At 32.5% G+C, this 56,588-nt stretch carries 44 protein-coding genes and 1 pseudogene; 27 read left to right on the top strand and 18 right to left on the bottom strand.

Features of this window, described 5'->3' with window-relative positions:
- Positions 1-851: 851 nt before the first annotated feature.
- The 13 genes from EVJ48_06475 to EVJ48_06415 all read left to right on the top strand — a co-directional run bounded on the left by EVJ48_06475 (position 852) and on the right by EVJ48_06415 (position 19,503).
- Complete coding sequence (locus tag EVJ48_06475) at positions 852-2,270, top strand: mannose-1-phosphate guanylyltransferase/mannose-6-phosphate isomerase (GenBank protein RZV38747.1); 1,419 nt, start codon at positions 852-854, stop codon at positions 2,268-2,270.
- 101 nt (positions 2,271-2,371) lie between these two features.
- Complete coding sequence (locus EVJ48_06470) at positions 2,372-3,856, top strand: glycosyltransferase family 1 protein (protein RZV38746.1); 1,485 nt, start codon at positions 2,372-2,374, stop codon at positions 3,854-3,856.
- Between the two features lie 41 nt (positions 3,857-3,897).
- On the top strand, positions 3,898-4,704 hold the full coding sequence (locus tag EVJ48_06465; GenBank protein RZV38745.1) for an ABC transporter permease: 807 nt from the start codon (positions 3,898-3,900) through the stop codon (positions 4,702-4,704).
- 1 nt (position 4,705) lies between these two features.
- Positions 4,706-5,473 carry an ABC transporter ATP-binding protein gene (locus EVJ48_06460; protein RZV38750.1) on the top strand — a complete coding sequence of 256 codons (768 nt, stop codon included), beginning with the start codon at positions 4,706-4,708 and terminating at the stop codon, positions 5,471-5,473.
- 248 nt (positions 5,474-5,721) lie between these two features.
- A complete protein-coding gene (locus tag EVJ48_06455; GenBank protein RZV38744.1) occupies positions 5,722-6,921 on the top strand; it encodes a class I SAM-dependent methyltransferase in 1,200 nt (399 codons plus the stop codon).
- Entirely contained in the window at positions 6,912-10,763 is a 3,852-nt protein-coding gene (locus tag EVJ48_06450; protein ID RZV38743.1) for a glycosyltransferase, read from the top strand. The genes EVJ48_06455 and EVJ48_06450 overlap by 10 nt, the downstream gene beginning before the upstream one ends.
- Positions 10,751-11,461 (top strand): class I SAM-dependent methyltransferase, encoded by a 711-nt coding sequence (locus tag EVJ48_06445; GenBank protein RZV38742.1) that lies wholly within the window; start codon positions 10,751-10,753, stop codon positions 11,459-11,461. The genes EVJ48_06450 and EVJ48_06445 overlap by 13 nt, the downstream gene beginning before the upstream one ends.
- A gap of 74 nt (positions 11,462-11,535) precedes the next feature.
- Positions 11,536-13,683: a hypothetical protein gene (locus EVJ48_06440; protein RZV38741.1), complete on the top strand. Its 2,148-nt coding sequence runs from the start codon at positions 11,536-11,538 to the stop codon at positions 13,681-13,683.
- Positions 13,684-13,702: 19 nt separating this feature from the next.
- Positions 13,703-14,440: a methyltransferase domain-containing protein gene (locus EVJ48_06435; protein ID RZV38740.1), complete on the top strand. Its 738-nt coding sequence runs from the start codon at positions 13,703-13,705 to the stop codon at positions 14,438-14,440.
- A gap of 1 nt (position 14,441) precedes the next feature.
- Entirely contained in the window at positions 14,442-15,185 is a 744-nt protein-coding gene (locus EVJ48_06430) for a polyprenol monophosphomannose synthase (protein ID RZV38739.1), read from the top strand.
- A gap of 129 nt (positions 15,186-15,314) precedes the next feature.
- Positions 15,315-17,342, top strand: coding sequence for a hypothetical protein (locus tag EVJ48_06425; GenBank protein RZV38738.1), 2,028 nt, complete (start codon positions 15,315-15,317; stop codon positions 17,340-17,342).
- Positions 17,343-17,391: 49 nt separating this feature from the next.
- Positions 17,392-18,435, top strand: a complete 1,044-nt coding sequence (locus EVJ48_06420) for a polysaccharide biosynthesis protein (protein RZV38737.1) — start codon at positions 17,392-17,394, stop codon at positions 18,433-18,435.
- Between the two features lie 12 nt (positions 18,436-18,447).
- Positions 18,448-19,503, top strand: a complete 1,056-nt coding sequence (locus EVJ48_06415) for a glycosyltransferase family 2 protein (GenBank protein ID RZV38736.1) — start codon at positions 18,448-18,450, stop codon at positions 19,501-19,503.
- Between the two features lie 2 nt (positions 19,504-19,505).
- Here the strand turns inward: EVJ48_06415 and EVJ48_06410 are convergent, their stop codons facing one another.
- The 4 genes and pseudogenes from EVJ48_06410 to EVJ48_06395 form a co-directional block, all read right to left on the bottom strand.
- On the bottom strand, positions 19,506-20,516 hold the full coding sequence (locus EVJ48_06410) for a flippase-like domain-containing protein (protein RZV38735.1): 1,011 nt from the start codon (positions 20,514-20,516) through the stop codon (positions 19,506-19,508).
- On the bottom strand, positions 20,513-21,382 hold the full coding sequence (locus EVJ48_06405; GenBank protein RZV38734.1) for a DUF3473 domain-containing protein: 870 nt from the start codon (positions 21,380-21,382) through the stop codon (positions 20,513-20,515). Before EVJ48_06405 ends, EVJ48_06410 begins: the two co-directional genes overlap by 4 nt.
- 30 nt (positions 21,383-21,412) lie before the next feature.
- A pseudogene (locus EVJ48_06400) lies at positions 21,413-21,976 on the bottom strand (class I SAM-dependent methyltransferase).
- Positions 21,977-22,053: 77 nt separating this feature from the next.
- Positions 22,054-23,247, bottom strand: a complete 1,194-nt coding sequence (locus EVJ48_06395; GenBank protein RZV38733.1) for an NAD-dependent epimerase/dehydratase family protein — start codon at positions 23,245-23,247, stop codon at positions 22,054-22,056.
- Between the two features lie 167 nt (positions 23,248-23,414).
- On the opposite strand from EVJ48_06395, the gene EVJ48_06390 reads away from it, so the two are divergent.
- Both EVJ48_06390 and gmd read left to right on the top strand, forming a co-directional pair.
- Positions 23,415-24,425: an NAD-dependent epimerase/dehydratase family protein gene (locus EVJ48_06390; protein ID RZV38732.1), complete on the top strand. Its 1,011-nt coding sequence runs from the start codon at positions 23,415-23,417 to the stop codon at positions 24,423-24,425.
- A 44-nt stretch (positions 24,426-24,469) separates the two neighbouring features.
- The gene (gene gmd, locus EVJ48_06385) at positions 24,470-25,444 is read left to right on the top strand and encodes a GDP-mannose 4,6-dehydratase (GenBank protein ID RZV38749.1); all 975 of its coding nucleotides are present in this window, start codon (positions 24,470-24,472) and stop codon (positions 25,442-25,444) included.
- 22 nt (positions 25,445-25,466) lie between these two features.
- Here gmd and EVJ48_06380 read toward each other — a convergent pair whose 3' ends face one another.
- The 7 genes from EVJ48_06380 to EVJ48_06350 form a co-directional block, all read right to left on the bottom strand.
- Positions 25,467-26,903, bottom strand: a complete 1,437-nt coding sequence (locus EVJ48_06380) for a hypothetical protein (protein ID RZV38731.1) — start codon at positions 26,901-26,903, stop codon at positions 25,467-25,469.
- A gap of 277 nt (positions 26,904-27,180) precedes the next feature.
- Positions 27,181-28,671: a lipopolysaccharide heptosyltransferase family protein gene (locus tag EVJ48_06375; GenBank protein ID RZV38730.1), complete on the bottom strand. Its 1,491-nt coding sequence runs from the start codon at positions 28,669-28,671 to the stop codon at positions 27,181-27,183.
- Positions 28,668-29,984, bottom strand: coding sequence for a hypothetical protein (locus EVJ48_06370; protein RZV38729.1), 1,317 nt, complete (start codon positions 29,982-29,984; stop codon positions 28,668-28,670). Before EVJ48_06370 ends, EVJ48_06375 begins: the two co-directional genes overlap by 4 nt.
- 17 nt (positions 29,985-30,001) lie before the next feature.
- Positions 30,002-31,207, bottom strand: a complete 1,206-nt coding sequence (locus EVJ48_06365; GenBank protein ID RZV38728.1) for a glycosyltransferase family 1 protein — start codon at positions 31,205-31,207, stop codon at positions 30,002-30,004.
- Complete coding sequence (locus EVJ48_06360) at positions 31,204-32,136, bottom strand: glycosyltransferase (GenBank protein RZV38727.1); 933 nt, start codon at positions 32,134-32,136, stop codon at positions 31,204-31,206. The genes EVJ48_06365 and EVJ48_06360 overlap by 4 nt, the downstream gene beginning before the upstream one ends.
- 61 nt (positions 32,137-32,197) lie before the next feature.
- Positions 32,198-32,887, bottom strand: coding sequence for a glycosyltransferase family 2 protein (locus EVJ48_06355; protein ID RZV38726.1), 690 nt, complete (start codon positions 32,885-32,887; stop codon positions 32,198-32,200).
- Between the two features lie 207 nt (positions 32,888-33,094).
- The gene (locus tag EVJ48_06350; protein ID RZV38725.1) at positions 33,095-34,288 is read right to left on the bottom strand and encodes a glycosyltransferase family 1 protein; all 1,194 of its coding nucleotides are present in this window, start codon (positions 34,286-34,288) and stop codon (positions 33,095-33,097) included.
- A gap of 471 nt (positions 34,289-34,759) precedes the next feature.
- On the opposite strand from EVJ48_06350, the gene EVJ48_06345 reads away from it, so the two are divergent.
- The 4 genes from EVJ48_06345 (at position 34,760) to EVJ48_06330 (ending at position 36,057) form a co-directional block, all read left to right on the top strand.
- Positions 34,760-35,014 (top strand): AbrB/MazE/SpoVT family DNA-binding domain-containing protein, encoded by a 255-nt coding sequence (locus tag EVJ48_06345; GenBank protein RZV38724.1) that lies wholly within the window; start codon positions 34,760-34,762, stop codon positions 35,012-35,014.
- Positions 35,005-35,328, top strand: a complete 324-nt coding sequence (locus EVJ48_06340; protein ID RZV38723.1) for a type II toxin-antitoxin system PemK/MazF family toxin — start codon at positions 35,005-35,007, stop codon at positions 35,326-35,328. Before EVJ48_06345 ends, EVJ48_06340 begins: the two co-directional genes overlap by 10 nt.
- A 224-nt stretch (positions 35,329-35,552) precedes the next feature.
- On the top strand, positions 35,553-35,792 hold the full coding sequence (locus tag EVJ48_06335; GenBank protein RZV38722.1) for a type II toxin-antitoxin system Phd/YefM family antitoxin: 240 nt from the start codon (positions 35,553-35,555) through the stop codon (positions 35,790-35,792).
- Positions 35,782-36,057, top strand: a complete 276-nt coding sequence (locus EVJ48_06330) for a plasmid stabilization protein (GenBank protein ID RZV38721.1) — start codon at positions 35,782-35,784, stop codon at positions 36,055-36,057. Before EVJ48_06335 ends, EVJ48_06330 begins: the two co-directional genes overlap by 11 nt.
- Positions 36,058-36,103: 46 nt before the next feature.
- Here the strand turns inward: EVJ48_06330 and EVJ48_06325 are convergent, their stop codons facing one another.
- From EVJ48_06325 to EVJ48_06305, 5 genes are all read right to left on the bottom strand, one after another.
- A complete protein-coding gene (locus EVJ48_06325; protein ID RZV38720.1) occupies positions 36,104-36,289 on the bottom strand; it encodes a hypothetical protein in 186 nt (61 codons plus the stop codon).
- Positions 36,290-36,415: 126 nt separating this feature from the next.
- Entirely contained in the window at positions 36,416-36,964 is a 549-nt protein-coding gene (locus tag EVJ48_06320) for a hypothetical protein (GenBank protein ID RZV38719.1), read from the bottom strand.
- Between the two features lie 271 nt (positions 36,965-37,235).
- Positions 37,236-37,634: a type II toxin-antitoxin system VapC family toxin gene (locus EVJ48_06315; protein RZV38718.1), complete on the bottom strand. Its 399-nt coding sequence runs from the start codon at positions 37,632-37,634 to the stop codon at positions 37,236-37,238.
- Positions 37,627-37,878 (bottom strand): hypothetical protein, encoded by a 252-nt coding sequence (locus EVJ48_06310; GenBank protein RZV38717.1) that lies wholly within the window; start codon positions 37,876-37,878, stop codon positions 37,627-37,629. The genes EVJ48_06315 and EVJ48_06310 overlap by 8 nt, the downstream gene beginning before the upstream one ends.
- A 90-nt stretch (positions 37,879-37,968) precedes the next feature.
- A complete protein-coding gene (locus tag EVJ48_06305; protein RZV38716.1) occupies positions 37,969-38,136 on the bottom strand; it encodes a hypothetical protein in 168 nt (55 codons plus the stop codon).
- 507 nt (positions 38,137-38,643) lie between these two features.
- Here EVJ48_06305 and EVJ48_06300 point away from each other — a divergent pair.
- Positions 38,644-39,624, top strand: a complete 981-nt coding sequence (locus tag EVJ48_06300) for a DUF4143 domain-containing protein (protein ID RZV38748.1) — start codon at positions 38,644-38,646, stop codon at positions 39,622-39,624.
- A 90-nt stretch (positions 39,625-39,714) separates the two neighbouring features.
- Here EVJ48_06300 and EVJ48_06295 read toward each other — a convergent pair whose 3' ends face one another.
- Complete coding sequence (locus tag EVJ48_06295) at positions 39,715-40,932, bottom strand: ATP-binding protein (GenBank protein RZV38715.1); 1,218 nt, start codon at positions 40,930-40,932, stop codon at positions 39,715-39,717.
- A gap of 277 nt (positions 40,933-41,209) precedes the next feature.
- On the bottom strand, positions 41,210-43,672 hold the full coding sequence (locus tag EVJ48_06290; GenBank protein ID RZV38714.1) for a hypothetical protein: 2,463 nt from the start codon (positions 43,670-43,672) through the stop codon (positions 41,210-41,212).
- 348 nt (positions 43,673-44,020) lie between these two features.
- On the opposite strand from EVJ48_06290, the gene EVJ48_06285 reads away from it, so the two are divergent.
- From EVJ48_06285 to EVJ48_06255, 7 genes are all read left to right on the top strand, one after another.
- On the top strand, positions 44,021-45,532 hold the full coding sequence (locus tag EVJ48_06285; protein RZV38713.1) for a DEAD/DEAH box helicase: 1,512 nt from the start codon (positions 44,021-44,023) through the stop codon (positions 45,530-45,532).
- 254 nt (positions 45,533-45,786) lie between these two features.
- Positions 45,787-46,923, top strand: coding sequence for a 3-dehydroquinate synthase (locus EVJ48_06280; GenBank protein RZV38712.1), 1,137 nt, complete (start codon positions 45,787-45,789; stop codon positions 46,921-46,923).
- Positions 46,924-46,975: 52 nt separating this feature from the next.
- On the top strand, positions 46,976-48,007 hold the full coding sequence (locus EVJ48_06275; GenBank protein ID RZV38711.1) for a tyrosine recombinase XerD: 1,032 nt from the start codon (positions 46,976-46,978) through the stop codon (positions 48,005-48,007).
- Between the two features lie 38 nt (positions 48,008-48,045).
- Complete coding sequence (locus EVJ48_06270) at positions 48,046-49,221, top strand: HD domain-containing protein (protein ID RZV38710.1); 1,176 nt, start codon at positions 48,046-48,048, stop codon at positions 49,219-49,221.
- Positions 49,222-49,253: 32 nt separating this feature from the next.
- Positions 49,254-49,976, top strand: a complete 723-nt coding sequence (locus EVJ48_06265; protein ID RZV38709.1) for a response regulator transcription factor — start codon at positions 49,254-49,256, stop codon at positions 49,974-49,976.
- Positions 49,963-54,000: a hypothetical protein gene (locus EVJ48_06260; GenBank protein RZV38708.1), complete on the top strand. Its 4,038-nt coding sequence runs from the start codon at positions 49,963-49,965 to the stop codon at positions 53,998-54,000. The genes EVJ48_06265 and EVJ48_06260 overlap by 14 nt, the downstream gene beginning before the upstream one ends.
- Positions 54,001-54,019: 19 nt before the next feature.
- Positions 54,020-56,588 (top strand): hypothetical protein (locus tag EVJ48_06255; protein ID RZV38707.1); only part of this gene is annotated, 2,569 nt, incomplete at its 3' end.

Genomic DNA, 56,588 nt, shown 5'->3' with positions numbered 1-56,588 from the left:
AGGTTTATCTATATAATTTTCAATAAAATTAAGATATACATCTCTTTGAATAAGTGCTAAATTTTCATTTTCCATACTTTCGATTATACTATAATATTTTATGAAATTCAATAATGTTTTAGATTATAATCGAAACTTATTGACTAATTTATCTGGATTATATTTACAGGGTGGGAAGAGGGAAGAGGGAAGGGTAGTTAAATGTGTCTAACATTCATTTAAATTTCTAATAAATAATGCAATTATGGCATAATCCTTATTGTGTAGTTAAGCAAAAATAAATTATTTTATATCACCGTTTTTAAGTAAAAATGATGTCTGATTTATTTATTTTTAAAAAGAAGTCAAAGTATGTTTTGTAAGGGCGAAAGCGGTTTGCCCGCAAAAGCAGGCGGAAGTAAGATACGAAGGCGGGCGTTTATAAAAGCGAAGCTTTTATGCCCGACGGAGTGAAATAAATCTGGCATCATTATTTTACAGGCGGGAGTAAGGGAATAAATAAATCTGACCCCTTTATTTCAAAATTTTCTATCGGCAATTTTGGGGGATGAATTTTATTGACAAAGCTGGGGTAATATTGTATATTTATTGTCGAATATTTAATATGTAGTAAATAAATAGAATGTTATGCGCTTTATCGATATATTGCGTAAATCGGCATAAAGCGTAAATTACCAAGTAGCTTAAATAGAAACGAAAAATAAATGAAGAAGTGCAGTGGAAGAATCCGAAAAACAGACTTACGTTTCCGAAAACAGCGATGACGGAAGAGACATTTATGAACCCGCGGCGGTTTCGGCAAAAAAGTTTAAGCTTATACTCCCCTTAATAGGCAGGGAGGTAAATTTACTTTGACGAACGTTATCTTATGCGGAGGAAACGGAACGAGGCTGTGGCCTATTTCGAGGACTTATTTCCCCAAGCAGTTTTATAAACTTATAGGAGATATGTCTTTGTTTCAGCTTACCGTATTAAGAAACAAAGATTTATGCGGCGATTTCATAATCGTAACCAATAAAGACCAGTATTTCATCGCGCTCGACCAGCTCGATGAAATCGGCGTTAAGAACCGCAGGTTTATTTTAGAGCCTGCTCCAAGAAATACCGCTGCGGCCGTCGCGCTGTCATGCTTAGACGCCGCCGAAAACGGTTCGGATTTGGTTTTCGTTACCCCGTCCGACCATCTCATAAAAAACGAAGACGCTTATAAAAATATTATAGATACCGCGCGGGACGAAGCCATGAAAGGCGGCATCGTTATGTTCGGCATTAAGCCGGCGTACCCCGAAACCGGTTACGGCTACATAGAAGCCGGAATGCCCTTAAAAACCGGAAATGCCGCAATATCGCCTGTTTTGTCTTTTAAAGAAAAACCCGATAAAGAAACCGCAGCGAAATATATTTCGGAAAAGAATTTTTACTGGAACAGCGGAATGCTGATGTGCAGACCAGAAATACTGCTTAAGGAGCTTAAGTCCCTGTGCCCAACAATTTACGAAAATTCAGGGGAGGCTTATAAAAACGCGTCTAAGGACGACGGCATGATAAGGCTCAAAGAAGCTGATATGCTTAAAATAGAAGAAAATTCTATAGATTTTGCCCTTCTGGAAAAGACTAAATCGGTTAAGGTCGTAGAATCAGATATAGACTGGTCAGACCTGGGAAATTTCGATTCTATTTATAACGAGCTGGAAAAAGACGAAAATAATAACGCCGTAAGTTCGAAAGAAGATGTCGTAGGCATTAACTCCAAAAACAATCTTATAATGTCCGGCGGTAAAATGATTGCCGCTATAGATATAGAAGATTTAATAGTTGTTAATACCGACGATGCTATTTTAATTTCTAAGAAAGGTTCTTCGCAGAACGTTAAAAAAGTCGTAGATGAATTAAAAAATAGAAATTCCGAACTTCACACCCATCATCTTACCGTCCACAGGCCTTGGGGCTCATATACCGTTTTGCTCGAATCCCCCCTTTATAAGCTTAAAAAGATTTCGGTAAAACCCAGCGCGAAACTTTCGCTTCAAAAGCATTTTCACAGGTCTGAGCACTGGATAGTAACTAGCGGAACCGCCCTTGTTACCGTCGGCGATAAAGAAACGCTTTTAAGAGCCAACGAATCTACCTATATACCTGTGGGTTTCGTCCACAGGCTCGAAAATCCGGGTTTGATACCGCTGGTTATAATAGAAGCGCAGGTGGGTGAATATCTTAAAGAAGACGACATAGTGAGATTTGAAGATATCTATAATAGAAATATAATATAATACATAATATATGTAAATTTTATAAAATTTAAAATAAGAACAATACAAAATATAAATACAACAAAAATAACTTGAATTTAAAATCCGTTAATGATTAAATAATGGCTGAAAAAATAAACAGGATTTTTTTGGAATGTTCCGAAACCTATATAGAAAATTTAAATACGGGAATACAGAGGGTCGTTAAAAATATAGTTAAGCGTTCGGAAAAAATGTCTAAAAAATATAAAGTACCGATAATTCCAGTCGTATTAGACTCTAAAAACGGCTATGTAGATTTGCAGTTTTTTTTGAGCCAAAGAAACGGTAATAACAAATGCAATAACAACGATAATAAACCGCAAGTTAATAAAATAAAAAAAATAAAAGAATTTATTAAAAAAATTTTAAAAGAAAATTTTAAATTAAAGGAAACCGACGTTATTTTTAAATTTTCAAAATTTTTATGGATTTTAATGAAAAAACTGAAATATATGCTTATCGGTTTTCGTCAGGTGATTCATTATTCGTTGTTGCCTATATCGTCGGAAAAGACTATTATTCCTCAGGAGGGAGATTTATTAATTTTATTGGACGGTTTTTGGGGTTACCGCTATAATAATTATTTTACTTATTTTTGCAGACGATTCAAACAAAAGGGCGGTATGATAATTGCGGTTATTTACGATATAATTCCCCTGACCAATCCCGAATTTTTTGAAAAAGAACTGGTTGAGCGGTTTAAAAAAAAAATTTATGCTTTTAAAAATTTAGTAGATGTAATAATGACTATATCGAAAAACGAAGCGGAAAATATAAAAAATTACCTTAAAGACAATCTTAAGATAGAGAATAAGAAAGTTTTATATTTTGAACTAGGTACCGATTTTATCGATAAATGTTTAGATGAAAGCTTTTATAACGGCGAAAGTTCCAACCTTATTATACATGAAAATTATGCCGTTATAAGAAACGAACTAATAAAATTAAAAGAATTAAAAGCGGCAAAAACTTCGAATTTATATTTGATGGTTGGAACTATTGAGCCTAGAAAAGGTCATAATTATACATTAGAAGCGTTCGAAGAATTATGGAGCGGCGGTTTTAACGGATTTTTAGTCATCTCCGGAAGGATAGGCTGGAAGATAGAAGATTTGCTTAAAAAAATAGAAAACTCTCCTTGTTTAGGCAAAAACTTATTTATTTTTAATGATTTAAGCGACGAAGAATTAGATTTTTTATATAAGAATTCTGATGCGGTAATATGCGCTTCTAAAAGGGAGGGTTTCGGTTTGCCTTTGGTTGAAGCGGCATTTTGCGGTAAAAAAGTGTTTGCAAGCGATATACCGGTTTTTAGGGAAATTGGAGAGAAATACCCCGTATTTTCGTATTTTAAAGCTCAAAAATCGGGGCTCATTCAAGCTATTAAACAATTTGAAAATACAAAGAAAGGAAAAGGAAAGGTTTTAGAAAAAATAAACGCCGATTTCGACGTCTCCAGTTTAGATTTTAATTCTGCCACTGCCCCTGATTCCCATACAAATGCAGACTATTTAACTTGGGAACAATCGGTAGATACTTTTTTTTCTAAAATATTTGCTTTATAAAAAAATATAACAATTATAATACATTATAATAATAATTAAAAATGTCACTTAACAATAGCAGTAAAAACAGCATAGCCGAAGGATTTAACATATTAATTAAATACAGATATCTGATATGGGTTTTATCCCTTAAAGAGCTTAAAACGCAGTACAGAGGGTCTTATCTAGGTTTTTTCTGGTCGCTCGTGAACCCGCTCTTACTTCTTATCATCTATACCTTTTTGTTCGTCGTAGTATTCCATAATACCGCCAAAGCCTACCCGGTTTATCTTTTTTGCGGAATACTTCCATATACGTGGTTTCAAAACTCGATTATAATTTCCACAAGCTCTATATCTAACGCCGGAAGTTTGGTTTCTAAGTCCCTTATTCCGCCGGAAGTCATAGTTATGTCGAAAATTGGCTCGAATTTATTAAATTATCTGCTGTCTATTCCTATCCTTATATTATTTATTTATATCTTTAAATTGCGCATAGGGCTTCCGGTGATATATTTTCCGTTAATAATCGCTATAACCTTTTTATTGACGGCTGGCATAAGTCTTTTTTTTGCCGCTCTTAATGTTTTTTACAGGGATATTCAATTTATAATTCTTAACCTTACCACCTTTATATATTTTTCTATGCCGATTATGTATTTTGACAAACAACTTCCGATAAAATTGCGCCATATAATATATTTAGACCCAATAGCTTACGTTATGAAATGCTTTCAGGATATTTTTTATTATAATATGTTTCCCCGTTATTATTATGTAGCCGGAATTTTAATTGTTTCCGTCATCGTTTTTATGCTCGGTTATTCATATTTTGCCATAAGGAAGGAACTGTTTAGTGAATTTATATAATATGCACCGTTATGATTCAGAATATGCTATCGAAGCAGAAAATATTTCTAAGGTTTTTAGAAGATTGTCATCGCATACGACGCTTAAAAAAGCTTTTATAGATTTAATTACTTTCAATAAAAATAAACAGGTAAAAATGTTAAAATTTACGGCCTTAGAAAACGTAAGTTTTAAAGTAAAAAAGGGAGAAACGTTCGGCATAATAGGTCCTAACGGCGCCGGAAAAAGCACTTTGTTAAAAATATTGTGCGGTATAATGAAACCCACTACCGGACGCATTGCCGTCAACGGTTCCTTGTCTGCCCTCCTTGAACTCGGCACCGGTTTTCACCCAGAACTTACGGGCAGGGAAAATATTCTTATAAACGGACTGATTTTAGGTTTAAGCAAAAAAGAAATAATGACTAAATACGACGAAATAATAGAATTCAGCGGCGTGAAAGATTTTATAGACGAGCCTATTAAGACATATTCGAGCGGAATGCAGGTAAGGCTTTCTTTTTCGGTTGCCGTAAACGTAAATCCTGATGTTCTTGTATTGGACGAGGTTTTAGCGGTAGGCGACGCCGAATTTCAGGCTAAAAGCAGAAAAAGGATAGAAGAGTTTATTAACGGCGGAAGAACCGTCTTATTGGTAAGCCACGATAAAAAATCGATATTAGACTACTGCAGCGAAGCTATGCTTCTATATAAAGGGAATGTTGTTGCGACAGGGCAAACACGAGATGTGGTAGATAAATATGAAGAAATTGAAACAGCTAAAAATTAAGATAATTTTAAGGTATTAAAATTAAATTTTAAATAGGATTTGATTAATTGAAAAACAAATTTGCAGATTAAAAAGCGATACCTTTCTAAAATTTGTTTCATTGATGTTTATATTAGTTTAATTTTTTTATTTTATATTGTTTTATTTTGAAAATAAATAAAAAACGGGTGCAAAAAAACCATACATAGTAGATTAATTTTGTGTTGCAGAATTGAAGCATTAATGCCAATAAAGGCAGGAGCATTTTAATGACGGAAGATAATTTTTATAGAGATTTTGAGAATAAAAATCGTGGCTCACGAGAATTAATAAAAGAAAGACTTAAAGTGTACTTGCCTTTTGTATCGCCATTGCATGTAATTTATCCTGATTGTGTAGCGTTTGATATTGGTTGCGGTAGGGGAGAGTGGCTTGAATTAATGTCTGAAATTGGTTTTGAAGCTTACGGGTGTGATATTGATGAGGGCATGTTAAGGGCTTGTTATGAGCGAGGTTTGTCTGCAACAAAGCAGGAAGCAGTGTCTTTTTTAAAATCTTTGCCAGATGAGAGTCATGTTGTGATATCGGCATTTCATGTTATAGAGCATATTTCGTTTGACGACCTTAGAACTTTAGTATCTGAGTCTTTGCGAGTTTTAAAACCAGGGGGGCTATTGATACTTGAAACCCCAAATATTGAGAATATAAATGTAGCTACCAATAATTTCTATTTAGATTCTACACATAAGCGTCCGATACCGCCTTTGATGTTATCTTATCTGCCGGAATATTACGGTTTTAAACGAGTTAAACTTTTGAGATTACAAGAATCATTAGAACTTGCAACTAAAGATAAGATAAAATTGATTGATATACTTAAAGGCGTGAGTCCAGATATTGCTGTAGTTGCGCAAAAAGATGCATCAGTCGAAATTATGAGTTTGTTTAACCAAGCATTTAATGAAAATTACGGCATAACCTTGGATGATTTAGCTGAACGTTATGATGTCTTTATAGAAAATAAAATTGATTTTATATCCAAGGAACTTCAGAGCGTATATCAAAGCAAATCGTGGAAAATTACAAATCCTCTTCGTAGATTAGCCAAGTTTATTAGATGGTTTAAGAACGGTTCTATTGCTTGGCTTACATTTGCGCCGCAAAGCAGGCCAAGAAGAATTGCCAGAAAACTTTTAATAAAAGCTAAAGATTATGTTTTAAAAAAACCAAAGCTAAAAGCCAAAATCAAATTAGCCTTAAAGCCATTTCCTAGTTTGCTTATTAGGCTAAAAAGAATTGGATATAGTAACATTGATAATACAGAAGTTAAATCCAAGGAACTTCAGAGCGTATATCAAAGCAAAGACGAACTATCCAAGGAAGAGGTATCTGATTTATCTCCTCGTGTGCAAAAAATATATTTGGATTTAAAAAATGCTGTTGAAGAAGGAAAAAATAAATGCGTATAGTATTGGATTTACAGGCATGTCAAACTGAGAGCAGATTTCGCGGCATGGGTCGTTATTCTATGTCATTAGCTAAAGCAATAGCTAAAAATGCCGGCGGTCATGAGATATGGCTTTTTTTGAATGGTCTCTTTCCTGACACAATTCCATACATCAGGCATTCATTTGAAGGTCTGATACCCAAAGAACGCATTTTTGTTTTTTCCGCTCTCGGACCCGTTGCGGAAATAGACCCGCAAAATGAATGGCGCACAAGAGCCGCAGAGCTAGTCAGAGAATACGCATTATCCCAGATTAAACCGGATATAGTTCATATAAATAGTTTATTTGAAGGATACGGAGACGATGCCGTTACATCTATAGGGGCGTTTGATTCAACAATACCAAGTGCCGTAACTTTGTATGATTTAATACCTTATGTTGACCCTGAAAATAGTTTGCCTAATGAACAAATTAAAAAATGGTATTATAGAAAAATTCAATCGTTTATAAAGGCGAATATTTTTTTAGCTATTTCCGAATATTCAAAAAAAGAGGCGGTAGGTAATCTTGGAATTGCGGAAGAAAATATTATAAACATATCTGCAGCTATCGATGAGAACTTTAAGCCGCTTAAATATTCGGAAGAACAAAAAAGCTCTATACTTAGCCGTTATAATATTAAAAAGTCATTTATTATGTATTCTCCCGGCGGCTTTGAAGAAAGAAAGAATATTAAAAAGTTAATAGAAGCATATAGCTTACTTTCTAATAGCATTAAAAAAGATTATCAGCTTGTTATTACAGGTAAAATACACGAAGAAACTGAATCCAATTTACTAACCCACGCAAAAAAATTTAACATCAACAAAAGCGAACTTATATTTACCGGCTATCTTGAAAACGACGACCTTATAACCATGTATAACCTTTGTAAGCTGTTCGTCTGCCCTTCTTTGCATGAAGGTTTCGGACTGCCTCCTCTTGAGGCTATGGCATGCGGAGCGCCGACAATAGGTTCAAACCGCACAAGCATTCCTGAAGTTATAGGCAGGCAAGATGCATTATTTGATCCCTTTAGTGCAAAATCTATTTCCGACAAAATATCTGAGGTACTAACAAACGAAGGTTTTTTTAACTCTTTAAAGGAACATTCTTTAAAACAAGCAAATAAATTTTCATGGGATAAGTCGGCAAAAAAAGCATTTGATGCATTTGAGATGCTTAATAAAAGCTATAAAGGTGCAGTATCAATATCAACATCAAATAGCAGAGCGTTATATAGACCGCGTCTTGCATTTTTATCGCCATTACCTCCAGAAAAATCAGGTATTTCAAACTACAGTAAAGAACTTTTGCCCAAACTTGCATTATATTACGATATTACTATTATTGTTGACCAGCCTAAAGTTGAAGATATATTGTTAAATGCAAATTTTCCAATTAATGACGTTTTATGGTTTGAAGCCAATATTAAAAAATTTGACCGCATATTATTCCAATTTGGAAATTCGCCATTTCACAAGCATATGTTTTCATTATTAAAGAAATATTCCGGGGTAGTAGTGCTTCACGACTTTTATTTAAGTAGTGTAGCTAATTGGATGGAAAATTCAGGTTATGCCCCATGGTTTTATAGACAATCTTTATACTATTCGCATGGTTATAATGCTTTGATTTTTTTAAAAGAAAACGGCGTAGGTAAAACGAAATTTACTTTCCCTGTAAATAAAGAAGTTTTAGATAACTCAATAGGCGTTATTGTTCATTCACAATATTCAATCGAAAAAGCTAAAGAATATTATGTATCAAGTTTAGATTATAAATTTTCATATATTCCTCAATTACGAAGTTTAGCCAAAAAAACTGATTACAAAGATATTATTGATACAAGGAACATGATTGGTTTCGATAAAGATGATTTTCTTATATGTTCATTTGGTTTTTTAGACGAGACTAAACTAAATCATCGTCTATTAAAATCTTTTTTAAACTCATCTTTATCTAAAGATAAAAATTGTCATTTGATTTTTGTCGGGGAAAATCATGACGGCGATTACGGCAAAAATATTTCTGAAATGATTAAAAACAGTGGATTAGAAGGAAATATTAAAATCACCGGCTTTGTAAATGAAAATATTTACTGCCAATATCTTTCGATTTGCGACATCGCTGTACAATTACGTAATTTAACTCGAGGAGAGACTTCAAGAGCTGTTTTAGATGTTTTAGCTTTTGGATTGCCGCTTATTATTAATGCGCACGGACAGATGGCTGAATATCCAGAAAATATTTTAATAAAACTTCCTGACGAATTTGACGACGATAGTCTAATAAAAGCTCTTGAAAAATTAAAAGATGAACCTAAATTGCGTAATAATCTTGGTCATTTAGCGCGAAAATATATCATTGAAAAACATTCTCCTAAAAAAATAACTAATGATTATTTTAATGCTATAGAGAATTTTTATTTAAATAGCGAAAATACTAAATATAAAAATTTAATAAATTCATTGAGTAATATTGATACAAATGTAAAACCTGCCAATGCAGATATAATATCAATATCAGAAGCAATTGCAAACGGCTCTTTTAAAACATCTAAAAGGCAGCTTTTTATTGACATTTCTAATTTAACTAAATTAGATTTAAAAACCGGTATCGAAAGAGTTACAAGAGCTTTAATGTTAGAACTTTTAAAAAATCCTCCAAAAAATTTTAGAGTTGAACCTGTTTATTTTGACGGACATAATTATCGTTATGCACGCAAATTTACTTTTAATTTTTTAAATATAGAACAATGCGAATTTAACGACAGTATTATTGAGCCTAACAGAAATGATATTTTTTTAAATCTTGAATTAAATGTTGAATATTTAGAGGAAAAAAAGAAAATATTAAGATTATATAATTATTACGGTATTAATATTTACTATACAGTTTATGATTTACTTCCGGTTAGACATCCTGAGTGGTTTCCGCCTGATTCTGATAAATTATTTAAAAATTGGTTAAAAATGGTTCACGAGGTATCTTCGGGGTTATTATCTATATCAAAGTCAACAACTGATGATTTAATAAAATGGCTTAAAGAAAATAATTGCAATCGTATAGAGCCTATGATTTTTGGATATTTTCATCTTGGAGCAGATATAACGAATAGTTCTCCTACAATAGGCATATCAAAAGATAATAAATTTTTATTGGACAAATTACATGCAGAGTTAAGTTTTTTAATGGTAGGAACAATAGAACCTCGAAAAGGTTATTTGCAGGTTTTAGAAGCATTTAGTTTGTTATGGCAAAAAAATATAAACATTAATCTTATAATCGTTGGAAAAGAAGGCTGGAAAGATTTACCAATAAATCAAAAGAGAACTATACCTTTGATTTTATCTATAATCAAAGAACACAAAGAACTTAACAAACATCTTTTCTGGCTTGAATGTATTAGCGATGAATATCTTGAAAAAGTTTATGAGGCAAGCACTTGCTTAATTGCGGCAAGTGAGGGCGAAGGTTTTGGACTTCCTTTAATAGAAGCTGCCTTGCATAAACTACCGATTATTGCCAGAGATATTCCAGTTTTTAGAGAAGTGGCGGGCAACTATGCTTTTTATTTTGAAGGTGCTAATTCGGAAGATTTGGCAAAAGCGATTAAAGATTGGCTTAATTTATATAAAGAAGGAATGCATCCAAAATCCGATAATATGCCGTGGCTCACTTGGAAACAAAGCGCAGAGCAACTTATGGACGTAATTTTTAATAATAATATATTTAAGAAACACAACAAAACGTTATCGACAAACATTAAAATAAAAGCAAACACAAATGCTTTAAATTATATAAAAAGTTGGATAATTTAGACAATATTGCTAATGACTCATTGGTTGAACAGAAAGCAATTGATGAACATTTGAATATTATCCATGCCATTAGATGCACTATGGTCAGATATTTATTGCCCAAAGGCGAAATTATTTTAGATTTGGGTGGCGCAAATTGTCAGCTTTACAAAATGGGATATACTTATAGATTTAAGAGGTTGATTTTAATAGATCTTTCACCGGAAGAAAGACTATTTTATAAGGAAATAGTCATTGATAATGAATGTCAATTAGGAGAAGTTATAGTTCAATATTCCGATATGACAAACTTGGCTGGAATAGAAGACTCAAGCGTTGATTTTGTTTGGTCAGGGCAAAGCATAGAACATGTTCCCCTAGATTTAGGTGAGCATATGTGTAAGGAAGTTTTTAGAGTTCTAAGGAGTGGTGGTTCTTTCTGTTTGGATACTCCCAACCGGTTAATAACACAAATACATACTCGTTCAGTGGGCGGGGGATTTGTTCATCCAGAACATTGCATTGAATATTATCCTCAACAACTAATGACAATTTTGGAAAACACAGGTTTTATAATTAGCGAGGCATTAGGATTGTGTGAAATGCCATTAACAATATCAACAGATAAATTTCATTATACGGACTTTGTTTTTGGTAGGCATTTTACTAATGAGGTTTCTAATGGTTATATTCAGTATTATCATTGCATAAAACCATAGAGGATTATTAAAATTGAATTTACTTAAATATTTAACGCTTCCTAATAAATTAATTTTTTTATAAAATTTAAATAATGTTTAATAAAAATAGCAAATTTTTTTATTCCATAAGTTCATTAATCCCTTATTTTTTGTTCCTTGTAGTATTGTTTTTTAAATTTAAAGGATTAATTATAAATGGAAAAATTCTTTATTACGGTGATATCGAAACTTATTTTATGCCAACTAAAATATTTATTGCAAGGTCGATTACTGGAGGTAAAATCCCTTTATGGTCACAAAGTTTGTTTATAGGCGATCCATTTTTTGCCGATCCACAAAACGGCACTTATTATTTTTTAAATATTCTACTCGATTATTTAATTCCAAATCATCTTATAATTAATTATTCTTTTTTAATATCATTTTTGCTTATTTCCTTTTTTTCATACCTGTTTTTAAGAACCATTGGCATAAGTAAAGTTTCTAGTTTTATTTGTGCATTATTGTTTACGTATTCCGGCTTTATTTTAAATTATTCTTATAGTTTTATCGCGACTTATTGGTTTATTCCTGCCATTTTCCTATTCTTTGAAAAATATCTTAAAAATAATAAAAATTTAATATATGTTTTAATTTCTGGATTATTACTAGGTTTTCAAATTTTAGCAGGTTCTCCGCAAATTTCGTTTATAACATTAATAGGAATAATAATATACGCATTTTTTAGGTTATTTTTATTTGATGATGGAAAATCGAATAATTTATTAAAAGCTTTATGGTATTTTTTAAAATATACCGTGGTAATCATATTTATCGGGTTCTTAATTGCAATGGTTCAAGTAATTCCAACATTTGTGCTATCATTAAAATCAAATGTCGCAAATGTTTCGAAAAATTTTGTTTTGCAAGGTTCTTTAAAGCCTATATTATTAATAGAAAACTTTTTAGGATTTTATAAAAATTCGCATATAATTTTCGGTATTATTACATCAATTTTTTTAATTTTGATTGGATTAAGTTTTAAATTCAAAAAAAAATATAATTACAATAATAATATTTTTAATTCATTTTTTTATTCTATCCTTATAATTTTTTTTATAGCTTTTGGTAAATATTCTCTATTCTATAATTATTTTTTAATTCATATTCCTTTTTTCGATAAATTTCCTCTTCCATCTAGATTTATGATTATGGGCGTTTTTTTCTTGACTATTCTTTCGGCTATATCATTAGATATTATAATAAAAGAAATACAATTCAAAAATTTATTCTTAGGTAATATAATAGGGATTTTTATTGTTTTAATAGTGATTATAAATATTTTTATAATGCCCTCCCAATTTAATATTATGACAAGCTATAAAAATATTGAAAAAACTTTAAGAACAAATCATTTTTTGTTATTTTATAAATCAAAAAATTATGCCGGAAGAATATATCCTGTTTCGGGAGTATTTTCTTTTAGAATGCATTTAAGTTCTTCTTTGCCGCCTGATATTTGGAATAATTCGTTAATAGCACAAACACCTTTGTATTATGTTAGCTTGGATAGTATAACAGGGACAAAAGTGTTTGTCTTAAAGGATTATGATAGGATTATTGATACAGCAAGGGGAGAAGGACTAAATTCTGGGCTTTATAGGTTATTTAACCTAAAATATATTATTACCGCTAAGCTTATTAAAAATAATAGTAGAAAAAGCGTTTCATTGGTTAATAAGTATCATTTAAATAAATTTAATTTTTATGTATATGAATTGAATAAAACATTTAGAAGGGCGTTTTTAATAAAGAATGTAAAATTTTTTAAAAAAAATTCCACAATTTTTCATAAAATGCTTAATTCTTCTTTTAATCCAAAATATACAGGTTATGTTTTAGGCAATAATAACCATTATATTAAATATCAAGATAAAAGCGATTACTGCAAGAAAAAGGTATTAATAAAAAAATGGGATAACAATTTGATAAACATAAAAACAGATACTAAAAATAACTGTTTTTTATTTATTAGTAATACTTTTTTTAAAGGATGGAAAGCATATATTAATGGAAAATCGAAAAAGATTTATAAAACCGACTATAATTTTCAAGGTGTGTTTATAAAAAAAGGAAATAATAATGTCGTGCTTAAATTTGAACCGTTTTATTTTTATATCGGCGAGTTAATTTGTATTATTTCTTTAGGTAACATAATTTTGCTAATATTGTATTTGCATATAAAAAAAACTTTTAAATAAAATTAATTTGAGGAGAAAAATGTTTAAGAATGATTCAAGTAATGTAGCCACTTGCAATAAAGCTATTGATTCAATAAAAAATGCTTCTAATTTTGCCAAATGGTCAATTTCTATTGTAGATAAATATATCGGAAATAATATACTAGAGGTCGGTGCAGGTTTAGGGACATTTACAGAATTTTTTCTTCAAAAAAAAATAGTAATAGCCACTGAAATCGATGATAATTGTTTTGCGGAACTTTCAAAGAAGTATAATGATAATCCTAAAATAAAGGTTGTTAAAGGCGATATTTTGGATGAAAGTTTTGTGGAAATTATAAAAAGAGATAATGCGGATATCGATACAGTAATATGTTTCAATGTTTTGGAGCATATCGAAGACGACCTAAAAGCTATAGGTAATATGAAAAAATGCCTTGGGAAAAATGGATACATTATTTTAAGAGTTCCAGCCTTTAACTTGTTATATTCAAATTTAGATAAAAATGTTGGACATTTTAGGAGGTATAACAAAAAATATATATCTGAAAAAATATTATTTAATGGTTTAGAAATAGTTGATTTATTATATATGGATATAGTTGGTTTTATGGCTTGGTTTTTTTTATTTAAAATTCTAAGAAAGGAATCCTTTGCTTCAGAAAATCAAATCGGAATATATGATAAACTTGTTCCGTTATTTTCAAAAATAGAAAAGCTAATAAACCATCCATTTGGATTAACGCTTTTTGCTGTTTGTAAAAAAAAGGAGAATTGAAATGACCGTTATCACCTCGTTAAGGAGACCAGACATATTTAAACCAGTTGTTATATTGCCGACTTATAACGAAAAAGATAATATTGAATTACTTGTTAACAACATATTTTCACTACCAAATAAAATTAGTATTCTTATAGTGGACGATAATTCTCCGGACGGAACTGGTGTTGTAGCTGATTCGCTTTCCAAAGAATATCCAGACAAGGTGTATGTTCTACATAGAAATCAAAAAAATGGGTTAGGTACTGCATATATCGAAGGTTTTAAATTTGCAATAGATAAGGGATTTGACTGTATAATCACAATGGATGCCGATATTTCCCATGATTTTAATACGATACCGTTATTTCTAAATGAAATAAAGGATTGCGATTTTGTGATTGGCTCAAGGTATATTAACGGGATAAGAATACTCAACTGGGATTTTAAAAGACTCCTTCTTTCTAAACTCGCAAATTTTTATGTTAATAAAATCGGCGGACTTCCTTTTACTGATGCGACAGGTGGGTTTAATTGTTTTAGAACGGATACAATTAAATCAATAAATATCAATAAGCTATCTTCGATTGGATATTCTTTTTTAATAGAAATTAAATTTAAGATATTTAAAAAGGGCTTTATGATAAAAGAAATTCCTATTGTATTTAGTCAAAGAAATGCGGGGATTTCAAAGTTGAGCAAAAAGGTTTTTTTTGAAGCTATGTTTATGGTTTTAAAATTACGGCTTGGACTTCATGAATAATCTTCTTTTTAAAAAAGAAAATATACAACATCTTAAATCATCGTAGGAATTATTGTTGATAATTTAGGGTGTTTTCCAAGTTTCTAACTGTGATTTAAGAAACATAATAAATATGAGTTGAGGTTTATAATGCAGTCAATTAAAAATAAATTCAATAAAGAAATGATTTTGTTGTTTTTAATTTATATCTCATTTTCTATAATTAAAGCTATTATAGCCTTACTTTTTATAAAGACAATTCAAGTTATACCGGATGAATTTACTTTTACGGAAATTGCGAGGTCAATAATTAAGGCTCATAAACTTGGGTATTATTTTGGTCATCCGATAGGCAAAGAACCTTTATATTCTATTTTTATCTCAATTGCTTTTCTATTTCATAACATGATTTATAGTTATGGTATAATAAAGATACTCAATGCCTTTTTGAGTTCAATTATTATTTTTCCGTTATATTTTTTAGCAAAAGAACTTTTAAATAAAAAAAGCGCATTATTAATAGCTGTATTAACAGGATTGCTACCCGCATCCAATTCATATTCGCTTAATATTCTGGCTGAAAATATATATTTTCCTTGCTTCCTTGTCTCTATATATTTTTTATTCAAATATGAAACAAAAAAACAATTGAATTTTGCTTTTCTCTCGGGTATTTTTATAGGTCTTTCTTTTCTTGCAAAACCTACCGGCATATCCTTATTTGCTGGATATTTGCTTTATGTTTTATTTTATTCAATCGTGAGTAATAAACATGGTATATTAGATAAAGTAAAAAAAATATTTAGTAGTTTATTTGAAAGAAAGATAATTTTTATAGTTTCTGCTTTAATTATCTTATCATGGTTAATTAGAAATGGCTATTACTTTGGTTTTTCTGTTACAGGAATGCTTAATTATCATTACGGGGAGGCAAAAGATTTTCTTAACTTGCATGTATCCTATATTTTATTATTTTATTTAGCGCTTGAACACATTGCGTTAATGGTTATAAGTTCTGGTATCATTCCATTTTTATTCTTTTTATATGTTTTATGGCTGAGTTTCAAAAATTTTTTATCAATGGATAAAAATGAAGAGTCCAGTTTCGAAAAAACTAAAAAACTTTTAGGAATATTTATTTTTCCGTTTATTTTATTATTATTCATTGCATCAAAGCAATCGGAACTAATGGTTTATACCGCCGCCACAAATCGTCTTTTAGGCCGCCATATCGCTGTAATTATGCCGCTAATATTTTTAATAGGAGCGGTTGGTTTTGACATATTTAATAAGCATAAGAATTTAAAATCGTTGCGAGTTATTACGGTATTATTGAGTTTTATAATTGTTCTTATTGCAATTTTTTCAATAAATAAATACATAACCGCTCAGGCTATAATTGGTTCGCCGGGGGATTTATTTTTATATTTATTTAAATCTTCAAATGTACCATTGTTAAGCAAAATGCATTTAATACTTTTACCGTCATTTTTTACAAAAATTTTAATAATTTTAATTTTGCTTTGTTATGTTTTTTTTCAATTTAAAAATAAGTTTTCACTCAAATTTTATTTCACATCGCTTGTTTTATTCCTTTCGGTTGCAAATATTTATGCTATAGCTGGAAATATAGGTTTAGACAGATGGGTAATCGGTTCATCAAAAATTCCGACATATCTGGTTAAACATAAAATACCATCAAGAAAGATAATAGTTGCAAATAAGGAAATAAAAAATATAGGTTTTAAGTATCAATTATGGTTTTGGATAGGTAATAATTTTATAAGAAAAAATATATTTCCTAAAAAAATAAAATTGTTAAATTCGCAATTAAATAACAATAAAAGATATAAAATATTTTTACCTCATGGCAAATATAAAATTTTATGCAAAATGCAAAAAATACATGAAATTTTTTTAAATCTGAATAAAAAACAATATTTATGTATTTTAAATAAGCCTATAGAATTTTACCAGCACAACAATAATATGTTAATTATTAATGTTTCAAAAAAATACGAAAAGAAAATTGATAGTCTAATAATTCAAAGTGTTCACAATAAATATCATACAAAGAAAGTATATTATATATCCAATCAAAATTATTTTAATAGCATTATGAGCTGGGGAAATATTCATCTTACAAGCACAAATAATGAGCCTTATTTTTATTATTAAACTAAAATTATTAGACCAAAAATTATTCAGTTTTTAAAGGGGGATTACAATGAAAAATTTTTATACTGGCAAAAATATATTTATCACAGGGGCTGCAGGGACAATCGGAAAGGAACTCATTAAACACTTAATGAAGTTTGATATAGGAAAAATAATAGCAATAGACAATAATGAGACAGAAGTATTTTTTCTGTCGGAGCAATACAAAAATGTAAAAAATCTTCACTGTTTCATTTGCGATATCAGGGACAAAGAAAAATTGGAATTTCTTATGCAGGGTTGCGAATATGTTTTTCATGGAGCTGCCTTAAAGCATGTTATATTGGGTGAATACAATCCTACCGACATTGTTCAAACAAACTTAGTCGGTCTTCAAAATGTAATTTCAGCCTCTATAAAATCGCAAGTTAAAAAAGTTCTTTTTATGAGTTCCGACAAAGCGGTAAACCCTACAAATGCAATGGGCGCTTCAAAATTAATGGGGGAAAAACTAGTAACCGCTGCTAATAATTTACAAGTTGATAACGGTACGATATTTTGCAACTCCAGATTTGGGAATGTTTTGGGTTCACGTGGTTCGGTTATACCGATATTTTTGAATCAGTTGAAGGACGGCCGCAATCTTACTATTACAGATGAAAATATGACAAGATTTGTTATGAAAAAAGAAGATGCCGTAGATTTAATTTTGCAATCGTTAATAATAGCAAAAGGTGGAGAAACATTTATATTAAAAATGAATTCAATAAAAATAATTGATTTAGCAAAGGTTATGATTGAAGAATTATCCACTGTTTTTAATGTAAAAGATGTTACCATTTCTTTTATTGGCTCTAAAGCTGGAGAAAAATTATATGAAGAATTATTAAGCGAGGAAGAAACTCAGAGAGCAATTGAATTGGATAAGTTTTATGTAATATTACCTGCGTTTAGGTCGCTATATTCAAATATAGATTATATATATGATAATATCATAAATGAAAAAATTATCAACAAAATAACATCGCAAACGGTTGAATTACTTTCTTATAAAGAAATTAGCAGACTTTATGTTAATTATATCAAAGAAAATTTGAATGAATTTTTGTATTAAGGAAAATAATATATGAGCAATCTAAGAATTTTAGGGATATTTTTATCGCTATCATCTTGTTTTATAGTTTTCATTCTTTTTAAAAAAAAGAAAATAAATACTGCAAATATAATATTAATATATCTTTTTTTAATATTTTTACTCATTGTTTCAATTTATCCTAATTTTGCGTTAATATTTTCTTTTTTATTGAATTTTAAAAAAAGCAACAATTATCGAATTATTGCTTTATTAGTAGTCTCTTCAATTTTCGGTTGGTTTTTTATTTTTTATATTATAGGTAAGATAACTAAGTTAAGTGATAAATTTAATATTTTTTTTGATCAAACCGCCATTAATGAATTTGAAAGTATTTACGGAAAAGATTTTAAATTTTCGGATATCGTTGTAATAATTCCGGCTTATAATGAAGAAAAGAATATTGAGTCAGTATTATCTAAAATTCCAAAAAAAATAAATAATATCGAGGTTGATGTATTAGTCGTAGTTGACGGCGGGGATGACAATACGTACGATATTGTAAAAAATAATAACACATTAGCCGTCAGAACCATTGTTAATAGAGGCGGGGGTCTTGCGTTAAGATTAGGATATAAAATGGCTATTAAATTCGGTGCTAAAATTATCGTAACGATGGATGCTGACGGACAGCATGACCCTAATGAAATTAAAGATGTTATTAGGCCGATTATTAACAGAGAAGCAGATTTTGTTTTAGGTTCACGAGTACTTGGCAGTGCAAAAAATACGCCTTTTGTAAGAAGAATGGGAATTTATCTTTTTAGCAAAATAATGAGTATAGTTACGCTTACAAAGCTAACAGATTGCTCAAACGGTTTTAGAGCCGTTAAATCAGAAGGCTTAAATAAACTTTTATTTAAGGAAGAACAGTATCATTCTCCGGAATTATTGATAGAAGCAGCGAGAAACGGTTTGATTATAAAAGAGGTTCCTATAACCGTTCATCAAAGATTGAGCGGGGAAAGCAAGAAAGGGAGAAATTATATATATGGTTTAAAATTTGCTATAACTATATTAAAAACATTTATTAGAGGGAAGAAGCAGTAAATTTATTTATTTTTTTGCCGTTTGCTTACAATTATTAATAAAATATATCCTGTAATACCCTCTAAAATACTGAATATAAAAAATAATAATTGTGTCGGAATGCTTGCTGTCAATGCATTGTTTTTATTAATGCCTACAATTATAAGTGCCATAGTTACCCATATTTCATAACTTCCAAATCCACCTAATCCTTGAAATGGGATTATTAACATTAATGTAACAAAGGTGCTAACGAAAATAACTTGATTTATTGTTATGTTTAAATTCAGCGACTTAAATAGAAAGAAAAAGGAAGCATAAACGCTTAATCTTCCCATTAAGGTAAAAAGAACTAATATATCTTTTTTTTTTATATTAATTTCTTTTAATTCATTGTCAATGTTTTTAATATACAAGATGAATTTATTTATAAAATGACCCAAAATATTTTTATTGTTTAATTTTTTCTCCCCAAGTTTATTTATAAAAAAAAATCTTAAGTTATTTGAAAAAATAATAAAAAAAATAATAAAAAAAATTGGGATTATAAAAAAAACTCCTGACAAAACTAAATGGAAATTGCTATAAGATAAGTGGATTGCAAAAAGAGAATAAATAAAAAAAATTATTACGAATAATATATCAAAAATTCTTGTTGTTAGCAACAATGCTGTTCCTTTTGAAAGAGAAATATCCATATATTTTTTAATATAAAAAGGTAAAGTTGCTTCGCCTATACCTCCCGGAAAAATTGCACAACTTAATACATACATTCCAGAGATAGCATAACTTTTTAAATAATTTTTAGAGTTAAGCAGATAAGCGATCCTCATTCCTCTAAAAATTGAGAATAAAATATAAAAACAAAAAGAAATTATTAAAGGAGACAAAGATATATTTAAGAATATTTGTTTATTAATTTTAAAATTTATTAATTTTAAAATTAATAAAAGCACTAAAAACCAAAAAGTAACAACGAATATATATTTTAAGATTGTTTTCTTACTATAATTTTTGAAGAAATTTAATTTCATATTATAGAACTTTCGAACGACGAAAATTTAATTTCATTAAGAAAAGAGTTGAATTTTTGGGTTGTATTTTTCAAACCGTAATAATGGCTTATTTTTTCCCTGAAAGACTTTGGCTGGTAAGGATGCGACGGGTCAAATTCCCATGGGTGGAAATACATTATTACCTTTTGTTTTTCTTTTTTATTAATTTCGTTTATAAAATATTTGATTAAGTTTAGCGGCATTAATCTAAAATAAAATCCTCCTGCCATCGGTATTCTTAATCCGTAAAATTTAAATGTTGAAATAGGAAATTCTAAAATATTTCCGTATTTGGTGTTCACGGAATAAAAAAATCTTTCACCATTTTTTATTCCGTATAAAGGAGTTTTTAAAGGGAATACACTGGAATCATATTTAAAATCATATTTTGCAAGTGATTCATAAAACCATAACATATTATTATTTATAGAAAAATAAGGCGCCCTAAAACCTTTTGGTTTTATGTTTGGCAAAGCTGAACTAATAGCTTCAATGGTTATTTCAATATCCTTTTCAAATTCTTTTTGTGTTAAACTTTTTACCGAAGAATGTTGATATGTATGCACTCCAATTTCGTGACCTTCAGCGCTAATTTTGCGTATTAAGTCCGGTCGTTCTTTTGCTAATATGCCGAGAACAAAAAAAGTTGCCGTAATGTTATGCGCTTTAAGTATGTTTAATAAAAGATTCGTGCTATATTCTATTCTTTTTTCAAATTCATTCCAATTTTCAAATTTTTTGCTAGTTGAAGTCAATCCATGGTACCAATCTTCATAATCAATTGATATTACATTATTATTTAATATAGTATTAGTCATCATAACTATTATGCTATAAAGCTTCATCGACGCAATATTCGTTTATACGCAAATATTTTATGTTTCTTTTATTAATAAACAGAAATTATTTAATCCTAATTGATAATAATAATGTTGAATTATTTTTAAATTAGTATACTTAAATAAATCGTATAAATCTTTTTTGTTATAATATTTTTTATGGTCTTTAATTTCTTGTTCATTTATAATATGCATTTTAAAAGCTAAAAACTCTGAAACAGGCTTACTTATTTTACTTGGTACGGTAATAATTAATTGCCCCCACTTCTAAAACTCTATCTATTTCTTTGATAATTATCAAAGGGTTTTGTAAATGCTCTAAAACAGCCATCATAGTAACAACATTAAATGAATAATCCTCAAATGGTAATTTATCCATAATAGTAGTCTGAATGGTTTTTATTTTTTCTGTTTGCATATTAGGCGCTTAAAATCAATTCCTACACCTTTATCAATATAAGGTTCTATAATACTTAGAAATTTGGCGTTCCAACCGCAGCCTATATCCAAAACTCTACAATTATTTACCTTTTGTATTACAGGTAAAACCTTTCTAATTCGTATCTGTCTTAATATTGGTGCTATAAAAGGTTCTTTCATCTCTATTCTATTTTTCCTTATGTTTTACTAATTCATATTAATATAAAGATCGTTCTTAGTATAAAATTATATAAAAATTACCATTTTATCCCTTTGAAAATAATATCTTTTTTAATATTATCTTTGAATTTTTCGACGACCTTAAACATTCTTTCCAGTACTTCGTCTGTTAGGTAATGCGGTTTAAGTCCAATGTCGAGCAAACCTTTATGATTTACATTGTAATAATGATTTTCTTGTTCTTTTCTCGGATTTTTTATCGAATTTATTTTGCAATCATATCCTAATTTATCAGCCATAGATTTAATGCGTTCAGCCAATTCATTTACCGTAAATGTTTCGGTAAATTGATTATATATTTTGAGGTCGCCATTTTGAGGAGGATTTTTAATAGATAGATAAATACATTGCAATGTATCGTTAATATTGATATAGCCCCTCGTTTGTCCTCCTGCACCATAAACGGTCAGTGGATACCCCACGATAGCTTGAACAATAAACCTGTTAATAACAGTTCCAAAAATTTCATCGTAATTAAATATGGTATAAAGATTTTCGTCTAATTTTAATTTAATATCTTCAATTTCCAAGCCATATACAGGACCTTGCATTAAATCGGTTACTTTTAAATTCCACATTCTAACCCCAAACCAAAGTAAATCGGTATCCATTATTTTAGTAGTATGATATAGCGAACCAGCTTGCCTTGGATATAGAAATTTATCCTTCCTTCCTTTATGTTCTATTTCTAACCAGCCCTCTTCTATGTCAATATTTGGAGTTCCGTATTCACCCATTGTTCCTAGTTTTACAATATGAGTATCAGGAGAAAAATCTTTTACCGCCCACATTAAATTATTAGTTGTAATTAAATTATTTGATATAGTAAAATTTGCAGTTTTATAATCTATCATAGAATAAGGAGCGGATGGCATTTCTGCGTAATGAACGACGGTGCTTGGAATTCCAGAGAATTGATTTGTTATCGCCCAGTCGTATTTAACTGTTCCGTTAAATAATGACCTCATAAGTTCGGGATTTTGAAGGTCTCCTATTACGACTTTTATTTCTAAACCTGTTAATTGATGCCACAAGGTTGCCCTATGAATAAGGTTTGGAATATTATACAACGGATATATATCTAATTTATTGCATAAATTCCTTCTCAAATAATTATCAACCACGGTTACTTTGCAATTCTTCATTGAGAGATACATTGCGGTTGGCCAACCTAAGTATCCGTCCCCGCCTAAAATAAGTATATTATTCATAATTCACAAATCGCCTTAAGCTAAAATCATGTTTGTTAATTTTATTGATGAATAAAAATTTAAAGTTGTTATTTTGTTTTACGAATTTTTTTTGTATAATATAATAAATTATAATTATAAATATTGTATATTATATTTCATATTTTTTAAAGAAAAAATCTATTGTCATGAATATTTTAATAACAGGCGCTTCCGGTTTTGTAGGTTATTATGTAATACGGGCGTTTGGCGATTCTCAAAACTTGCCGCAAAATATACAATCTTTAGAATTTCTTAAATCTCCGCAATCTATTATACCCATACCCATACCCCACGTATGTATCCCTTTGGAAGACAAACAAGGAGTAATAGACGTAAGAGACGCCGCCAGATTAAAATCGTTTTTATCGGCTCCGGGTATTCCGGCATTCGACGCAGTTATCCATTTAGCCGCACAGAGTTTTGTTCCTGAGTCTTTTAAAAATCCGCTCGAGACTTTCGACATAAATTTTACCGGCACTTTTAACCTGTTAAGTGCTTTAAAAGAAACAGGTTTTAAAGGCAAAATACTTTATGTTAGTTCCGGAGATATTTACGGTCTAGTAAATGAAAGCTCTCTTCCGATAAAAGAAGAATATCCTCTTAAGCCCAGAAATCCTTATGCCGTAAGTAAAGTTGCCGTAGAAGCCCTGTGCTATCAGTGGTCGGTTACGGAACCGGATATGCGGTTTATAATAGTACGGCCTTTTAACCACATAGGCCCGAACCAGAGTGAAAGCTTTGCTGTATCTTCTTTTGCAAAGCAGGTAATAGAAATAGAGCTTGGATTAAGAAAGCCGGTAATTACTACCGGCAATATCGACGTAACCAGGGATTTTTTAGACGTAAGGGACGTAGCGGAAGTTTATAAATTATTATTGGAAAACGAAAAAGTTTATGATATAAATAATAAGTTTGATGTATTTAACGTATGTTCCGGAAGCGAAGTTTCCTTGCGGTCTATTTTAAATTTAATGTTTGAAATAACGGGCATAGAAGCAGAAATAAAAATAGACGAGGCTAAGTTAAGGCCGAACGAGCAGGAAAGAATTTACGGAAGCAGTAATAAACTTAAAGAATATACCGGCTGGCAGCCAAAAATACCGCTTAAAAAAAGCATAGAAGATATTTTAAATTACTGGAGAAAAAAGTTAAGATAAATTAATTAAAAATACAATATAAAAAACGGAGGATGAAAGAAGCTATGGCAAAAAACGCTCTTATAACCGGAATAACGGGGCAGGACGGCGCATATCTCGCTAAGTTTTTAATCGAAAAAGGTTATAATGTTTACGGTTTTCTTGCAAGAAGGGGTTCGGATACTCTTTGGAGACTCAGGTATTTAAATATCTTAGACGAAGTAAAAATAATAGACGGCGACCTTCTTGATTTATCTTCTTTAATAAGGGCGCTGGAAACTTCCAAAGCCGAGGAGGTATATAACTTAGCAGCTCAAAGTTTCGTGGGAACGTCGTGGCAGCAGCCGGTTTTAACTACCCAGGTTACGGGTTTTTCGGTAGTGAACGTTCTTGAGGCTATAAGAATCGTAAATAATAAAATTAAGTTTTATCAGGCTTCAACGTCCGAGATGTTCGGTAAGACTTCCGAAACCATACAGTGCGAAGATACGGTATTTCATCCGAGAAGCCCCTACGGAGTCGCTAAAATGTTCGGCCATCATATTACTATAAATTACAGGGAAAGTTTTAACATATTCGGCTGTGCAGGAATACTGTTCAATCATGAATCGCCGATTAGAGGCATAGAATTCGTTACGAGAAAAGTTACCGATGCCGTCGCAAGAATAAAATACGGCAAACAGAAAAAGCTTTACCTCGGCAACATAGACGCCCAGAGAGACTGGGGTTACGCAAAAGACTACATAGAAGCTATGTGGCTTATGCTTCAGCAGGATAAGCCGGACGATTACGTTGTCGCGACCGGTAAAACCTTTTCCGTAAGGGAGATGTGCGAAACCGCTTTTTCCTATGTCGGACTAAACTATAAAGATTACGTAGAAATAGACCCTAAATTATACAGACCGGCAGAAGTCGAAAGACTTTTAGGAAATCCTAAAAAGGCTAAAGAGAAGCTTGGGTGGGAAGCTAAGACTTCTATGAAGGAACTGATAGAGCTTATGGTAGAAGCGGATTTAGAAAGGGTAAAAAATGAAGTATAAAATTATAATGAAGATTGAATAATTACCGAGCTTTTTTAACGGTCAATAATTTTTTAATTTCCATAATATCTTTTTTGCCGATAGTTTTTAAAATTAATGAGAACATAGCATAAACGAACATGCCTATTATTATGCTTAAAATTAATTTTTGTCGGGATTCTATTACTATAAATCCCATTATTAATGACGACAGTAAAACTTTTATAAAATTTATCGTATCAAATTTAATTTTAACGGTTTTATGAGTAAAATATAATAAACTGCCTGCCATTAAAAGTTCTATAAAAATTAAAGAATATGCGGCTCCTTTAAGTCCGTAATATTTAATAAAGAAAAATGCAAAAATAAATCCTCCTAAAGAAGCAAAGGATGCAGACTTCACGAGGTATTTTCTTGCGTTTTTTACCATAAGATAAGATATAAGCGCTGAACTTATTCCGACAGGCAATATTGACCATATCATTATTCTTAAAAGACCGGCGGCTGTTATTAATTTTATTCCGAATAATTCTATAATTAAAGCGCTGCTTATTGCATAACCCCCAAAAATTGCAGGCAAAGAAAAAGTATAAATAAATCTTATAAACTCGCTTAATAATTTAGATTCTTTTATTTTGTCTTTTTCTTTTACAGCATCCGATATAACGGGAATAAAAGCGTTGCCGGTTAAATTAAGCATCATAAATATAAATCCTATTATTTTGTAGGTTATATAATAATAACCTATATTTTTGTTATTATTAAAAATCTTTAGGAAAATTATAGGATAGCTTATATATAAAATGCTGACCCATGAAAATATTCCAAAAGGCAGGGAATTTTTAACAGTTTTTTTTACCGCATTAAACGCAAAATTAATTTTTATTTTTTTTACGGTTTTTTCTATATAATTGGTTTGAATCAGCACCGCAGTTAAATTTCCGGCTAAATATAATAACACCGCCGTTAAATACCAGTTAAAATTTTTTACTATCAATAAAATTCCAAGTAAAAATAATAGGCTGTTTATAAAATTAGTAAATAAAATAACGTGATTTTTTTCCATGCCTCGTAACGCCCATGAGAAGTTAAAAGAGTATATTAACGGCAATAAAGAAAAAGCGATAATTATATTTTTTTGGCGGGGAGCGTCTTGAAAAAATATTAATCCTATGGAAATAATAATTATAAACGAAATAAATGAGAGCAAAAGCCTTGCAGAAGAAATATTGGTTATAATTTCCGCTATATTGCTTTTATTTTTTGCTACCGCCGTTTCGCCGAAAGGCGATAATCCGGTATCTGCAATAGAAATAAAGTATCCGACTAAAGTTACTCCAAAAGCAAATTCGCCGAATATAGAAGATCCTAATCTTTCTATAAGGTAAATATTAGCCACAAGAGTTAATATCGCGCTCAAAATGCGGGAGCTGAATAAAAACGTCAAATTTTTTATAAATCTTTGCTTGTTTGATAACATAGTATACGGTATTGTTTTTATCCTTGGCAGGTTTAATTATTTAAAAGAAATAACCTGAATAAATTTAAAAATAAGTTAATTCGACTTTTTTAAATAGTAACATATTTTTTAAGTCTGTTTGCGGGAATTGTCATTTTTAATATTTAAACGATTAAATGCATGTTTAATAACGCAATTATTTAATTATTTAATATTTTATTTTATTTTGCAACAATTATAATACGTAATTTGCTAATATAATAAATTTTGCTACTATAAAAAATAAAAATAATTATCTTTATAAAATTTTGTCTATTTTATTCAAAACCGCTCTAACGGTTATCTCCGAAATATCGAACCTGTCGTCGTAGCCTCGTCCTAATGCCGCTGCAATATCAATATATTCTTTTGGGTTTTGTTCTATGTGCGGATGAAAAACTATTGCATAATTGGAATTACCGGTTATTTCTTTTGGATAAGGGCTGAAATGTTCAAATGAGTCTTCGCCTGTGGAGATTACGATTACGGCTGGTTTTGGGGCTGGGGCTGAGGTTAAAGACGGAGAGCCGGACGGTATATTGGGAGAGTCAGGCGCGGATGTTGCGGAGGCAGTTTGGTTTGTTCGGCTTGCATCATTTACAGTGCCGGCGTTTGCAAGCGCCATTGCGATATGCGGCGCCATAGTTTCGTTGGAGATAACCAAAGAGGCGTCTTTGACGATATAGAACAGTTCTATAAGCGATATTTTTCCTACGGCGTCGGTAAACGAGGCGTTGTCTGCAAGGTCGGACGGAAAATGTTTTTTAAATTCGGCGGCGTCGTTTAATTCGCTTTTTCCGCCGCACAAGACTATGTGAAAGCCGTATTTTGTATGGAGGTAGCGGGCGGTTTCGGCAAAGTATTCGGGCGACCATTTTCTGTGCTTAACGCTTGCGCCGATAAAAAACGCGGCGTAAGGAGAGGAAATTCCAAGTTTTGATTTTAAATCGGCAATGCCGGAAAGAGCAGGGGTTGGAGCTGAGTCGGCGGCGGAGACAGGGGCAGGAGCGGCAGAGACAGTAGTCGCCGCCTGACGCGCCGGCAGATTTATAAAAGGTCTGTTTAAACTTATTTCGGCGCTTATTTTTTCGGCTGCGGTTTCAGACAGCAGTTTTTCAAAGAAATTTTTATTTTTATAAAATTCAAACCGGATGTTTTCAACGTCTGGGATTAATTCGTTATAAATTTTTTCGAGGATTTTATTTTTATACGGTTTTGTAAAGCGGGGGAGCCTGATACTTCCGATTTTCTTGTCGGCTTTTATAAGAAAAGCTAAATCGTTATCGGCGTTAAAAAATTCCCTGCTGAAAGGATGAATAAGGATGTCGTATTTAACGGCGGTTATTTCCTTGAATTTTTTGTATCTGTAAAAGAAATCTACCGTAAAACTTTTTTTGTCGAGCCAGATAAATTTGTCTATATAGTCTTTATCCAAAAATTCCGCAAGGTCTTTCCATGCGGCATTGCCGAGGAGCGTTATTTTATAGCCGGCAAATCGGGGGCTTTTTTTTAATACTTCGAGGAAGTTTCTGAACAGTACGTAATCGCCTATGCCGTCGTGCCGGAATATTATGACACGCTTTTCTTGATTTTCAGCAGGAGTGGAACGTTCTGAACGAAAAACGCCGCGTACGCCGCGTAAAAGATTGCGAAAATAAATCAGTATATCGACCGGCAGGTATATAAACAGCTTGTTGTATAATTTATATGAGCGCCTTTTTATTTTATTTATTTTTTGTCTTAACATCATTTGTTTAATATTTGTATTTCGTTTATACTCTTTATTATATCTATAGGTTCAATTGAATTCATGCATTCTGAAGCGTTAAGCCCTCTTGGACAGTTTTCCATCCAGTCGTCGGTGCTCCACCAGCAGTTTCCGCACAAGCTTTGGGTGACGGTTATATAGTTTGGAAACCGTGAATAAGAACAGTAGTCGGCATTAGTTGGACCGTAAAGAACGGCGCATGGAGTTCCAAGTGAAACGGCGATGTGCACGAGTCCGGAGTCTGTGTCGATATGCAGGGAAGATACCGCAAGAAGAGAGGCGGCTTCCTTTAGGGTCGTTTTTCCCCTTAAGTTTAAGTCGATGCCCGTAATGTCGGAGCCGTTGCCGAGGCCGCCGAGCTGAACGACCGTATAGTCGGGGAATTCATGCTTTAGCAAGCTTACTAGTTCCTGCCATTTTTGGGGCGGATAAGATTTCGTCGACGAGCCGGTTTTTGTTTTAGTGTTTTCGTCCCATCCGTCGTGAACGGTGATAAATTTTACGCCTTGCAAATTAAATTTTGACGTTATCGTTTCTGCCGAATATATATCTATTTTAAGTTTAAGCGTGTCGTCAGGGGTTGCTATTCCGGCAGTATTATTAAGGTAAACCGCGCGCGAAAGTCCCATAGCAGTTACGGCGTCCGATAATATGCCTTCGCTGAAAGGACGGGTTTTAATATATTTTTCGAGAGATGACCGGTTGGTTTTAATGTTTTCGGTAATTTTTAAAATAGACGGAAATTTTTCCGATATTTTTTTGCGGCTTAATTCATTATCATTAATTTCTTCTTTAATGAAAAAAGTATTTAATTTTAAGTCTATATCGTAAAATTTGCGCATAAGCGTATAATCGGGCAGGTTTAAAACACTTCTGACGTTAGGCAGAGCCGCCGTAATAAACTTTATGGAGTCGGGCGACCTGTAGAAAACGTCGAAGACTAAATGTCCGTTCGTGCCTTTAGTTACGAAGCTGGTAAAATCCCTTAAAAATCTTATCGCCACGATAGCGTCGCCTATGCCGGCGTTGCCGATGTTGACGGCTATATAACATGTATCGTTCGTTCCGTTTTCAAAGTATTTCTTTTTAATCGGTTTGCTTTTTAAATTGGTTTTTATTTTTGCGATAGGTATTATGAATAAGTAGGAAAAAGCATATTTAATAAATTTGCCTAACGGCATGCCGTATTTTAAAAGATATACGATTTTCTTTACCTTTCTTTTAAGAGGCGAGGCGGCAAGCTTTTCAATTTCAGACTTTCTTATAGATTTTATTTTTTCTAATTTTGATTCCAATGTATAATGTAATAATTTTATGAATTTGGTTTAATATTATTTAATACTTTCAAGATATTTTTTGCCCATAAATCGTTGGGATAACTGTTTAAAATTGTTTCTCTCGCCGATTTGTACTTATCTTCTGTTTCCTGCTCCTGCTTTTCTTTGTTGTTTGGCGATAGTTTTAGTATTTTTTTTATAGCGCCGGCAATATCGTTAATATCGTAAGGATTAACGTAAACGGCAGAATTTCCAAAAATTTCCGGTAATGCGCTGTTGTCGGCGAGGATTAATTTTGTGCCTGACGCCAAAGCTTCAAGTGGCGCAAATCCGAACCCTTCGCTAAGCGATATAAAAACGAAAGCGCTTGAAGCCGAGTAATAAAGATTTAAATCGTCGTCGCTTGCATATTCTACCGATATTACGTCTTTAACGCCGTTTTTATTTATGAATTCGTCGATAAAATCTTGCTTATTCGGTTTTTCAAATCTTTTTCCTATTAAAATAAGTTTCAAATCCGCAAATTCTTTTTTTACTTCACGGAATGCTTTAATTAGGTTTATAATGTTCTTATGTTTTTTACGATTGCCGCAATAAAGTATAAAAAGGTCGAGATTATTTTTTATTTTAAATTCCTTGATTTTATTTTCGGAAGCAGGTTTAAATTTAGGCGAATATCCCGAATATACGACGGTTATTTTATCCTGCAATATATTTTTGTCAAGTTTTGAATTTTTATGCTTACCTGATTCAGAACCGAACATATTTATAATATCATTTTTGACAAAATTTGAAACCGTAATGATTTTTTTTGCCTTAATCAGAACGTTTTTAAGAACTAATTTAGCCAGCATTGTTTTTATGCGTCCAAAATATCGAGGAAAGTGAAAAAATGTCAAATCGTGGACTATAACCGCCGAATTTTTTGGAATATATAAAAATGGTACGTTGAAATGAGGAAAAAGAAAAATATCAACTTTTTTTTCTAATTCCATATTGCGTATTATATTGATAAGTTTAAACTGCTCGCTAAAGGTATATTTTTTAATTTTTAAGTCTATAACGACGAAGTTTTTAGGATTAAGTTTGAAATCGTTTATATAAGACGTTATTTTGTCTTTTTCTCCTATAACATAAAACGTGATATCCGGATTTAATTTTAAAAGCTCGGCTATAAGTTCCCTTTCGTATCTTCCTAGTCCTGCATAATTTATGAGCCGCGCGTCAAAAAAAATTTTCATTTTATTTTTTTTATTCCGCTATATATTTCGTTTATTATCCTGTAAACGGTAATTTTAAAAAATCTTCTTATTGCATTCGGTTTTCTTTTATAATTTATGAAATCTTTTACATCCCAGTCCTGTTGAGCGGCAAGATATCTTATAGGTTCTGGATGGAATTGCAGATTTTCCTTGTCGACGAATTCAAGGAAATTGAAATCGTTAAAAATATATTTGTCAACTTTAGGGCTGAAATTAAAAGCCCATGTTTTAAGTTTTCTTGTTAATTTGGATTCGTTAATATTTAAGGTATTAAGTTCTTTTTTATAATTATATTCTGGTTTTAAAGCCTTTCCGTAGTGATATATTTTTATATCTTCAGGCATCTTTAAAGCGTTGCCGTTTTCTAACGAAACGGCTTTTCCGCTTATTTCCGCAAAACCGGTTGCGTCTCCGGAAGAAAGCACGGTTTTATCGTTTCTTATGATCCTCGTTTCTTTGTCGTAATAAAATATTTTTTCCATATATTCTTTTTTGGGATAGCTGAAAAAACCGCCGAAGAAATGCATATAATTAAAAACAAAACCTTTTATAGATGCGTCGTCCTTATTTTCTTCAAGGAATTTTAATATACCGTCGTAATCTTTTTCGTGAATCAGTTCGTCTCCCTGAAGATAAAATCCGAAATCTCCGGTGATATGTTTAAGACTCTCATTGGTTTTATGGGAATGTATTTCACCTTTCAGTTTTTCTGCATCGTTCCAATCGGAGTCGTATATTTTTATCTTAGGGTCGCTAATATTTTCTATAAGTTCTTTTGTGTCGTCAGTGGAGTCGCAAACCAAAACTACATATTCATCGACTATAGGCAGCAAAGATTTAATAGATTCTATGAACGGGTAGTGCAGTGACGAACCGTTTCTTATATATGTAAATCCTGATAGTTTCATATTTTTAGAAAAAGAGGAAATTGTAACGGTAGATTTTCTTATATAAATTTGTTTCTATAAATTATTTCCTGAAAACGTTATATTTTATTATGCAGTATAGCGCCCTGAAACCGTCTTTTAAACCGATTTTTTTGCCTTCGTCGTACGTTCTGCCGTAATAGGATATACCGACTTCGTAAATGCGTACGCCTTTTATTTTAGCAATTTTAGCGGTTATTTCAGGTTCGAAGCCGAAGCGGTTTTCTTCGATTTTTATGTTCTTTATTATATCGCTTTTAAAAACCTTATAGCAGGTTTCCATATCCGACAGGTTTAAGTTGGTAAATATATTGGAAAGCAGGGTCAGGATGCCGTTGCCGACTCTGTGCCAGAAATAAAGTATCCTGCGGGTTTCCGTCGTTATAAAGCGAGAACCGAAAACTACGTCGGCCTTGCCCTTAAGTATGGGCTCGACTAAGCTTGGATATTCCTTGGGGTCGTATTCAAGATCTGCGTCCTGAATTATTACCATATCGCCTTCGGCTATTCCAGTCCTGATCGCCGCTCCCTTGCCGGAATTTACTTCATGGTAAATTACCTTGTCGACCTGTTTTTCAAGTCCGTTTTTAAGCAGTTCCCTCGTTCCGTCTGTAGAGCAGTCGTCTACAATTACTATTTCTTTATTTTCGTAAGGGGAGTTTTTGACGGCCGTTATAATTTCTTCAATAGTCTTAACTTCGTTGTAGCAAGGTATAATGACAGATAGCTTCATGTATAATGTTTTATTATTTTTATTATTATTATTATTATTATTTATTTATTTATTGATTGATTTTATAGATTTCATTTTACGCAGCAATAAACAATTGATAAGCAATTATTTATTATTGATTTTGTATGAAATATTATAATTTAATGCATAAAGAAAATAAAGCGAAAAAGAATAAAATTAATAGATGTTATATAGGTGCGAACATATTTACCTGTATGCAAATTTTGATTTTTGATTATCCAAAACCTCGCCGTAAACGTCCATGATTTTTTTATAGGAAATATCGGAAGAAAAAACTTTTTTGGCTCTTTCAAAACCTTTAGATGCTTGTTCGTTTTTATAATTTTCGTTTTCTATATAAATTTTAATAGCTTCTTTGAGTTTAAAGGGGTCTTTTGGGGTAATAAGGATATTGGTGTCGCCGAAAACTTCCGGAATTCCGCCGGAAGAGGCAGCTATGCAGGGTTTTTTCATAAACATATATTCCAGGTTATTAATGCCGAAAGGTTCGTTTAACGAACAGGAAACGCATACGTCGAAAGTATTGACGAATTTTCTCACGTCTTTTTGGTAACCCCAAAATCTGAAATTTTCTGCTATCCCTTTATTTTTGGTTATCCGTTTTAAATTGTTTTCGGTTTTGCCGCTTCCTACTATATGAAACATAAGCGGCTTCACTTTTGATTTAACGTTTGAATTGTTACGGTATTCTTTAATTAAAAGTTCCGCCGCTTCTATAAAATAAATCTGTCCTTTCTGTTCGTCTATCCTTCCCGTCATGCCTATATTAAAATAATTATCGAATTCGTTTAATCTGTCTTTATAATTAATGAAATGCGATTCGTCTATTCTTTCGTATACTACATGGGATTTATTTTTTAATTCCTCTAAATTATTAACGGTTTTGTAAGAAAGCTTAAAAATTTTGTTGACGGCAGATTCTATTAAATTAGGCTTGTATTCTAAATATTCGGGCGTCGAGAAGTATTTCATATGATAGTCTTTCACGGCATTGCTGTCGAAGCATAACGCATCCGCAAGCGCGTAATAATGATAACCGCTGAATATATTTATAGTGCTGACTACCGGAATTTTAAGAAAGTTTCCGGCTAGAACCCCAAGATAACTTCCAGTGCCGAGATGCGTATGTATAATATCTATTTTATTTTCACGGCATATTTTTATAATTTTATTTAATGCGTATATATTTTTTCTTTCCGGATTAAATGCCGAATAAAAATTAACGCCGTTAGTTTTTAAGATATTTATAAGTTTGTCGTTAAAGGAATGAATGAAAAAGAAAGCGGAATTTCCTTTTTCTATCTGGGTTTTGGCAAGATAGACGGCTGAATTTTCCGCTCCTCCCCAGCCCCTAGACGATATGACGTGAAGAATATTCATATATTGTGCGTATATCTTATGCGGCGCATACGGCGCGAATTATTTTAAATAAGATTATACATATTTTTAAGATTTATGGCAAATTTATTCCGTTTACCTAAAATGTCTATTAAAAATAAAAAAAGGGTCTAAAATAAAGTAAAATTTTTAGCAAAAAGAGAAAAAAGGGGTCAGATTTATTTATTATTCAGTCGGGAGTAGAATACGGAGGCGGGCGTTTATAAAAGCGAAGCTTTTATGCCAGTCGGAGCGAAATAAATCTAACCCCTTTATTTTTAACATTTTACGCAGGTGTAATTTTTAACTTATGTAAAATGAGAAAATAAAATTTTTGGTAGATAGGTACGAACATATTTACCAGGATAAAAAAGTTAATTAATAACTTATGAACGATAAGTATATTCATGCCTATCTGTTCAGTTTTAAAAAATTATATTGACTTTTTACCGTAATTACTTTATAATTACATTTATGAAATTAAATATTATAACTATCGGCAATTCAAAAGGCATAAGAATACCGTCGGCAATCCTTAAACAGTGCAATATAGAAAAAGAGTTGGATCTTGAGGTCAAAGACAATGAAATAATTTTAAAACCTGCCAAAAATAAGCCCAGAGACGGATGGGATAATGCTTTTAAGCTAATGCGCAGACGAAACGACGACGCATTGATTATTGACGACGCATTAGATCTTGACGGGGAAGAGAATTGGGAATGGAAATAAGCCAGTATGACGTGTGTCTCGTAAATCTCGACCCGACTATCGGACATGAAATGAAAAAGACGAGACCCTGTCTTGTAATTTCGCCAAACGAAATGAACGATAATATCAGGACGGTTATTATAACCCCAATGACTACAAAATCGCATGATTATCCGACCAGGATCAAGCTATCCTTTGAAGGCAAAACGGTTTGGATAGTCCTTGACCAGATAAGAACAATAGATAAACAGCGGTTAGTTAAAAAACTCGGAAGAATAAGCGAAGATGTAATACTGTCCGTCAAAACTTCAATTAGAGAGATGCTCGTAGAATAATAAATAAATCTGACCCCTTTTTTCTTCTCTTTTTTCTGACCCTAACATTAAAAATAAAAATTTAGGCTTTAAAAAAAGGAATATTAAATTTCTAAATCGGGTTTAGGGTTGTCAACTTTTATGTTGTCAACTTTTATTGAAAAGTATTATAAGCAGTGCTATAATAAAACTTATCTTAATAAATATCTATTATTTAATTATTGTTGAAAAAGCAGGAGGCATATATGCTAAGTATAACGGCAAACGAATTAAAAACAAAAGGGGCTTCGATTTTGGACAATGAAACCGTTATAACGGTAAGAGGCAAACGTAAATTCGTAGTTATCGATTTTGATTACTATCAGTATCTTAGGGAATGCGAACTTAGCAGGGCAATAGAGGATACGAAAAAAGATATAGAAAACGGAAGGTTTATTAAAGAAAGCGTAAAAAATCATTTAAAAAAACTTCGCAATGGCTTATGATATAATTTTTACCCAAAGCTATACTAAGAAAGAAAAACGTTTTTTAAAGAAGCATCCCGATATATTCAATCAATATGTTAAAACTTTAGAATTGCTTGGATTAAACCCTTTTCATAATTCGCTCAGGCTGCACAAATTGGAAGGTGGCTTGAATGGCCTTTACTCCGTATCTATAAACATACAATATAGGATAACCGTTGAGTTTTTAATTAAAGACGATTCTATTATTCCAGTGGATGTCGGAACCCATGACGATGTATATTGATAAGAAAAAAAGAAAAAAGGGTCAGATTTATTTATTATCAATAATATTATACCTTAAATAATATTATACCTTCGGCAAGAATAGCTTTTTTTAAAGATTCCTTGCAATCGTCAAAGTCGACTAAATCAACATTCCATTTATTGCTATAGCCTGTCGCAAAAGCGGCGGCTTTGTAAAATAAATCGTTCGGTATGTTCCATGCCGCGATGTCTATATCGGAGTTTTTAGTCATTTTATTTTTTGCGAGAGAACCGAATAGCACTACTTTTTAAACGGTCTCAAACGGTCTGTTCAGAAATTAAATAATATAGCGAATTTTAAATAAAATAATGCGTAATTTTAATCTAATTCAGGGGTTTTATATGCAGGAAATATCGATATTTTTCAATGTCGATAATTTATTTTCCGCATATTTTTTTATTTTAACGTATATATCGTAAAGATTATACAAATTATTAAAACATTTATTTAATGCATCGATTCGCTTCAATAAGTCTGCCTTATATTCTTGCGCAAAAGAGTTTCTAATGTTTCTCAAATTCAGCCATTCTTCAGCGCTATCGATAATCCGATATTTTTCCAGCTTGTTTAAAACATTTGTGAAAGGTGCGTTTGTAGAATTAAAATCATTTTCTTTTAAATTAATTAAAATCAGCCTAAACAGTTTTTCCTCAATAACATCCTGTAGTTTTATAAATTTAGAAATAAAGCCGTCTATAAAAACTAAATCAATCGCCGTAAGATCGTCGTAATTTTCAACGGTTAAAGGCATGAAAGCCTTTAATTTGTTTACGATTAGCGATAAATAAACTATATTTTCGTTGCATTCCTTAAATACGCTTATTAGTTTTGCTATTTCAATGTCGTCATTGATATTAGCATTATAAACGTTATAAAGGTTATTCATTATTTTGTTGATTATTAATTAATTTATAAGGTTATGCCAAGTAAATTTCAATTGTTAAATTACCTACAATTGAGTTGAATGATTGAATCAGTAAAGCAACGTGTCTAATGATTTTTATCGATTTTATCACTAAAAATAAAAATGGGCAACTAAAAAATTATAAAAAATTATACCTTGCATTCTATGTAAAAAATGTTGCCATAGATGTTCCAAAAATTAATAATCTTCTTATAATTGCCGACAAAAGAGGTTCTTTTCCCCACCGGTTTTCTTAAATAAATTCTATATTTTTCATTGGATAATGTTTAATGTTATTTGTCCAGAGTTTAAGTCCATGTGTTTTTACGGTTGCGGCAATTATAAAATCTTCAAGCGATATACCGTTATAAGATTTTTTAAATTCATTGGCATATAATCCCGCTTTTTCCCCAATCTCATCGTTTATATCAACGCATTCTAAAAAATTAAAGAATCGTTCGATTGTGTCGTATTCGCTTTTAAAAGCGCCTGCATATATTTCAGCCTTAACTATAGGGTTATAAAAAAACCTTGTTCCATTGCCGTATAGATTTAAAAACGGTTTTACAAATTTAGTTTCTTTTTTAAGTAAAAAAATCGCTATATCTGTATCTAAAAATATTTTATTTATGTTATCGGCAAAGTTATTCATTATTCGTTAAAATCCTGCTCTTGGATCTGATATTATCGACATATTTTTTGGGATTAATATCTTTAAAACTTTCTAGGGGTTTTAAATTGTCAAAAAAAACGTTTATATTATTTGTCGAATTTTTTTGGATATTTTTCTTTATAGACATTCGAATAAATTCCGAAATAGATACTCCTAAAATCTCCGATTCTTTCCTCGCCTTTTGAAAAATTTCCTCCTCGATGTATATCTGGGTTCTATGCATAATCTCCACCTTTTAATTTAAATATTATACTTTATGATGTATAAATTATACATCATATTCGACCATTAGTCAATGCCGCATTAATGCAATTCATAGACCTTCTTCATTCTCTCGTATAAAATCTATTTCGGTCTGAGACGTAGTGCGGTAAAAATAATTAGACGTTAATATATCGGCGGTATTATCCAAGACGTTAAAAATATAATTTTCGTAGAGTTTGCCTGCGTCTTCCCTCCGCAAGCGAATCCTAAAATTTATCTTTAAATTTGCTGATTGAAAATGCTATTTTCAATTTGACATATAAATTTACTTTGTGTTAAGATGAATGTAAATTTAAGATTTAGAAAAATTAATTATATTATAATGATAATGCATTATAGTATAACAGTCTTACAGCATAAGCATTATTCATTCATTATGATAAAAAGAGAGTTGTCCGAAAAAATCATTAATCTGTCAAAAAAATTCCCTTCCGTTACTATTACGGGACCGCGTCAATCGGGAAAGACTACGCTCGTAAAAGATATTTTTAAGGATTATGATTATTCATATATAAGCTTGGAAGATCCGGACGAAAGAGAGTTTGCTATTTCCGATCCTAAAGGTTTTTTAAAAAGATTTTCTTCGGGAGTTATACTGGATGAAATTCAAAGAGTTCCCGTTTTATTGTCATATATCCAAGGAATTATAGACAACGAAAATATATCGGGCAAAGAAAATATATCCTGTAAATTTATTTTAACGGGTTCTAATCAGTTTTACCTGATGAAAAATATAACTCAAACGCTTGCCGGAAGAACCGCAATAGTTAATTTGCTGCCGTTTAGCCTTAACGAAATATTGGGAAAAAAGCCTATAAATATTTTTAATTTGACGGACATAAGCGACATAACAGAAATAGAGGGCGTTGAAAATATTTCCGGCAAAGCAGATAAAGCAGGCAAATCCGGCAAAGCAGATAAATCAGATAAATTAGACAAATCGGGCATAAGTAAGTATGACAAACCGCCTCTAAAATTAGAAGAATATCTCTTTAAAGGTTTTTATCCGCCGATATACGACAAAGATTTAGAGCCTAAGGATTGGCTGTCTGCTTATTACAGAACTTATGTGGAAAGAGACGTAAGGGAAATTACAAATATTATAGATATAGAAACATTTTATAGATTTATTCAATTATGCGCTGGAAGATGCGGACAGATACTCAACCTTTCTTCGCTTGCATCCGATGCCGGAATCTCGCATACTACCGCAAAAAATTGGATTTCGGTTCTTCAGGCAAGTTTCATAGTGCATGTTATGCCTCCTCATTTTTCAAATTTTTCTAAAAGAATAATTAAAAGCCCTAAATTATATTTTCTGGATACAGGGCTTTTATGTTATCTGCTTAGAATCAGAAATGCCGAAGACGTTTTGTTTAATTCCATGAAAGGGCAGATATTCGAAAATTTCGTCTTTTTAGAATTTTATAAATTCTTTGCAAATATGGGTGAAATACCGCCTTTATATTTTTGGAGGGACAGAACGGGACACGAAATAGATTTTATAATAGATACAGGCAATAAGCTTATTCCCGTTGAGGCTAAATCAGGAGAAACTATAGTAAATTCTTTTTTTGACGGACTTAATTATTTTAAAAGTTTAGATAAAAACGCCGGCGTTTCAAAAACAGGAATACTTATTAACGGCGGAGACGCATTCTATATAAGAAGCGGAAACCTATCCCTGCCTTGGTATTTTATATAGTAATTTAAATGAAATGGACTTTTTAAATGCCTTTAAAATTTAACTAACATTGCCGAGAAGTCCCACACAGAAAAAAGGGGTCAGATTTATTTAATATAATTCCGGCTTTTCGGCCATATAGTGCCTTAAAAATAAAACATTGCATTTGTCTATTAATAAAGAACCTGCGGTATTTGAATTTAAAATAATGCCTTTATCCGGGTTATACTTTTGGATAAAACTTCGGAAAGATTTTGAAACGGAAGGCTTTGAAAGTTTAGACTTTACTTCGACGGGTAATTTGTCGTCTATTATAAAGTCTATTTCCGCCCCGCTTTTACTTCTGTAGTATTTTACGCTCTTGTCATTCTCATAAAACGCCCTGAATATATAATTTTCGAATAACGCTCCCTTATCCACCCTGTCGTCTATTAATTTAAAATCTCCAAGTATAGCATTTCTAATCCCTAAATCCATAAAAAAAACTTTAGGATTTTTGGAGATTTCTATCCGTTTATTGGAAAAATAAGGAGTAACGAACTTTACAAGAAAAAGTTTTTCGAAAATGGAAAGTATCCGCTTTGTTTTATAATAATCCAATCCGCTGACAGCCGCAAGTTCGTTATAGACCGTTATATTGCCAATCTGCAAAGCAAGCGCCTTAAGAAGTTTATAATACTTGGTTTCATCCGCTATAGATATTAAATCCTTTATGTCCCGCAATAAATAGATATTGACGATATTTTTCAGAACTTCTTTTTTTTCATCGTCGTCCTTTGCAAGCAAAATACGCGGATATCCGCCGTAAATCAGATAGTTTAACAGATATTTATAAATTTTTTTATTAATTTGCTCAGAAAATTTATCTTCCTCAATAAATATATTATGCAGGGGTTTGTCTGCGGCCGATAAAAACTCCGAAAAACTGAAGGAATAAAGATAAAAAACAAAAATACGCCCCGTCAGATACTTAATTGCTTCTATACTCAAATTTATTGCGGAAGGCCCGCTTATTAAAAGTTTTTTTCCGGTTGAAGTATCGTATATATACTTTAATTTTTTTCCGCCCTCATTCACGTATTGAAACTCATCGATGAATATCGTTTTATAAGGCTCGATATAAAGTTTTACAAAACTTTTAATATCTTCTTCAAATAAAAGTTTTAATTCTATATCTTCAAAAGTTAAAAAAACCGCATCTTTTGATTCTTCATAAATTTTTTTTAGAAGGGTAGTTTTTCCGACCTGTCTCGGTCCAAGTACGGCAATGATTTCCGGTTTATCTAAATAGGCTTTTATCTTGTCTTCCAACTCTCTTTTATAATACATAAAAAGTATAAACCAAATAAAATATTATATATTTTTATTTTAGCAGGGGAAAAATTATATGTCAATTAATTTTTGGATTAGATTAAAAGAAAGAAAAAAGGGTCAAAAAAGGGGATGGGTCATATTTATTTATTTTTAGGAAAAAGGGAAAAAGGGGTCAGATTTATTTATTTCCCTACTCCTGATTGAATAATAAATAAATCTGACCCCTTTAAAATAGATTAAAAGAGAAAAAAAGGGAAAAAGGGGTCGGGAAGGAAAAAAGGGTCATATTTATTTATTTTTTAAAGGCGATAGATTCTAAATTTTTTATGCTAAATACCATTAAGAGCAAGCCGTTTCCAGTTTTTGAGCCTTCATATCTAGACGGATAAGGGAAATAAATTTTTTTTGCATATTTTGCGTATTTTTTAAAAATTAAACGCAGATTTTTATATGAACCGCCTATGCCTATTCCTATACCTATGCCGATTCCGTTATTGGCGTCTATATGACTTTTTACATCGCTTCCTATATGGCCGCCTGCGGCTAAACCTGAGTTAAGGTTTGCTATACCGTCTGTTATTTTGTCATATTTTCCGTTAAGGGGAAACGGGCCTATCCATGAATCCTGTGCCGTGTAATATTTAGCAAATCCGCTTCCGTTTATATTTTTGGATACTCCAAAAAAATTGGGAATATATCCGTGTTTTTCTAAAAATTCGGGAGATAATTTAATATTTTTGATATTCAAGTTTTGTATATTTTCTTTTACTAATTTAACCGCTCCTTTTAATAAAAGGCTGAAGTAATAGGCTTTTAGTATCGGTTTAGTGATTTTTACATTTAAAGCTTTATACTTAGAAATAGCGGCCAAAGAAACGGGATAAACGTAAACGCCGCTTTTATAGAGGTTTTTGTTAATTTTAATTTTGCCGAAAAGCCTGAAATAATATTTGTTTACCGGAGGAACGAGTATAACGTCTTTAACGTTATGTTTATAAAGGAAATAGGCTAATTCCATTTTGGAATAGGGTATAGGTTCCGCATGATAAAATGTGTGGACTATCGCATACTTGGAAAAATAAGACGGAGTATCTCCCAGATAGCCGCCGGCGGTTTTATAATACATTCCGTCGATTGCCTGATAATACAGTGATAAACCGTTGTAACCGAAAGGTATGATAAGTATGTTAGAGCCTTTTTTTATAAATTTTTTGTAATTATTAGAGGTATTGTTGACAAAAAATGCAGGAAGGTTTGGGTTGGTATATCTTCCGGAAAAACTTAAAGGCGGCAGTATAAATAATATTCCAAGCAAGACTGAAGCATATTTTATAGCGTTTAATTTAGCGTTTAATTTTTTATTTTTAAATGAATTTTTGGATTGTTCGTTCAAAAATAAAGCGACTATAATGCCCAACGTGAAAAAAGCGTAAAGCATAAAGCGGGCGGGGAGGGCATGCTTTATTAGCGGGACGACAATGAAAGGCTTGTAAGGCATAGGCATAATTGAATATTTATAAATATGAAGCGTAGGTCCTATCGAAAATACGACTATTGTCAACAAAGAATACATTAGGGCTTTTACGAAAGGTTTGAATCTGTTTTTATAAAAATAAAAAATAAGGATACCGATAAATGGTAAGCCTAAATAAGCGTCCTGATCGAAAACATAATCGCGGGCGTCAAATTTATCGGATAAAAAAGTAAAAAATTTTCCGCCAAGCATGGTATATTTTGACGGTATAAAGAAATTTAATAAGTTTGAAGAAAAATCGGCAGGAGCAAAATGTACGACGTTAAATCGTCCCTGAATAAAAAATAGATACAGATAAGGCGAAAGAACGACGCCTGCTATAATATAAGAAAGGACGGTGGACTTTAATGTTTTCGCCATTCTTAATTTTAAATCTTTATTTTTATCGTCATCTTCATAGTTATCTTTGGATTTATTTGCATTATTTGCATTATTTGTATTATTTATTATGTCATTTATTATTATGTCATTTACATTATTATTATTAGGCTTTTTTTTATAGTATATTTTATTGTATATTAGATGAAATATAACCAGGGAAATAAAACCAAAAAAAGTAAAAGTCGCAAAAATTTCCAATGAGAAAAGAAATTGGAATATCAGCATAACCGTGAAAAGCGAAATAAATTTTAAATTTGTAATGCGGTTTTCAATTTTAAGCAAAAACAGGTAACCCATCAGCGGGATTATAAATACAAGGACGAGATGCATATGCGAAGACATCTGGTTTATCATATAGCTGGAAAAGCCGAATATATAGCCGCCTAGAATTGCCGGAAAAAACCGCGTCGTCGTTACAATATGCTTAAGCAGTATAAACATCGAAAAAGCGGCAAGAGCGGGAAGTAAAATCATAACAATATTATAGCTTGCTACAGGACCTAAAAGAATAGTTAGCGGCAAAGAAAGAAAAGCTGCGCCGAAAACCGCAGTAGAACCGGTAAGGTCGAAGCCGTGCGGCGCCCACATAAAATTAGTATAAAAAGGGTTTTTAAAATGGAACAGGCAGTACTTTACCCACTCGAACGACCATATATACTGCGTAGGATCAACCCCTCCGCCTATGTAATACGTTGATATGTGGGACAGCACAGGATATCCGAAAAACAAGACGGAAAGAAGCAGGTAAAATATAAAAACGAATAGATTTTTTAAGAAAGAAACTTTACCCATGTATCGGTCATGAAACCAGTATTCCTTCATCATATCTAAATTATACATATTTTTATGATTTATGGCAAAATTTATTCCGTTTACCTAAAATGTCTATGTAAAAAAATTTTATACTCAATAAATAAAATAATAAATAAATCTGACCCCTTTAAATCTAAAAAATATTTTATACTCAATAAATAAATCTGACCCCTTTAAATACTTTAAATAAATAAAAGATATTTGCATAAAGTTGCGTCATAAGGTATAATTAAAAGATAAAAAAAATAATATAAATATATATATCGACATTGTTAAAGTTAAAAGCGCGGTATCCCTTTAAAGGCGTCTCTTTAAATATTCCTCCGAAACTATTCGCAGTGTTAATTTGTATAAAAACAGGAGGATTTTAAAGAAATGTTAAAAAAATTAAAGACTATTGAAGAAATGAGTTTTAAAGATTTAAATTTATCTGAAAATTTGATGAAGGCAGTTGCCGATGCGGGTTATGAAAATCCGACGGCGGTTCAGGCGAAGTCTATACCTATAGTGCTTTCGGGAAAAGACCTTCTTGCCGGAGCGCAGACCGGAACCGGAAAGACGGCAGCTTTTACTCTTCCGATACTGCATATGCTTTCGGGGAAAGATACGGCAGAAATTAAAGATAAGACTTATAAAAACGACAGGCAGGAAAGGAAGTTTTCGACTGCTTCCGCATTAAAGTCCAAGCCGAGATGCCTTGTGCTGGTCCCTACCAGAGAGCTTGCGGTGCAGGTCGAGGAATCGGTAAAAACGTACGGAAAATACCTTCCGCTTAAATCGACGTCGGTTTTTGGAGGAATGAGCATAGTTCCTCAGATAAAAGCGCTAAGGCGTAATGTAGATATATTAGTAGCTACGCCGGGAAGGCTTCTCGACCATGCGGGACAAAAAACGGTAGATTTATCCGGAATTGAAATTTTAGTTCTTGACGAAGCGGACAGAATGCTGGATATGGGTTTTATAGTAGATATTAAAAAAATTATTGCGCTTTTGCCGAAACAGAGGCAGAATCTTTTATTTTCGGCGACTTTTTCGGAAAGAATCAAGTCGCTTTCGGAATTTGTTCTTCGCAATCCTGCTTTCGTGCAGGGAGAAAAACAGAATGCTGCTTCGGAATTGGTTGACCAGAGCGTTCATATGGTTTCCCAGAAGTTAAAAAGCCATCTGTTATCCCACCTCATTAAACATCATAAATGGGAGCAGGTGCTTATTTTTACGCGTACTAAAAACGGAGCGAACAGGCTTGCGGACAAGCTTGCGGCGGACGGAATTTCGGCGACCGCAATACACGGAAACAAAAGCCAGCCTGCTAGAATTAAGGCGCTTAATCAGTTTAAAGACGGTTCGGTAACCGCTTTAGTAGCAACGGACGTGGCTTCGAGAGGCATCGATATAGACCGCCTGCCGTATGTCGTTAATTTTGAACTGCCTAACGCCGCAGAAGACTACGTTCACCGTATCGGCAGAACGGGAAGAGCGGGGGTTAGCGGAAAAGCAGTTTCTTTGGTGGACAGGGAAGAAATGCGTTTCCTAAAGGAGATAGAAAGGTTTATAAAACGCGAGATACCCAGGGTTGCGTTCGACAGTTTCGTACCGCCTGCAAATATTAATATAGCGGCGTCGCCTGATAATGCGGCGGTATTCCATAAAAATCATAATAATTACGAAGGACGGTTTAAAGGCAGGACGAGGACGACGCAGGGTAAAACGCCCGCAAAGAAAAATCGTTTTAATATCTGTGCGGAAACCGACGGCTCTGAAGGTTCAAAAAATTTATTCCGTTCTAAAAATAGTTCATTAAAACCTTTAAATTCGTCTCGTTTCGGAAATTCTAAAAAGCAGAATTTTTCAAAAAATTCTTTTTCTAAATCGGCTAAGGTTAAATAAATAGTCATGCCCGCCTACGCGGGTACGTTTTAAAGCCGTCGGTATTTAGACGGCTCATCCGGATTAAAAATATCAACAGTGAGTTTGGGCAGTATCAGGTAGTATATTAAAAAAATGTTAGACAAAATTCGATTTATAAAATAAAATGTATTCTTTGTAAGCGCGAATTAATCGGCAATGTAATATATTTATTAATAATATAATAAATAAATATAATAAATAATAACACCCTTAGGAAAGCTAAAGCCAATGATATGAAAATCAGGGTCGAACCGAAAATAAGCGGCAAGAAAGAGGGCAAAGACGGCTACGATATAATAATCGACGCCGGAATTATAGGCGGAGTTTCCGCGAAAGAAATCGTTTCGGCGTTTAGTTCCGCCGCCGTAAATTTAAAAGCGGGGTTTTTAGCGGTAACATCCGAAACAGTCTATGGCTTATACGGAGATAAATTTTCGTCATTTCTTAAAAAATGCGGAATAGAAAATTTTGATTTCATAGTCCTTCCCGACGGAGAATCCACGAAGAGCCTTAAATATCTTTCCGATATTTACGACCGTCTGATAGATAACGGTATGGAAAGGTCGGATTATATAATAGCTTTCGGAGGCGGGGTTGTAGGCGACCTTGCGGGTTTTGCCGCGGCTACGTATCTAAGGGGAATTAACTTTATTCAGGTTCCGACTACTTTGCTTGCCGACGTGGATTCAAGCGTAGGAGGGAAAACCGGCATAGACCATCCTAAAGGCAAAAATCTTATAGGCTCTTTTTATCAGCCGAGAACCGTCCTGATAGACGTAGATATCCTTAAAACATTAGATAAAAGAGAATTAACCAACGGATTTGCGGAAGTCATAAAATACGGAGCCTCTTTAGACGCGAATTTTTTTTCTTATCTTGAATCTAATTATAAAAAAATCCTTGCTTACGACGAAGAATCTTTAATCCGTATAATAGAAAAGTCGTGTTCCATTAAAGCGGATATCGTAAATCAGGACGAAAAAGAATCGGGACTGCGTTCCGTTTTAAATTTTGGACACAGTTTGGGGCATGCTATCGAAACTTTGTATAATTACGAAAATATTAAACACGGCGAGGCGATAGCCATAGGAATGGTTTTTGCCGCAAAACTGTCTAAACATCTTGGATTATGCGGCGAAGAAGAGGTGGCGAGAATTAAAAATTTAATAATAAATTCAGGCCTGCCGTCCGATATTCCGGATTTTACTCCGGAACAGTACGTAAACGCAATGAAATTAGACAAAAAGGTGTCCGATAAACAGATAAAATTCGTGCTGATAAAAGGAATAGGGGTATATGAGTTTAAAAAGTTGGATTTCGGCTTTTTATTTAATTATCTGGCTAAACTTAATAAGCAGGCTAAGTTATAAACGCCGCAAAATTAATAAAAACGCCCAATAATTAAATTCGGGCACCGCAAATTTGAAATGCAAAATTATGAATGAAGGGCAGATTCCGATTAAAAAAGACGAATTTGAGGCTTTTATAGAAAATTATATATCTTTTCTTAAAATAGAAAGAGGTTTAAGCCTTAATACCGTTTCTTCGTATTATTTGGATTTAATGAAATTTCATGCTTTCGTAAAGGACAAAAATATTAATTTTAAAGAACTATCCCCATTTTTTTTTCAGGATTTCCTGTCTTATCTTTCCGAGCTAAATTTAAGCGGAAAAACAAGGGCGAGGTTTTACTCCTCTATTAAAGGATTTTATAAATTTTTATTTAAACGCGGCATTGTAACGGAATTTCCTTTTAAGGATATAGAATATCCTTTTACGGCAAAGAAATTACCCGATTTTCTTACGGAAGAAGAGATGAGAAAAATTTTATCTGTCGAGTTTACGGGACGGGGAAGAATACGAAAAAGAAAAGACCCCGATGCGTACAAATTTGAAAACCTTAGAAATAAAGCAATAATAGAATTTCTATATTCAAGCGGACTAAGAATTTCCGAACTTGCGGACATTAAGCTCGATAATTTTAATTTCGATTTAAATTTTGCAAGAGTAATAGGCAAAGGTTCTAAAGAAAGGATAGTGCCGTTCGGAATACCTTTTAAGGAGATGCTTAAAGTTTATCTGCCGCTAAGGCAAAAATACGCAGTTAAATCAAAAAATGCCGGAAGTTCCTATCTGTTTATTACCGAAAAAGGCATGCCTTTAACGAGGCAGGGGCTGTGGAAAATTATTAAAAAAGCTGCGCTGTTGGCTAAAATAGATAAAAATATAACTCCGCATACGTTAAGGCATACTTTTGCGACCCATCTTCTGGGAGGCGGGGCTGATTTAAGGTCGATTCAGCAGATGCTGGGGCATACAAGTATTTCTACTACGGAAATTTATACGCATACCGATATATCTCATTTAAGTGAGCAGCACGCTAAATTTCATCCGAGAAATATGGAGCAGAGTTTAAAAATCGCCGTCGCGGCCGAAGAAGCCGATAAAAAGTAAAAATTAAATAAAAAGTATTTTAAAAATAAGGATAATTTATGGGCAGATTAGACGACATACTGAAAAAAAATAAAATGACCGAAAAAGGCGTTATAGGCATATATAGCCTCTTTGCCCAGAAAAATATAAAGCTTTTAAAAGATTTGACTCATTTTACGCAAAAAGACATAGACGGCATAGGTAAAATAAAGGGATGCATAGAAAATATTTCTTTAAAAATAGCTTCGGATTTTTACGAATATTTGCTGAACATAGAAGAAACCGCTAAAATTATTAATTCGAGACCGGATCTTTTAGACCAGCTTATACTTACGCAGTCTCATTATATAAATCAGTTATTCGGCATTGAATACGACGAAAATTATTTTATTAACAGGGTTATAGTCGGTTTTGCGCATTACGTTTACAAGATATCTCCCTCGGTTTACATAGGAAGTTACGGGTATTACAATACGCTTATAACGGATGCCGTTATAAAATGCTGTAAAGAAAACGGCATTGACAGCGAAGAGTCTGTATCGATACTTAATTCGGTACAGAAAATGCTGTCTATCGATATAACGCTTGCCATAGAATCGTATTATCAAAAAACCATAGACGACGTTTATAAAATGGAGCACGATTCTCTGAACAGGCTGATGGTTTTAGCGGAATACAGGGATGAAGACACCGGAAATCATATTGCCAGAATGTCCCATTTTGCCGCCGTTATAGCAAAGGAACTTGGAATGGACGGCGTTTATCGGGAAAATATATTGAATTCCGCTCCCATGCACGATATAGGCAAGGTCGGAATACCCGATAATATTCTTTTGAAACCCGGACGATTAGATAAAGACGAATTTGAAATTATGAAGTCGCACACGGTTATAGGATATAATATATTGAAAGATTCCGAATCGAATACTTTAAAAGAAGGCGCGGCTATAGCGCTGTCGCATCACGAAAATTACGACGGAAGCGGATATCCAAACGGATTAAAAGGCGATTCTATACCGCTTTCGGGACGGATTACCAAAGTAGCCGACGTTTTTGACGCGCTTATAAATAAAAGAATATATAAACCGGCTTATACGCTGGAAGAAACGCTCAGGATAATGAAAGACGAAATGAAACCGGGGGCGGCTTTCGATCCGGACTGCTTCGATGCTTTTTTAAAAGGTTTAGACGAGATACTGGATATAAGGCGTAGGATAGATGAGGAAAATTCTTGACATGAGCCGTTTTTTATGTTGTATTATTTATTATGTATAAAGCCAACGTACTTATAATAGACGATGAGCCGGATTTAGTAGAACTTCTAAAATACAATCTTGCTAAAGAAGGCTATAAAGTAGAGTTTGCTTTTAACGGATTTGACGGATTAAGGGCATCGGAAGTTTTTAAGCCCGACCTTCTGATATTAGATATAATGCTTCCCGATATTAACGGCTACGAAGTATGCAAAAGAATAAAAAGAACGGAAAATTTTTCGACCGTTCCCGTAATATTTCTTTCCGCAAAGCAGGAAGAGGTCGATAAGGTGCTGGGTTTTGAGTCCGGAGCGGAAGACTATATAACGAAACCCTTTTCGGTAGCCGAACTTCTGGCGCGCGTAAGAACTATTTTAAGAAGAGTGCCTCCGGCAAGCAATGAAGAAAATAGCAAGACGGGGAAAATATCGGACGGTTTCGGTTTTAAAAATATTACCATTAACGTTCTTAAACACAGCGTAATGGTAAAAAACATCGAGATAAAACTCAGTCCTATAGAATTTAAACTTCTTATTTTTTTGATGACTTACTCAGGCGACGTTTTTTCGCGCGAGAAACTTTTAGATAACGTATGGGGAAGCGATTCTTTCGTAGAACCAAGAACTGTCGACGTTCACATAAGACGGCTCAGGTCGAATATCGAGATAGACGAATCTATTAAGTTTATTGAAACTATAAGAGGCGTAGGCTATAAATTTATAGATGAAAAAATATGACAAAAAGCTTAAAATTTATCTTGCAGTTTTGCTGTTTCTTATCGTCGCAATCTCGGCAAGCGCCGTTTCTTTTTTAGAATCTTCCTATTTTGCCTATATAGCAAAAACTTATATATCTTCTTATCTTTCCAAAAAACTTAAAAAAAAGGTAACCTTAAAACAAATAAAATTTTCTATTTTTTCCCCGCAAATTAGTATTTACGGCGTAAAAATTAAAAATTTGGCAAAAATTAAACAAATCGATATAAACATAGGACATGTTAATATTTTCCGCAGAGAGTTAAATATTTATAAAATAAGTATAATTAAGCCGGACTTAAATGTTTTAATAAAGCACAATAAATTTTATAACTATAAAAAAATAGGCTCGGTAATAAAAGAGTTTGCTCTTCCGAATCAAAATCGTCTAATCTCGCTTTCGTTTGATAAAATAGAGGTATCAGGCGGCAGTTTTAACTTTGACGATGAAGATAAAAATATACTTCTTAATCTTAAAAACATAGCTCTTACCGTTTATAAAAAACCTTCTAAAACGCCGTTTATTTATAAAAACTCCGGTATATATTTTAAATACGATATTCCTTATATATTTTTAAAGTCGGGTAAATTAAGATACGGCGGAGCTTACCGCTCAAGCGCCGAACAGATACATTACGTCAACGGTTTTATATATTACCGCAAAGTGAAATTTGGAAATCAATATTTTAACATTTCGTCAGGCGGCATTTTTGAGTTAAAGAAAAAAATTTTATTTCCGGAAATTATTAAAAAAATCAACGATACTACAATATTAAAAGTAAACAATCTGTCATTTTTTTCTAAACATTTCGACGAACTTCCGGCTTTAAAAGGAAAACTAAGAGCAAACGTGAACGTAATAGGATCGGCTGCAGGCATGTTAAAATCTAAAGCCGTAATCGCTTTAAAAGATACTGTCTTTTCGGGCGGCGATTTTAAAAGCGGAAAAATATTATGTACGTTTGACCGAAACGGCGCAAAAAACAAAAATAATATTATAAAATTCAAAAAAATCAACCTTAAAACTTTTAACGGCACGTTTAAGTCTAAGGGCAGTATAAACCTTAACGAGAAAGAAGGCAGATTTAAATCCGTCATAAAGAATATAGATGTAGGAAAGCTTATCGAGTTTTACGATACCGAAAAAATTCCGCAGTTAAAAGCCGTAGCCGACGGCAATATTACAACTTTTTTAAATTTCGGCAAAAATTTTTACGTCGCAAATATAGAAAAAATAAATTTAGTTAAACCGGTCGAACAGCTTAAATTTAAAAACAGAAAAGGAGTAAACAAAATATATCGGATATATTACGGGAACGGAATTTTAATTAACGGTACGGTCTTAGTAAACGATAAATACGTTATTATAAAGCGTACTGGAATTTTATCGGAAACCCTTAAAGGCTTTTTCGGCGGTAAAATAAATTACGAAAAAAAATATTTAAATTTTCATTTTACGGCCTCTTATAATAAACTGCCGAAAATAGACTTAGTCGAAAAATACAGGAGCCGCTATTTTAATCCATCGGCTGACGGTAACATGAACGGCAATATAGTCGGAACATATCACGACATATATTTTAAGTTTAAAAACAGGTTTAAAAGGCTTTTTATAAACGGATATACGGCTCCTTTTACCGGAACCGCAAACATAAATATTACCGGAAGCAGTAAGGTTTTCATAAAAAAAGTAAGATTAAAAGAAGGCAGTACGGACGGAGCGGGTAGGTTTAATTTTAGCGGAGAAATTTATAAGGACAAAATTTCGCGTCAAGAACTGATTAACGGGTATTTTAATGCAAAAAACCTTGCGGCGTCGCATCGCGGCGGGACCCACGGAGGTTTCTTTGCCGTTTTTAATTCCGAAGGAAATATTAAAGGGGAATTAAAAAATCCTCTTTTAACCGCAACCGGTAATTCAAAAAAAGTCGTTATATACGGGCAAGACGTTAACGGCGTTAATTTTAAATTTTCCGTTACGAAAAAAATATTAAATTTATACAAACTTAAAGGCTTATACGGCGGAGCATATTTTAACGCTTACGGCGTTTTGAATTTTGTTAACGCGGCATCGGGCGGAGGTTACGGTCGCAGCAATAATTATAGCGGTTATAATAATTACAATATAAAAATAGTTTCAAACGGCGTTAATCTTTCTAATTTAAATTTCAATTTTTTAAAAAATTATGAGGTACACGGAACTGCCGATGCCGATTTGCATATAGGAGGCACATTTAGTCTGCCGGATATTTCAGGTTCGGTAGATGCGGAAAAAATTTCGGTTAAAAATTACTATATAGGCGCCGTAAAAGCGGTTGTCAATTCGTCGAAAAGAAAAATGAAACTGCATTTATATGCGATGGATAACAGAATTAGTACAAAAGCTAAAATTCTGTTGAAAAAAGGTTATCCTTACAATTTTATTACGAATATAAAAATGTTAAGCGTTAATTACAGAAAAACTTTATTCAGATTGTCCGGCGGAATTTTCGGAAGCGGAAAACTTTCTAATTTTAAAAATTCGTATCTGTTTTCCAAATTAGATTACGTATATTTAAAGCACGGTCCTTTTTTCCTGCAAAACATCCGGAACATTAAAATATCGTATATGGACAAAACCGTAAAATTCAGCGGTTTTAAATTGAAAGGCGGCAACAACTATTTTCAGCTAAGAGGATATATAACTCCGCGAAGATACAATATAATATTAAACGACAGAACCGATTTATGGGTTATTGGAATTTTTACTAATAAGATAATAAATTCATCCGGATTTGCGACCGCTTCGGCCGTTATATTCGGGCCGTTCGCATCCCCGAATATATACGGATTTGCTAATATAAAAAGGGGACTTGTCGAACCTTCCGTCGATTCTTCTTTTGCCGCATCAAGAATTTTTGCGCAGGTTACGTTTAATAAAAATATGATTTATATTAAAAAAGCAAGATTCAGGATGTTTAACGGCATTTTTTCGACGCACGGCATTATAAGGCTTAAAAACTTTTCGCCATCTTATTATAGACTGGAAACTAATTTTAATTCCGCGGTTTACAGGGAGTCAAACTATTTTTACGCAAAGATGAGCGGAAGGTTAGGTTTTTACGGCAGACCCGACAACCCGGTTTTATACGGAAGCGTAAAAATTAAAAAAGCCATGTACGATAAGAAAATAAATTTTTCGTCGTTCCTTTTAAGCTATAAAAGATACGGCGCGGTAACGCAGGAATCTCCGGTAAGTTTAACTAATCCGAGGCTTAACATAAAAGTCGTATCGAAAAAGAAAATAGAGATAAGAAATAATATAATAAATACTAATTTCAGCGCCGACCTTAATATTCTGGGCACTCTCGATAATCCCGTAATAATAGGAACGGCGAATGCCGAAAAGGGCGATATATTTTTCAGGGGAACTGAGCTGAAACTGTCATACGCAAATTTAGATTTTAATAACAGGTATAAAATAAATCCGACTTTCGACGTTGCGGCAAGAACTTATATAAATCAATATATAATAAGAATGAATGCAAGCGGTTCCATGTTAAATTTTAACGTAAATCTTTCATCGACTCCGCCTCTTTCGGAGTTAAGCATAGTTTCGATGCTTGCGCTCGGTACTTCGACAAATTCGGTTTATGCTTCATCGGCGGGAGGAATAGCCGCTTCCGAAGCGGCTTCCGCAATCGGCGGCGGGGTCGAGCAGAGCGTTACCGGAACTATATCCAGCTATTTCGGTTTTAAAAATATGTCGGTAACGCCCGGCTATTCGGCGATAACGCACAGCGCCGCGCCGCAGGTAACCGTTTCTAAAAACTTGACGAAGCGGCTGTCGGTTTCATACAGCGATATAGCTTCGTCGCAATCGTCGCAATCGGCTACCGTTACTTATAGGCTTACCCCGCATATTTCCGTTATAGGAGTATGGGAAAATAACGAGCTAGCGCCGAACAGTTCCAACGTTTACAGCGAAGTAGGCGGTAATATAGTATTTCACTTTAGGTTTTATTAAAATTTTTAAAATAAAAACAATGAATATTATAAAAAAATCTTTTATTTTTTTTGCTTATACTTTATTATTTGCGATATTTTTCTTATATTTTGCGGCAAATAACGTTTTTGCCTCAAACATTCGCAATATCTACGATATAAATGCAGGGCAATATACAGTAAAATCTATTAATTACAAAATGCCTTACGGTATTCCGGCAAGCAATATAAAAGATCTTTTCTATATAAAATCCGGAAGAAAATTTTCAATGATTTCTTTGGAAAAAACGATTAAAACGCTTTATGCTTCAGGCTATTTTTCCAATGTTTCTGTTTTTGCAAATATAAATAAAAAATTAAAATTAATTTATTTAAAATTTGTTTTTTCTCCAAAAATTTACATTAAAGAAATTAATATAAAAGGACTTAAGAATACCGGAATTTCGAACGGTAGGATAATAAAATCCATTCCTTTTAAAAAAAGCGGTTTAGTATATAAATATTATAAAACTATAAGCATAAAAAAAATAAAAAAGATTATGTCTAATGGCGGTTATCCGTCGGCAAAAGTAAGCATAAAAACTACCGAATTAAATGAAAAGCCTAAAGCTTATGCGGTAAATATAAAAATTATTGCCGGCAGGCCGGTTATAATTTCTAATATATTCGTTAAATTTAAATTATATTATCCCGAAAAAAAGATTGAAGTTTTAATTAAAAAACTTATCGGCAAACCGCTTAATTTAAATAAAATTCATTTATTGAGGAAAAGCATATGGGATTTATATAAAAAAAAGGGCTATTTAAATGCTATTATAGCAAGCCCTAAAATAACTTATATTTCTAAACGCAAAGCCGTGATAGCTCTTAAGGTTCATCCGGGTTATAAAATATTGTTTCATTTTAAAGGAATAAAGCCGTTAAGCGAAAATTTCGTAAAAAAATCCGTATTGCAAATTAAAAACGTATTAATATTCGACGACGGCACTTTTTTAGCTTTTCAAAAGGTTTTAAAAAAATACTATATGAAACAGGGCTACTTTTTTGCCAAGGTCTTGTTTAAAGAAAATAAGGACAAGAAAGATAAGACGATAAATCTCTACTATTCGGTATATAAGGGAAGCAAAGTAAAAATAAGCAAAATAAACATATACGGGTATAAACCTTTCAGCATAGGGACTATAAAGCGTCTTATGAGAACGCGCGTAACTTCTTTTTTTAACAGGGAATATTTCCGCAGAAACAGGCTTAAAAACGACGTTCAAAATATTAAAAACTATTACGACAACGAAGGTTATTTATCCGCCCGTATTTCTTATAAATTAAAATTTTCGCCGGATAAAAAGAGCGTAGCGGTAACCGTAAATATAGATTCGGGAATTCCCACTATCGTAAAAAAAGTTTATATTACCGGACTTCCGGCTATTTTTAAAAACAATGCCGCGCTTACCGGCTATTTTTTAAAAATGAAAGCGAAACCATTCCGTATAATTACTGCCGAGAACGGAAAGGAACTGCTTTCCACAAAATTATCGGATTCAGGGTACGTTTTTTCAAAAGTTAAAATGAACGTAAAGTTTTTAAAAAATAAAAAATATGCGTATATTTACTATGAGATAAAAGCGGGACCGAGAGTCAGGATAAAACGGATTTTAATAACGGGCAATACTGTAACGAGGACGGGTTTTATTAAAAGTCTTTTACTTTTTAAAAAAGGGCAGTTTTACGACCAGCGGAAAATACTTGAAACTCAAAACAGGCTTTATAAAAGAGGTATATTTAATTCGGCCGTCATTAAAATAGAAAATCCCGAAAACGAAGTTTCGGAAAAAACGATAATCGTTAAGGTAAAAGATGCTAAACCATTAGATTTGAGTTTTGGCGCAGGTTACGGCACTTATACCAGATATAAAGGGTTTATTCAGATTGAAAACGACAATTTGTTCGGCACTGGAAAATCTCTTTCTTTAAGATTTTCCAAAAGCGCTATTTATACAAATCTTTTGTTAAGCTATTACGACCCTGCGATATACGGATACAGAGGGTTGGCGTTTAACGCGAGCGGACTCGATACCGACGTGATAACGCTTAATTACACTATGCACAAAGAAGGGGCGGATTTTTCGCTTATAAGAAGATTTAACAGATATTTTAAAGGATTGCTGTCGTACGGCATGTTTTACGATTTTCTTTCCGGATTAAATCCAGGCGCCGAAATTACGCCCCGCGACGACGGTTTTACCAGAATAAGCTCTGCGTCGCTTTCGTTTATATATAATACCAAAAATAATATCTTCAATCCGACTTCCGGAAACTTAACCAATTTACGTTTTTCTTATTCTAATTTTATATTGGATTCACAGATTAACTTTTTTAAAATTTATTTTCATTCGGAAGAATATATTCCTTTTCTATATAACACGGATTTTCTTATAGGTGCAAGATTAGGCTATATAAGGCCGTTGTCGCCGACCTCTCAGGTACCGATAAACGAAAGGTTTTTTCTCGGCGGAAGAACGACCGTCAGAGGTTTCCCTCAGGATTCTATAGGACTCGTAAACTTAAATCCTTACGGCTATCCTATAGGCGGAGACGTTATGGAAAATTATA

This window comes from Candidatus Acidulodesulfobacterium acidiphilum (assembly GCA_008534395.1).
GTDB classification, from domain to species: domain Bacteria; phylum SZUA-79; class SZUA-79; order Acidulodesulfobacterales; family Acidulodesulfobacteraceae; genus Acidulodesulfobacterium_A; species Acidulodesulfobacterium_A acidiphilum.
Note: the sequence above shows the minus strand (reverse complement) of the source record. Positions and strands in the feature narration are given on the sequence as shown.

Coding starts and splice junctions, on each gene's coding strand:
- EVJ48_06470 (RZV38746.1), top strand. CDS start 2,372: ATGGCTGAAAAAATAAACAGGATTTTTTTGGAATGTTCCGAAACCTAT.
- EVJ48_06465 (RZV38745.1), top strand. CDS start 3,898: ATGTCACTTAACAATAGCAGTAAAAACAGCATAGCCGAAGGATTTAAC.
- EVJ48_06460 (RZV38750.1), top strand. CDS start 4,706: ATGCACCGTTATGATTCAGAATATGCTATCGAAGCAGAAAATATTTCT.
- EVJ48_06455 (RZV38744.1), top strand. CDS start 5,722: ATGACGGAAGATAATTTTTATAGAGATTTTGAGAATAAAAATCGTGGC.
- EVJ48_06450 (RZV38743.1), top strand. CDS start 6,912: ATGCGTATAGTATTGGATTTACAGGCATGTCAAACTGAGAGCAGATTT.
- EVJ48_06440 (RZV38741.1), top strand. CDS start 11,536: ATGTTTAATAAAAATAGCAAATTTTTTTATTCCATAAGTTCATTAATC.
- EVJ48_06435 (RZV38740.1), top strand. CDS start 13,703: ATGTTTAAGAATGATTCAAGTAATGTAGCCACTTGCAATAAAGCTATT.
- EVJ48_06430 (RZV38739.1), top strand. CDS start 14,442: ATGACCGTTATCACCTCGTTAAGGAGACCAGACATATTTAAACCAGTT.
- EVJ48_06425 (RZV38738.1), top strand. CDS start 15,315: ATGCAGTCAATTAAAAATAAATTCAATAAAGAAATGATTTTGTTGTTT.
- EVJ48_06420 (RZV38737.1), top strand. CDS start 17,392: ATGAAAAATTTTTATACTGGCAAAAATATATTTATCACAGGGGCTGCA.
- EVJ48_06415 (RZV38736.1), top strand. CDS start 18,448: ATGAGCAATCTAAGAATTTTAGGGATATTTTTATCGCTATCATCTTGT.
- EVJ48_06410 (RZV38735.1), bottom strand. CDS start 20,516: ATGAAATTAAATTTCTTCAAAAATTATAGTAAGAAAACAATCTTAAAA.
- EVJ48_06405 (RZV38734.1), bottom strand. CDS start 21,382: ATGAAGCTTTATAGCATAATAGTTATGATGACTAATACTATATTAAAT.
- EVJ48_06395 (RZV38733.1), bottom strand. CDS start 23,247: ATGAATAATATACTTATTTTAGGCGGGGACGGATACTTAGGTTGGCCA.
- EVJ48_06390 (RZV38732.1), top strand. CDS start 23,415: ATGAATATTTTAATAACAGGCGCTTCCGGTTTTGTAGGTTATTATGTA.
- gmd (RZV38749.1), top strand. CDS start 24,470: ATGGCAAAAAACGCTCTTATAACCGGAATAACGGGGCAGGACGGCGCA.
- EVJ48_06380 (RZV38731.1), bottom strand. CDS start 26,903: ATGTTATCAAACAAGCAAAGATTTATAAAAAATTTGACGTTTTTATTC.
- EVJ48_06375 (RZV38730.1), bottom strand. CDS start 28,671: ATGATGTTAAGACAAAAAATAAATAAAATAAAAAGGCGCTCATATAAA.
- EVJ48_06365 (RZV38728.1), bottom strand. CDS start 31,207: ATGAAAATTTTTTTTGACGCGCGGCTCATAAATTATGCAGGACTAGGA.
- EVJ48_06360 (RZV38727.1), bottom strand. CDS start 32,136: ATGAAACTATCAGGATTTACATATATAAGAAACGGTTCGTCACTGCAC.
- EVJ48_06355 (RZV38726.1), bottom strand. CDS start 32,887: ATGAAGCTATCTGTCATTATACCTTGCTACAACGAAGTTAAGACTATT.
- EVJ48_06350 (RZV38725.1), bottom strand. CDS start 34,288: ATGAATATTCTTCACGTCATATCGTCTAGGGGCTGGGGAGGAGCGGAA.
- EVJ48_06345 (RZV38724.1), top strand. CDS start 34,760: ATGAAATTAAATATTATAACTATCGGCAATTCAAAAGGCATAAGAATA.
- EVJ48_06340 (RZV38723.1), top strand. CDS start 35,005: ATGGAAATAAGCCAGTATGACGTGTGTCTCGTAAATCTCGACCCGACT.
- EVJ48_06335 (RZV38722.1), top strand. CDS start 35,553: ATGCTAAGTATAACGGCAAACGAATTAAAAACAAAAGGGGCTTCGATT.
- EVJ48_06330 (RZV38721.1), top strand. CDS start 35,782: ATGGCTTATGATATAATTTTTACCCAAAGCTATACTAAGAAAGAAAAA.
- EVJ48_06325 (RZV38720.1), bottom strand. CDS start 36,289: ATGACTAAAAACTCCGATATAGACATCGCGGCATGGAACATACCGAAC.
- EVJ48_06320 (RZV38719.1), bottom strand. CDS start 36,964: ATGAATAACCTTTATAACGTTTATAATGCTAATATCAATGACGACATT.
- EVJ48_06315 (RZV38718.1), bottom strand. CDS start 37,634: ATGAATAACTTTGCCGATAACATAAATAAAATATTTTTAGATACAGAT.
- EVJ48_06310 (RZV38717.1), bottom strand. CDS start 37,878: ATGCATAGAACCCAGATATACATCGAGGAGGAAATTTTTCAAAAGGCG.
- EVJ48_06300 (RZV38748.1), top strand. CDS start 38,644: ATGAAAAATATAACTCAAACGCTTGCCGGAAGAACCGCAATAGTTAAT.
- EVJ48_06295 (RZV38715.1), bottom strand. CDS start 40,932: ATGTATTATAAAAGAGAGTTGGAAGACAAGATAAAAGCCTATTTAGAT.
- EVJ48_06290 (RZV38714.1), bottom strand. CDS start 43,672: ATGTATAATTTAGATATGATGAAGGAATACTGGTTTCATGACCGATAC.
- EVJ48_06285 (RZV38713.1), top strand. CDS start 44,021: ATGTTAAAAAAATTAAAGACTATTGAAGAAATGAGTTTTAAAGATTTA.
- EVJ48_06280 (RZV38712.1), top strand. CDS start 45,787: ATGAAAATCAGGGTCGAACCGAAAATAAGCGGCAAGAAAGAGGGCAAA.
- EVJ48_06270 (RZV38710.1), top strand. CDS start 48,046: ATGGGCAGATTAGACGACATACTGAAAAAAAATAAAATGACCGAAAAA.
- EVJ48_06265 (RZV38709.1), top strand. CDS start 49,254: ATGTATAAAGCCAACGTACTTATAATAGACGATGAGCCGGATTTAGTA.
- EVJ48_06260 (RZV38708.1), top strand. CDS start 49,963: ATGAAAAAATATGACAAAAAGCTTAAAATTTATCTTGCAGTTTTGCTG.